Raw genomic sequence first — 56,298 nt, forward strand, 5'->3', positions numbered from 1 at the left:
CGCAGCATGCGCGCGGCCGTGGACTTGCCCATGCCGATGGAGCCGGTCAGGCCGACGATCACCATCGCAGCGGGAACGCGTCGCGAGTCGGTCAGGGAACCAGGATGGTCTGGCCGGTCGTCTTGCGCGATTCGAGGTCGCGATGGGCCTGGGCCGCCTCGCCCAGCGGGTAATGCTGGTCAATAGCGATCTTGACCTTGCCGCTCTTGACCATCTTGAACAGCGAGTTGGCGCTGGCCTCGAGATCCTTGCGGGTGGCGGTATAGGCGCCGAGGCTCGGCCGGGTCAGGTAGAGCGAGCCCTTGGCGTTGAGGATGCCCGGCGACTGCGGCGGAACGGCGCCCGACGCGTTGCCGAACGAGCACATCAGGCCGCGCGGCTGCAGGCAGTCGAGCGAGGCATTCCAGGTGTCCTTGCCGACGCCGTCGAACACGACCGGCACGCCCTTTCCCTTGGTGATCTTCTTCACCGCGGCGACCACGTCCTCCTTGGTGTAGTCGATCACCCACTTGTACCCGTTCTTCTTGGCCAGCGCGGCTTTCTCGGGCGAGGAGACGGTGCCGATCGCCTTGTAGCCGCGCGCCTTGGCCCACTGGCCGAACAGCAGGCCGACGCCGCCGGCCGCGGCGTGGAACAGGACGATGTCGCCCTTCTTCAGCCAGGGCTTGGCGCAGTGGTCGACCAGGTACTCGGTGGTCATGCCCTTCAGCATGATCGCGGCGGCCTGCTCGTCGCTGACGCCCTTCGGTACCTTCACGAGCTGGTCGGTGCCCATGAGGCGCTCCTCGCAGTAGGCGCCCAGCACCCCGCAATAGGCGACGCGATCGCCCTTCTTGAAGCCCTTCACCCGCGGGCCGACCTCGACGATCACGCCGGCCGCCTCGCGGCCCACGGCGTTGGGCAGCGGCGTCTGGTAGAGGCCCGAGCGCGTGTAGACGTCGATGAAGTTCAGCCCGATGGCGGTCTGCCGGACCTTGACTTGGCCGGGGCCGGGCTTGCCGACATCGACCTCCTCGAGCTTCATCTTCTCGGGTCCGCCATTTTCATGCATCAGGATCGACTTGGACATTTCTTGCTCCCCGTTCTCGGCCTTCCGGCAACGCCCATGGGCGAAAGGCGTCGAGTATAGTGGCGGGCCCGGCGCGCGCCAGCCTGTCCCGAGAACGGGAGCCCTTTCGCGGGAGATTCGATGCAGAGACGCCGCTTCATCCTGAGCGCAACCGGTGCCCTGGCGGCACCGGCGATCGCGCATTCCCAGGACGTGATGACGAGCAACGGGACGCGCTACCGGCTGGTCACCCTCACCCGCGATCTCGAGCAGCCCTGGTCGATCGCCTTCCTGCCCGACGGGCGCCTGATGATCACCGAGCGGCCGGGCCGCCTGCGCGTCTTCGCCAACGGCCGGCTGGAGCGCGCACCGGTCGGCGGCCTGCCCAGGGTCTACGCCCGCGGCCAGGGTGGGCTGCTCGACGTCTGCCTGCATCCCGGCTTCGCCGGCAACCGGGTGCTCTATCTCTCCTACTCCGCCGAAGGCGCCGGCGGCGCCGCCACCACCGTCGCCCGCGCCGAGTACCGGGACGGCAGCCTGCGCGGTCTCGCGCGGATCTTCGAGGCCCTGCCGCGGACCTCGGGCGGCCTGCATTTCGGCTCGCGCCTGGCCTTCGATCGCGCCGGCCTGCTCTACGTGACGGCCGGCGAGCGCTACCAGATGCAGCGGGCGCAGGACCTCGGCGACCTCGGCGGCAAGATCCTGCGGCTGCGCGACGACGGCTCGGTGCCGCCCGACAATCCCTTCGTCGGACGGGACGGCGCGCGGTCGGAGATCTTCACCTGGGGCCATCGCAACCCGCAGGGACTGGCGATGCACCCCGTCACCGGCCGCATGTGGGCCGTCGAGCACGGCCCGCGCGGCGGCGACGAGCTCAACCTGCTCGAGGCCGGCGCCAATTACGGCTGGCCGCGCGCCACCCACGGCATCGACTACAGCGGCGCCGTCATCAGCCCGAACAAGAGCCTGCCCGGCATGAAGGACCCGGTGAGGGTCTGGGTGCCCTCGATCTCGCCCAGCGGCCTCGCCTTCTACACCGGCAATCGCTTTCCGGCGTGGCAGGGCTCGGCCTTCACCGGGGCGCTGTCCAACTTCGCGCTGTTCCGCATCGGCGTGGACGGCGAGCGCTGGACCGGCGAGGAGCGATTGCTCGCCGACCGGCTTCCCTATATCCGCGACGTGCGCGAGGGGCCCGACGGGCTCCTCTACATCGTCACCCATGCCGACGACGGCGGCCTCTATCGCCTCGAACCGGCCTAGAACGCGTCCATGGCCCCGCCTGCCCTCATCCTCGCCTCCGCCAGCCCGTCCCGGCGCCAGATGCTGCTGAACGCCGGCCTGTCCTTCGACGTCGAACCGTCGGGCGTCGACGAGGACGAGGTGAAGCTGAGCCTCACCGCCGAGCGCGCCTCGGCGCGCGACGTCGCCAGCACGCTGGCCGAGATGAAGGCGCTCCGCGTGTCGCAGCGCCGCCCGGACGCGCTGGTGATCGGTGCCGATTCGACGTTGGCCTGCGAGGGCCGGCTGTACGACAAGCCCGGGACCCTTGCCGCCGCCCGCGACCAGCTCGCGGCGCTGGGCGGGCGCACCCACGAGCTCGTGTCCGCCGCCGTCGTGGCGCGCAATGGCGCCCGCCTGTGGCATACGGCGCAGGCCGGCCGTCTCACCATGCGTCCGCTCAGCCCGTCCTTCCTGGATGCCTACCTGGCGCGGGCGGGCGAGGCGGTCTGCGCCTCGGTCGGCGCCTACCAGCTCGAAGGTCTGGGCGCCCACCTGTTCAGCCGCATCGACGGCGACTATTTCACCGTGCTCGGCCTGCCGCTGCTGCCGCTGCTGGTCTTCCTCGCCGGGCACGGGATCGGCCTGGAGGCCTCGCCATGAACGCGTATGAAAAGCTCCTGGAGGAAGCCGCGGGCCGGCCGTTCGCCGCCATCGTGGGCTGGCCGGTCGAGCATTCGCGCTCGCCGGCCCTGCACGGCTACTGGCTGAAGCACCACCGCATCGACGGCTACTACGGCCGCCTGCCGGTCGAGCCGCGCCGCGCCGCCCTCGAGGAACTCGTGGCCTTCCTCAAGCGCACGCCCAACGCCCGCGGCTGCAACCTCACCCTGCCGCACAAGATCGAGATCATGCCGCTGCTGGACCATGTCCATGCGGGCGCGGCCCGGATCGGCGCCGTGAACACGGTGATCAAGCGTCCCGACGGTACGCTCGAAGGGCGCAACAGCGACGGGTTCGGCTTCCTCGAGGCGCTGCGCTACAACGCGCCGCACTGGCGCCCGCAGGCCGGGCCGGCGGTCGTGCTGGGCGCCGGGGGCGCCGCCCGCGCCGTCGTGGCGGCGCTGGTCGATGCCGGCGTGCCCGAGCTGCGGCTGGTCAATCGCACGCGCAGCACCGCCATCGACCTCGGGGTCGCCTTCACCCCGTCCGACGGCCGCCAGATCGTCATCGAGGCGTGGCAGGATCGCGCCGAGGCGCTGGCCGGCGCAAACCTGCTCGTCAACACCACGTCGCTCGGGATGAAGGGCCAGCCGCAGCTCGACCTCGACCTCGCGCACCTGCCGCACACGGCGGCGGTCTACGACATCGTCTACGTGCCGCTCGAGACCGCGCTGCTGGCGGCGGCCCGGGCGCGCGGCAATCTCTGCATCGACGGGCTCGGCATGCTGCTGCACCAGGGCCGGCCGGGCTTCGAGGCCTGGTTCGGCGTCGCGGTCGACGTCACGCCCGAGCAGCGCCGCGCCGTCGCCGTCGACCTGGGGCTGTGAGCATGGATCCGGCACCGCCCGAGGGCTTCGAGCCGCTGTTCCGCACCAGCCCCTTCCTCGAGCACAACGGGCCGTTCTTCTGGCGCGACAACGGCGACGGGACCTTCGTGGTCGGCCTGCGCATCCTGCCACGCCACGCCAACGCGCGCGGCAGCGCCCATGGCGGCCTGCTGATGACGCTGTGCGACATTGCGCTGGGCTACCGCACGACCCGCAGCCGCACGCCGTCGCCGATGCTGACGACGGCCAGCGTCACGACCGACTTCGCGGGTTCGGCCAAGGTCGGCGACTGGGTCGAGGCCCATGTCGACGTCCACAAGGTCGGCGGGCGCCTGGCCTTCGCCAACTGCTACCTGATGTGCAACGGCGAGCGCATCGTGCATGCGTCCGCGGTCTTCGCCCGCAGCGGCGACCGGCCTGCCTGAAGCACGAACACTTCAGCCCGGTTCGTCGTCCCAACCGGAGCGCAAAGCGCGAAGTGGAGGGACCTTCCCTCCACAATATTCGGCTTGTCGTAGAAACGAGGTCCCTCCGCGCGGCCCGAGTTTATCCCGAGCGAAGTCGAGGGGGGCCTTGGTCGGGACGACGGCGAAACTCCGGCCAGGTCTATCGCTGCAACCGTCTACTGGTTCATCGAGCTGAAGAAGTCCTGGTTGGTCTTCGCCGTGCGCAGCTTGTCGAGCAGGAACTCGATGGCATCGACGGCGCCCATCGGCATGAGGATGCGGCGCAGCACCCACATCTTCGACAGCGTCGCGCGGTCGACCAGCAGCTCTTCCTTGCGGGTGCCCGACTTGGTGATGTCGATGGCCGGGAAGGTGCGCTTGTCGGCGACCTTGCGGTCGAGGATGATTTCGGAGTTACCGGTGCCCTTGAACTCCTCGAAGATCACCTCGTCCATGCGGCTGCCGGTGTCGATCAGCGCCGTGGCGATGATGGTGAGCGAGCCGCCCTCCTCGATGTTGCGCGCGGCGCCGAAGAAGCGCTTGGGCCGCTGCAGGGCATTGGCGTCGACGCCGCCCGTGAGCACCTTGCCGGAGCTGGGGACGACGGTGTTGTAGGCGCGGCCGAGGCGCGTGATCGAATCGAGCAGGATCACCACGTCCTTCTTGTGCTCGACCAGGCGCTTGGCCTTCTCGATCACCATCTCGGCGACGGCGACATGGCGGCTCGCCGGCTCGTCGAAGGTCGAGCTCACGACCTCGCCCTTCACCGTGCGCTGCATGTCGGTCACTTCCTCCGGCCGCTCGTCGACGAGCAGGACCATGAGGTAGACCTCGGGATTGTTGGCCGTGATGGCGTGCGCGATGTTCTGCATCAGCACCGTCTTGCCGGTGCGCGGCGGCGAGACGATCAGGGCGCGCTGGCCCTTGCCGATCGGCGCGATCAGGTCGATCACGCGGGTCGAGATGTCGAGCTGCTGCTGCGGCGTCGAGGCCGCCTTCTTGGTGAGCGTGCCGGTCCGCCGGCCGGTGCTGACGCGGCCGGACGAGGTGGCGCGCGAGCTCGACTGCTCCTCGGAGATGGTCGGGGCCATGACGCCCGCGCCTTCCATCTCGAGCTTCAGCTTCTCGTCGGGATAGAGCGGGGTCAGCGAATCGAAGTTGATGCGGTGGCGCAGCGACTCGGGATCGTCGAAGTTGACCTTGTTGATCTGCACCATGGCGAAGTAGCGCTCGCCGTCCTTCGGCGCGCGGATCTCGCCCTCGACCGTGTCGCCGGTGCGCAGGCCGAAGCGGCGGACCTGGGTCGGGCTGACGTAGATGTCGTCGGCGCCGGGAAGGTAGTTGGCCTCCATCGAGCGCAGGTAGCCGAAGCCGTCGGGCGCCACCTCGATGGTGCCGCTGCCGAAGATCGCCTGGTCGGCGGCCGCCAGCTTCTGGAGGATGGCGAACATCAGCTCCTGGCGGCGCATCATGGCGGCGCCTTCGACGCCCTGTTCCTCGGCGAAGGCGAGGAGCTCGGGCGGTTTCTTCTTCTTGAGGTCTTCGAGATTCATGTTCTTTGGTCGGGTTCAGGGGAAATGACGCACGCGCGCGGAGCCGCCCAGAGCGGAAAGTCCAAATTGCATCGTGTCGGTCTAGGTGGAGCCCCGTCGATCACCGCCGGGAGGCGGCGCCAGGGGCTCCGGGTGGCCGGTATGTACAGGGACCGTCCGGGCCTGTCAAAGCCGTCTTGGACCGGCCGCCGGGCCCGTCGAGAGCGCCTTCTGACCGCCATACGCGGCGGCCCGGCGCTTCATCGCCGGCTCGCCCGGACGGCCGGCGGCGCCTTCAGCCCTTCTTCTCGGCCAGCATCTCGGCGTAGCGGAAGATCTCGGTATGGTCGGCGCCCTTGCCCAGCTTGCCGTCGGCGTCGCGCCAGTAGTCGACCGCCTGCTGCAGCATCGGCACGTTGAGCTCGAGATGGCGCGCGACCTCGCCCGCGGTCCTGAGATCCTTGGCCATCAACGCCGTCGTGAAGCCGGCGGCGAAGTTGCGCGGCACGACGAACTGGCGACCCTTGACTTCGGTGGCGTTGCTCTTGCCGGTCGAGGTGTTGAACACGTCGACCATGGTGCCGGGGTCGAGGCCGAAGGCCTCGCCGACCACCAGCGCCTCGCACATCGCCATCAGGCCGGCCGCCGAAAGGAAGTTGTTCAAGGCCTTCAGCGCATGGCCGGCGCCGGCCGGGCCGCAGAGCGTGATCGTCTTGCCCATGGCGGCGAAGGCCGGGCGCGCCCGCTCGAGATCGGCGGCCGAGCCGCCGACCATGATCGACAGCGAGCCGTCGATGGCGCGCTTCACGCCGCCCGACACCGGCGCGTCGAGCAGGGCGACGCCCGACGCAGCGAGGTCGCGGGCGAGCTTCTGCGTGTCGACCGGATTGGACGAGCTCATGTCGATGGCGATCGTGCCCGCCGCCATGCCTTCGCGCGCTGCATCGCGGCCTTCGATCAGCGCCTGCCGGACCGCCTTGCCGTCAGGCAGCATGGTGATCACCGCATCGGCCCCCTGGACGGCAGCCTTCGGCGAGGCCGTCGCCAGGGCCGAGGGATGGGCGCCGATGAAGTCCGACACCGCCTTCTGCGACAGGTCGTAGAGGCGCAGCGTGAAGCCGGCCTCGGCGAGGCGTGCCGCCATGGGACGGCCCATCATGCCCAGCCCGATGAAGGCGATGGTGGCGGGCGGCGAAAGCGTGGTCATGCGGCGGTCCCCGACGTCAGGTTCTGGTGCGTGAGGTCGTATTCATAGAGGGGCAGCGTGCGGCCGGGAATGGCGTCGGACGGCGCGTTTCGCAGGAAGCGCGCGCCCAGCCGCTCGTAGAAGGCGGCGGCATGGGGATCGGCGAGGATGGTGAGGCGCCGGGCGCCGAGGCCGCGGGCCAGCGCAGCCGCCGCCGCGAACAGGCGCCGGCCCGCGCCGCCGCCGATCGCCGGCGGGTCCACGAACAGGGCATCGAGATCCGCCACCTCCCCGTCCGGCCGCACGCAGGCCATGCCGACCGCGCGGCCGGCTTGGTCGACGGCGACCAGAACGCGACCGGCGGCGACATCGTCGACGCTGACCGCGAGCGACGACATGCATTGCGCCATGAATGCGCGGTCGTAGCCCCAATGCGCCTTTGAGCGCAGGCAGAGCGCGGTGAGGCCGGCCTCCTCGCCGGCCGCGGCGAGACGGATCGACACCTTGGTCATGCCATCGCCGGAACGGCGCCTCCCGCAATTCTCCGCCGAAACGTCAGGGGAGTGCGGCCTGGGCCGCACTCCCCGCGGGATCAGATCCCGCGTTCCTTGAAGACCGCGCTGGCGGTCTTGAAGGCGTCGAGGCTGGCGGGGATGCCGCAGTAGATCGCGACCTGCAGGAAGATCTCCTTGATCTCCTCCTTGCTCAGCCCGTTGTTCAGTGCCCCGTTGATGTGCAGCTTGAGCTCGGGGCCGCGGTTGAGCGCCGCCAGCATGGCGAGATTCAGCATCGAGCGCGTCTTCTTGGGCAGGCCCGGACGGGTCCAGACATAGCCCCAGCAGTATTCCGTGGTGACGTCCTGGAACGACATCATGAAGTCGTCGTTGGCGGCGCCCGCCAGCGAGTTGTCGACGTAGCCGGCGCCCAGCACGGCTTTGCGCACCTTCATGCCCTCGTCGTAGAGCTTCTTGTTGCGCGGGTTGGGCTTGGCTTTCTTCGCTGCTGCCTTGGCTTTGGCCTTGGCCATGGTCCGACTCTCCTCCGGTTCAGTGAACGGAGCGGAGCCTAGAGCATCGCGAGTCCCGCTGGAACCGGCCGAACGCGTCTTGCCAATCCGGCCGCGCGATCAGCCCAGTCGATCAGATCGTGAGCTGCCCGTGGGCCTGCTGGCGGACGGCGGTGGCGGCGAGGCCCTTGGCCCGCGCCGCCTGGCAGAGATCCTCGATGGTGATGTTGTCGAGCTGCGCCATCATGTCGTCGCGCAGCTTCTCCCACATCGGCCAGACGATCTCGTGGGCGAGCGGCGAGCCGGTCGCCGGATCGTTGGGTTCCGTCTCGGCTTCCAGCCGGCGCACCACGCGCACCACCTCGCCGAGAGTGATGGAGCCCTGGTCGCGGCCCAGCCGATAGCCGCCGCGCGGGCCGCGCTTGCCGGAGAGGATTCCGGCCCGCACCAGATGCTGCAGCACCTGCTCGAGATATCGCTTCGGGATGCGCTGCCGCTCGGTGATGTCGCCGCTGCGCACCGGGTGCTCGCCGACATGGTAGGCCACGTCGAGCACGGCCTCGATCGCAAACATGGTCTTCTTGCTCAGCCGAGGCATTGGCAGCGTCACTCCTCAGGCGTTTCTGGCCGGTCCGACTCCCACCCCTGTTGAGCCGAAACCACCGGCGCCGCGTGCCGTCCGATCGAGCTCGCCGACCTCACGCCACGCTGCCCGGGCATGCCGGGCCACAATCATCTGTGCAATTCGCATGCCGCGCGTGATGCGAAACGGCTGGTTCGACAGGTTGACCAGGATGACGCCGATCTCGCCGCGATAGTCGGCATCGATGGTGCCCGGCGCATTGGCGACGGTGATGCCGCTCTTGGCCGCCAGTCCCGAACGGGGACGCACCTGGGCCTCGAAGCCCACCGGAAGGGCGATGGCGATGCCGGTCGGCACGATCTGGCGTTCGAGCGGCCCGAGCACGATCTCGCCCTCGATGGCGGCCAGCAGGTCGGCGCCCGCCGCCGCGGCCGTGGCGTAGGCCGGCAGGTCGAGATCGCGGGCATGCGGCAGCCGGACCACCTCGATCTCCACGATCTCTACCCCCGTCATGTCCGGGCTCATTCCGCGGCGGCCGCCTCGGAGGGGCGACCGAAATGCAGGGCGATTCGTCCGGCGAGCCGCAGAGCGACATCGTCCTTGGACAGGGTCGGCCAGTCCTCGACACCCGCGGCGCTGATCAGATGGACCGTGTTGCGGTCGCCGCCGAACGTGCCGGTGCTGGGCGACACGTCGTTGGCGACGATCCAGTCGCAGCCCTTGCGCTGGCGCTTGTCGATGGCGTTGGCGACCAGGTTCTCGGTCTCGGCGGCGAAGCCCACCACCAGGGCCGGCCGCTGCGGCCCCGGCCGCGACAGCGTCGCCAGGATGTCGGGATTGGGCGCCAGCTCGAGCTGCTGCGGCGCCGCGCCGGCCTTCTTCTTGATCTTGGAAGCGGCCGGGAGGGCCGCCTTCCAGTCCGCCACTGCGGCAGCACAGACCGCGATGTCGAGCCGGCCGGCACTCGTACAGGCCGCCAGCATCTGGTCGGCCGAATCGACGTGAACGGTCCGGACACCGGGCGGATCGGCCAGCGCCACCGGACCGCTGACCAGCACGACCTCGGCACCCAGCCGGGCCAGGGCTGCGGCGATGGCGTGCCCCTGCTTGCCCGAGGAGTGGTTGGAGATGTAGCGCACCGGATCGATCGCCTCGCGCGTCGGGCCGGAGGTGACGACGGCCCGCCGGCCGGCCAGCGGCTGCGCCGCGGGCGCCAGCAGCGCTTCGATCGCGTCGGCGATCTCCTCCGGCTCCGACATGCGTCCCGGGCCGAACTCGTTGCAGGCCATGGCCCCGTCGTTGGGACCGACGAAGACGATGCCGCGCTTCCTCAGGGTCTCGACATTGGCGACGGTGGCGGCATGGGTCCACATGCGGACGTTCATCGCCGGCGCCGCCAGCACGGGCTTGTCGGTCGCCAGCAGCACGGTGGACGCCAGGTCGTCGGCCAGGCCGCCGGCCATGCGCGCCAGGATGTTGGCCGTCGCCGGCGCCACCACCAGCAGGTCGGCGTCGCGCGACAGCTGGATGTGGCCCATCTCGCTCTCGTCGGTGAGCGAGAACATGTCGGAATAGACGCGGTCCTCGGTCAGCGCCTGCAGCGACAGCGGCGTCACGAACTTCGCCCCTGCCTCGGTCAGGACGCAGCGCACGGCGGCACCGCGCTCGCGCAGACGACGGACGAGCTCGAGCGACTTGAACGCCGCGATGCCGCCCGCGACGACCAGCAGGATCCGCTTGCCCTTCAGCATGGCGGCCAGCCTACCACAAGGCCCGGCTGGCGAAAGTGTAGAGCCCGGTCAGCAGCAGCGCCCACAGCACGGCCAGGCGGAACTGCTCCACCGACAGGCGGCGGCGGATCTGCTGGCCGAGCCACATCCCGCCCAGGGCGGGGACGACCGCCGCCGCCGAGACCAGCCCGCGCGGCCCGTCGAGCAGACCGAACTTGAGCAAGGACACGGTCAGCGCCAGAGAGGTCGCGCACAGGACGACGCCCAGCGTCTGAACCAGCTCCGACGGCTTGATGTCGAGGCCCTGCAGATAGGGCATGAGCGGGATGATGGGCACCCCCACCACGCCGGCGACGAAGCCGGAGATCACGCCGATCGCCGGCCGCAGCGGCCGCTCGAGATCGGCGTGGATATGCAGCCGGATCCGGAAGAGGCCCAGCCCGCTGTACACGATCAGCACCGCGGCCAGCACCAGGAAGGCCCAGTTCGGCCCCTTCTGCCCGACCAGCCACATGGTGACGTAGAGCGACACCGCGAGCGGGACGATCAGCAGCCACTGCCGCCGCACGATCCGCCGGAAGTTCCCGCCCACCGCCGCCTGCCAGACGTTGGTGAGGATCGACGGCAGGGCGATCATCGCGATCGCCTCGGTGAGCGGCAGGAAGAGCGTCGTGAGCGCGATCACGATGGTCGGCAGCCCGAGCCCGACCAGGCCCTTCACCGCCCCCGCGAGCAGGAAGACGGCGAGGCAGAAGGCGGCTTGTTCGATCGTCATCGCGGACCGACCGGAGGTCAGCTCACCCAGGCGACGATCGCGACCGCGATGAGGGCCAGCACGGCGACCACCTCGGCGAAGCGCGGACGCCAGCCGCGGGCGTGCGGCGACGGCAGGGCGGCGGCCAGCTCGGCCTTTCGACGTTCCTGCTCGGCCATGACGTGCAGGCTGTCGATCAGCCGCGGCAGACGGCGCAGCCCGCGCATCAGTTCCTCGGCGGTGCGCCTGACCGTGGCGCGCGGCCCGAAGTGGCTCACCATCCATTCCTCGATCAGCGGCCGCGCCAGCTCCCAGATGTTGACGTGCGGGTTGAGCCGCGTGCCCATGCCCTCGGCCATCAGCATGGTCTTCTGCAGCAGCAGGAGCTGCGGCTGCACCGCCATCTCGAACTGCTCGGTGACGCGCAGGAGCTGCGCCAGCAGGCGCGCGATCGAGATCTCGTGGCTGGGCTTGCCGAAGATCGGCTCGCCGATCGAGCGGCAGGCCTGGGCGAACACCTCGATCGACTGGTGCGGCGGCACGAAGCCGGCGCGGAACTGGACCTCGGCCACCGCCCGATAGTCGCGGCGCAGGAAGGCGACCAGCAGCTCGGCGAGGTAGCCGCGCGTGTCCTCGTCGACCCGCCCCATGATGCCGAAGTCGACCGGCACGATGCAGCCCTGGCGATCGACGAAGGCATTGCCGCCGTGCATGTCGGCATGGAAGAAGCCGTCGCGGAACACCTGGAAGAAGAAGGCCTCGGCGCACTTGCGCATGATCTCGTGCGGATCGTGGCCGGCCGCCACGATGGCGTCGCGGTCGCCGATCGGGATGCCGTCGACCCGTTCGAGCGTCATGACCCGCCGGGCGGTGCGGTCCCAGTCGATCTCCGGCGCGCGATAGGTGGGGTCGTCGGCGAAGTTCTCGCCCAGCTCCTGCGCCGCGGCGGCCTCCATGCGGAGGTCCATCTCGACCCGCACCACGTCGGCGAAGGCGCGCACCGATTCGACGGGCTTCAGGCGGCGGAAGCGCGGCTGGGCGCGCTCGACCAGCTCGGCGATCCAGTAGAAGAGATCGAGATCGCGCTCGAAGGCCTGCTCGATGCCGGGCCGCAGCACCTTGACGGCGACCTCGCGCCCGTCGGTCGTGACGGCGAAGTGGACCTGGGCGATCGAGGCCGCGGCGACCGGGACGTCGTCGAAGCGCGAGAACAGCGCCTCCACCGGGCGGCCGAGCTCGGCCTCGATGATGCGTCGCGCCTCGGCGCCCGGAAAGGCCGGCAGATGGTCCTGCAGCCGCGACAGGTCGGCCGCCACCGCGGCGCTCAACAGGTCGGCGCGGGTCGACAGGGCCTGGCCGAGCTTGATGAAGGAAGGCCCCATCTCCTGCAGCGCCGCGGCGAGCCGCTCGCCCGGCCGCCGCGCGTCGCGACGGCGGGCGAACAGCCGCGCCCAGGCGATCAGGGCCGGTGCGATGCCCAGCGTCTCGAGCGGGAACAGCGCGTCGTGGCGCGCGAAGCTCAGCGCCGTGCGCAGCAGGCGCCAGCTGTTGCGGAGCGCGCGCAGCATCGCCTAGACGCGCCAGCCCGAATGCAGCGCCACGACGCCGAGCGTCATGTCGCGCCAGGCGATGTTGGCGAAGCCCGCCTCGCCCATACGCCGCGCCAGCTCGCGCTGCGGCGGGAAGCGGCGGATGCTCTCGTGCAGATAGCGGTAGGACTCGGGATCGCGGGCGATGACGCGGCCGAGCAGCGGCAGGGCGCGGCTGGAATAGGCGTCGTAGACCCGGCCGACCGGCGCCGAGGTGACGCGGCTGAATTCCAGGCAGTAGAACCGGCCGCCGGGGCGCAGTACGCGATGGGCCTCGCGCAGCGCCTTGTCGATGTCGGTGACGTTGCGCAGCCCGAAGGCGATCGTATAGGCGTCGAAGGATCGGTCGGGGAACGGCAGCGCCTCGGCATCGCCGGCCGTCCAGGTGATGCCCTTCACCAGGCCGCGATCGACGGCGCGGTCGCGGCCGACCGCCAGCATCGCCGGATTGATGTCGCAGACCGTGACGTCGGTCCGCTCCTCGCCCCTCGCGGCCAGGCGCCGCACGATCCGGAACGCGATGTCGCCGGTGCCGCCCGCGACATCCAGGAAGCGCTCCCCCGGCCGCGGGTTCAGCAGGTCGACCAGCGCGTTCTTCCAGAGGCGATGGACGCCGCCCGACATCAGGTCGTTCATGAGGTCGTAGCGCGGCGCGACGCTCTCGAACACGCGGGCGACCATGCCGGCCTTCTCGGCCGCCGGGACGTCGCGATAGCCGAAAGAGGCCCGGTCCGCCGATTCGGGCGCCGCGGGCTCGGACGCATGAGGCCCGCGCGCGCTAGGATCGGGTGGGGTCGCCGCTGGACTGGTCATGGCGGCCGCAACCTAGAGGAATCGCCCCGATGCTGAAAGACCGCGTCCTGCTCATCACCAATGTCGAGAAATTCGCAGGTCATGGCACGACAAGGGCGGCGCTCGCCCAGGGTGCCACGGTCCTGGCCCACGATCCGACCTTCGAGGCGCCGAGCGCGCGGCACCGCTACGAGGCGGAGTTTCCCGGCGCCCATGCCCTGTCGGCCACCGATCCGGTGGCGCTGGTCGAGCTCGCCGTCCGGCGGCACGGCCATGTCGACGCGCTGGTCAACAACGACGCCTACCCGGCGCTGCGCGCGCCGCTCGGCGAGGCGCGCCTGGAGGACTATCGCGACGCCCTCGAGGCGATGGCCGTGAAACCGTTCCGGCTGGTCCAGCTCGTGGCGCCCTCGATGCGCCGGCGCAAGTCCGGGCGCATCGTCTTCGTGTCCTCGGCGGCGCCCCTGCGCGGCATCGCCAACTATGCGCCCTACGTGTCGGCGCGGGCCGCGGCCAACGGCCTCGTCTCCTCGCTGGCCAAGGAGCTCGGCCGCGACGGCATCACGGTGAACGCGGTCGGCTCCAACTATGTCGAGAACCCCGACTATTTCCCGCCCGCCCTGCTGGCCAACAGGGATGCGATGGCGAAGATGACGGCGCAAATTCCGCTGGGCAGGCTGGGCAAGGCCGAGGAACTCGGGGCCACCGTCTGCTTCCTCTGCTCCGACGCCGCCGGCTTCATCACGGGGCATGTCCTCCCGCATGCCGGCGGATGGGCGTGACGAACGCCGGCGCCCATGCCACTATGAGGTGAATAAATGTTCGTGCACGTATGACCCACAAGGGTCGGCGAAGCGCGGATGCAATGGGAGGCACGACCAGGCACGCCGGCCGCTGACCGGCGTGGCGCTCGTCGGCCCTGCTTGGTCCGAGGACGGCGCATGGGAAGACAGATCGTCCACCGCCTGCTGGTCTCGCTCCCCGCGCTGCTCGGGGTTCTCTTCCTGTGCTTCTGCCTGCTGCAGGTCGTGCCGGCCGATCCGGCGATGATCATTGCCGGGCCCGACGCCAAGGCCGAGACCATCGCCGCGATCCGCAGCGAGCTCGGGCTCGATCGTCCCATTCCCATCCAGTTCGCCGAGTATATCGGCCGCGTGCTGCGCGGCGATCTCGGCCGCTCGATCATCTCGAACAAGATGGTCAGCGAGGAGCTCGCGCTCACCATCGGTCCAACCGTCGAACTGATGCTGGGCGCCATGCTGATCGCGGTGCCCTGCGGGCTGGCGCTGGGCACGCTGGCCGCGGTGCGCCGCGGCAGCATCACCGACCGGATCATCATGGCCGTCTCGGTGGCCGGCGTGTCCATGCCGGTCTTCTTCATCGGCCTGATCCTCATCCAGTATGTCGGCTTCAAGTGGGGCCTGCTGCCCTTCACCGGCCGTACCGGCCCGATCTGGGACGGCGGACTGCCGAGCCTGATCCTGCCGGCCGTCACCCTCGGCGCCGTGCTGATCGGCCCGATCGCGCGGCTCACCCGCACCGCCGTGCTCGAGGTGCTGGGCGCCGACTTCGTGCGCACCGCCCGCGCCAAGGGCCTGCGAGAGACGGTCGTGATCGTCCACCACGCGCTGCGCAACGCCCTGATCCCCGTCGTCACGCTGATCGGCCTGCAGGCCGCCTTCCTGCTGGGCGGCGCCGTGGTAACCGAGACGATGTTCTCCTGGCCGGGAGTGGGCCGCCTCGCCGTCGGCGCCATCGTGTCGAGCGATTTCCCGACGGCCCAGGGCGCCATCATGATCCTCGCCATCGCCTTCCTGACGATCAACCTCCTGGTCGACGTGCTCTACGTCTACCTCGATCCCCGGGTGCAGCGGTCGTGAGGGGGCAACGGTCATGAGCGTCGACGCCCTCCCTTCCGCCGCCACGACCGCCGAGGAGACGGGCCTGCTGTCGCGCTCGGGCGTGCTGCGCCGGCTGATGCGCGACAAGGTGGCGGCGATCGCCGCGCTGGTGCTGGCCCTGATCGCCCTCGCCGCCGTCTTCGCGCCGGTGGTCGCGCCCTACGATCCCTACCTCACCGATCTCACCAAGGTGATGCAGCCGCCCAGCGCCGAGCACTGGTTCGGCACCGACAATACCGGCCGCGACATCCTGAGCCGCGTCATCTACGGCACCCGCAACACGCTGATGCTGGGCCTGGTCGGCGTCGTCATCGGCGGCCTGCTGGGGGGCCTGCTGGGCATCCTCGCGGCCTACTATCCCCGCGCCGACGGCTGGATCATGCGCCTGGTCGACGTGATGCTGGCCTTCCCGGCCATCCTGATCGGCCTGGCCGTCGCGGCCGTCGCCGGCGCCGGACTGGGCGCCGTCGTGATCGCGCTGGTCGTGGCGACCGTGCCGGACGTCGCCCGCGTGGCGCGCGGCGCGGCGGTCGGCGTCATGGGGCAGGAGTTCATGGAGGCGGGCCGCGCCGTCGGCGTGTCCGACCGGACGCTGATCTGGCGCTACCTGACGCTGAACTGCATCTCCACCATCTTCGTGTTCCTGACGCTGCGCTTCGGCCAGATCATCCTGATCGGCTCGGCGCTGGGCTTCCTCGGCATGGGCGCGCAGCCACCGACCGCCGAGCTCGGCATGATGGCCGCGCAGGGCCGCGACTTCCTGTTCATGGCGCCGCACATCGCGACGATCCCGAGCTGCGCGATCTTCGTCATCGTGCTGGCCGCCAACCTTCTGGGCGACGCATTGCGCGACGTCCTCGATCCGAGGCTGCAACAATGATCAGATCCGTTCTGGGCGTTGCGTATGCGTTTGGTATCGTCGGCGTCTCGCTGGGAGCTGCGTCGGCGCAGACCCTGAACATGATGAAGTCGATCGACGCGCCGCACTACGACGCGCAGCGCACGACCTGGGGCCCGACCTCCGACATCGTGAACATGTTCCAGGACACGCTGGTGGCGCTGGACTGGGACGGCAAGACGCCGATCCCCTATCTCGCCAAGTCCTGGACGGTGAGCCCGGACGGCAAGCTCTACACCTTCAAGCTGCGCGACGACGTGCAGTTCTGCAGCGGCAAGAAGTTCACCGCCGACGACGTCGTCTACAGCTTCAAGCGCCTCAAGAGCCCGGAGATCAAGGGCCCGTACGCGTGGCGCGCCGGCAACATCAAGGAGCTGCGCGCGCCCGACCCCTACACCGTCGAGTACGAGCTCAACGAGCCCTACTCGGAGCTGCTGCTGCAGCTCACCATGTTCACCAACGTCATCCACAACAAGGAGAGCGTCGAGGCGTTGGGCAAGGACTACGGGGTCAAGGGCGCCGACGGCACCGGCCCGTGGTGCTTCGACTCGTGGCAGCCGCGCACCCAGATCGTGCTCAAGCGCCACGACGCCTACAAGTGGGGGCCCTCGATGTACAAGAACAAGGGGCCGGTGAAGTTCGAGCGCCTGGTGGTCAAGATCGTGCCCGAGGATTCGAGCCGGGTCGCCGCCATGATGGCGGGACAGTTCGATACCACCCACCAGTTCCCGCAGCAGTTCATGGCGCAGGCGCGGTCGGCGCCGATGCTGCACGTGGCGCAGGCCAACCCGAACTTCCAGCTCCTCTACTTCGGCTTCAAGACGACGCGGCCGATGGTGGCCGACAAGCGCGTGCGCGAGGCGATGAGCATCGCCATCAACCGCGCCGAGATCGCCAAGGGCATCCTGCTGGGCAACGCCGATCCCGCCTTCACCTTCGTCGACCCGACCGCCCTCGACTTCTCCCCGTCGACCAAGGGAATGGTCAAGGAAGACGTGGAGCGCGCCAAGGCGCTGCTCGACGAGGCCGGCTGGAAGATGGGCAGCGACGGCGTGCGCGAGAAGGACGGCATCAAGCTCCAGCCGAAGGTCTACTACACCGCGGCCGGCAACACGCCGCGCGTCGCCGAGGCCATCCAGGGCTATCTCCGCCGCATCGGCGTGCAGTGGCAGCTCCAGCCGTGGGATTCGACCATCGCCGCCGCCAAGATGGCCGAGCAGGACTACGAGATCTGGTCCGTCACCGTGCCCTACCTGTCGGCCGGCGACCTGATGAACATCTACTTCGACTCCCGGAACATCCCGACGCCCAACCGCATGAACTGGAAGGACGCGGAGACCGACGAGTGGCTGAAGCTCGGCCGCGCGGCCCTGACCGAGGCCGACCGCGCCAAGCACTACGACATGGTGCAGAGGAAGGTCACAGCCGAGGCGCTGTGGATCCCGGTGCTCAACATCAACATGTACGAGGTCACCAACAAGAAGCTGAAGGGCATGCGCCCGCACATGATCTACCAGAACACCTTCTACAAGGGGTTGGACGCGAGTTTCTAGGGATCAACGACCGACGCCCCTCATTCTCCTCTCCCCCTGGCGGGGGAGAGGAACATGAGGAGCGGAGGAGGCGAAGGGAACGGAGCAGACGAGGAAACAACCAAGCGAGGAAACGACCATGCGTAACCTGTTTGTCGGTGTAGCAGCGTTCCTTGGACTAGCCGGTGCGGCCGCGACCGCCGATGCGCAGACCCTGCGCATGATGAAGTCGCTCGACGCCCCCCACTACGACGGTGCGCGCACCACCTGGTCGCCGACGTCGGACATCGTGAACATGTTCCAGGACACGCTGGTGGCCATGGACTGGGACGGCAAGACGCCCATCCCCTATCTCGCCAAGTCCTGGACGGTAAGCCCGGACGGCAAGCTCTACACCTTCAAGCTGCGCGACGACGTGCAGTTCTGCAGCGGCAAGAAGTTCACCGCCGACGATGTCGTCTACTCCGTCAAGCGGCTGGTCAGCCCCGAGCTCAAGGCGCCGCTGGCCTGGCGCGCCGGCAGCCTCAAGGACGTCCGCGCCACGGATCCCTACACGGTCGAGTACGAGCTGAAAGAGCCCTACGCCGACCTGCTGCTCAACATGACCATGTTCACCATGGCGATCCACAACAAGGAGAGCGTCGAGTCCCTGGGCAAGGACTACGGCACCAAGGCGATCGACGGCACCGGCCCGTGGTGCTTCGAGTCCTGGCAGCCGCGCACGGAGATCGTGCTCAAGCGCCACGACGCCTACAAGTGGGGCCCCTCGATGTACCAGAACAAGGGGCCCGTGAAGTTCGAGAAGCTCTCGATCAAGATCGTGCCCGAGGACTCGGCGCGCGTCGCCGCCATGATGGGCGGCCAGTTCGACGTCACGCACCAGATCCCGCTGCAGTTCATCTCGCAGGTCAAGGCCTCGCCCAACCTCACGGTCCAGGAGGCCAAGCCCAACTTCCAGCTGATGTATTACGGCTACAAGGCGACGCGGCCGATGGTGGCCGACAAGCGCGTGCGCGAGGCGATGAACATCGCCATCAACCGCGCCGAGATCGTCAAGGGCATCATGCTGGGACAGGCCGACCCGGCCTACACCTTCATCGATCCGCAGGCGCTCGACTTCGCCGAGTCGACCAAGGGCATCATCAAGGAGGACGCCGAGCGCGCCAAGAAGCTGCTCGACGAGGCCGGCTGGAAGGTCGGCGCCGACGGCATCCGCGAGAAGGACGGCATGAAGCTCGCGCCGAAGGTCTACTTCACGCAGGTCGCCTACTTCCCGCGCGTGTCCGAGGCCATCCAGGGCTACATGCGCAAGATCGGCATCGACTGGAAGGTCCAGGGCTTCGACTCGACCATCGCCTTCTCGAAGATGAGCGAGCAGGACTACGAGCTGTGGACCGTGACCTTCCCCTACATGTCGGCCGGCGACCTGCTGAACTTCTACTTCGATTCGAAGAACATGCCGGCGCCCAACCGGATGAACTGGAACGATCCGCAGACCGACGAGCTCCTGAGGAAGGGCAAGGCGTCGCTGAGCGAAGCCGACCGCGCCAAGTACTACGGGCTGGCCCAGCAGCGCGTCACCGAGGAGCATCTGTGGATGCCGGTGATGAACATCGCCATGTACACGACCAGCCTCAAGAAGCTGAAGGGTGTGCGGCCGCACATGCTCTATCAGAACACGTTCTACAAGGGCCTGGACTACTCGTTCTGATGGACAAGCTCCTCGAGGTCCGCGGCCTGCGGACCTACTTCCACACCGACCGCGGCCTGTTCCGCGCGGTCGACGGCATCGACTTCTCGGTCGGCCGCGGCAGGACGGTCGGCCTGGTGGGCGAGTCGGGCTGCGGCAAGAGCGTCACGTCGCTGTCGATCATGGGCCTGGTGGCCAGCCCGCCCGGCAAGGTCGAGGCCGACGCGGTGCTCTTCGACGGCCGCGACGTGCTCGGCCTCTCGGCCGACGAGCGCCGCCGCCTGCGCGGCGGCAAGATGTCGATGATCTTCCAGGAGCCGATGACCTCGCTGAACCCGGTCCACACGATCGGCCAGCAGATCGTCGAGGCGATCCTCGCCCACACCAACCTGTCGCCCCAGGCGGCGAAGAAGCGCGCCATCGAGATGCTCGAGCTGGTGCGCATCCCCTCCGCCGCAGAGCGCGTCGACGACTATCCGCATCGCCTGTCCGGCGGCATGCGCCAGCGCGTCATGATCGCCATGGCGCTGTCGTGCGAGCCGACGCTGCTGATCGCCGACGAGCCGACCACGGCGCTCGACGTCACCATCCAGGCCCAGATCCTCGATCTCCTGCAGGACCTGCAGAAGCGGCTGGGCATGGCCGTCCTGATCATCACCCACGACCTCGGCGTCATCGCCGAGGTCGCCGACGAGGTGATCGTCATGTATGCCGGCAAGATCGTCGAAAGCGCGCCGGTCGACGCGCTGTTCGCCGATCCGCAGCATCCCTACACGATCGGGCTGCTCGGCTCGATCCCGCGCCTGGACGTCGATCGCGAGCGGCTGTCGACCATCGAGGGCACGGTCCCCAGCCCCAACAACCAGCCGAGGGGCTGCCGCTTCTCGCCGCGCTGCCCGTTCGCCGACCGGCAGTGCCGCGACGAGCCGCCGCCGCTGCGCGACATCGCCGCCAGCCATCGCGTCGCCTGCTGGAAGGCGCCCGTCGAGCTCGCGAGGGACGCCGCATGAGCGTCCTGGCCTCCCCGTCTCCCCGGCCTCCCGCCCTGCAGGTCGCCCAGCCGCAGTCGCCCGTCCTCGAGGTGAGCGGCCTGGTGAAGCACTTCCCGGTGTCGCGCGGGCTGATCCGGCGCAAGGTGATCGGCCTGGTGCGCGCGGTCGAGGGCGTGACCTTCGACATCGCCCGCGGCGAGACGCTGGCGCTGGTCGGCGAATCCGGCTGCGGCAAGTCGACGACCGGCCGGCTGATCCTGCGGCTGATGGATCCGACGTCGGGCTCGGTGCGCTTCAAGGGCAGCGAGATCGCCGACCTCGACAAGGGCTCGATGCGGCGACTCCGCCGCCACATGCAGATCATCTTCCAGGACCCTTACGCCTCGCTCAACCCGCGCATGACCGTGGGCGAGATCCTGGTCGAGCCGATGGCCGTGCACGGCCTTCACAGCGAGGCCGAACGCGCCGAGCGCGCGCGCGAGCTGCTCGCCGTCGTCGGCTTGCTGCCCGAGCATGCGCATCGCTACCCGCACCAGTTCTCCGGCGGCCAGCGCCAGCGCATCGGCATCGCCCGTGCGCTCGCGGTCAATCCCGACCTGATCGTCTGCGACGAGCCGGTGTCGGCGCTCGACGTCTCGATCCAGGCGCAGATCGTCAACCTGCTGCAGAACCTGCAGAAGCGCTTCGGGCTCTCCTATCTCTTCATCGCCCACGATCTCGCCGTGGTGAAGCACATCAGCGACCGCGTGGCGGTGATGTACCTCGGCAAGCTGGTCGAGATCGCCGCCAAGCGCGACCTCTACGACCGGCCGCTGCACCCCTACACGCAGGCGCTGCTGTCGGCCATCCCGCGGCCCGATCCGGGCGTGCGCAAGACGCGGATGCTGCTGAGCGGGGACGTGCCCAGCCCCTTCGCTCCGCCGCCGGGCTGCCGCTTCAACACCCGCTGCCCATTCGCCCAGGAGCGCTGCCGCCGCGAGGAGCCTGTGCTGCGCGAGGCCGGCGGCGGCCATCACGTGGCCTGTCACTTTTTTGAAACGCTGCCGGCGCCGGCGATCGCGGCCGCGGGCGGTCCCGCGAGCGGCAAGTTCGCCGAAAGGCTCGCGGCCTTCGAGGCGGCGAAGGCTCGACGCACCACCGCCTGATCCCGATCGAAGAACGATAACGCGAGCGGGGTCTGGAGACCCGCCGCCCGGCGGTCCATACACTGCCGGGATGACGACCCGGGTAAGCGGTACCGAAGGCTATGGCGAGACGGCCGGCGACCGCGTGAAGCAGTACGAGAGCCTCGCCTTCGCCGACGTCCACCGGCCCTTGCTGGCTCTCTTTCCCGCGCCGCCCGGCCGGGTGATCGACATCGGCGCCGGCACCGGCCGGGACGCCGCGGCCTTCGCCGATCTCGGCCATGCCGTCGTAGCCGTCGAGCCGACGCCCGAGCTGCGCGCCGCGGCGCAGCGACTGCACCCGCATCCGGCCATCACCTGGGTCGACGATTCGCTGCCCGGCCTCGACCGCGTCCACGCGCGCGGCGAGCGCTACGACCTCGTCATGCTGACCGCCGTCTGGATGCATCTCGACCGCGACCAGCGCGAGCGCGCCATGGGCCGCGTGGCGCCGCTCCTGCAGCCCGGCGGGCTGATGGCGCTGACGCTGCGCCACGGGCCGGTGCCGGCCGGACGGCGCATGTTCGAGGTGTCGGCCGCCGAGACGCGGGAGCTCGCGTCGCGCCACGGGCTCGAGACCGTCCTCGACAGCGAGGGCGCCGCGCTGCTGGGCGGACGCGACGTGTGGTGGAGCCGGCTCGCGTTCCGGCGGGCTCCGTCGGCCGGCGCAACCACTTGTCGGCAGGACGGGTGAGCGGCATGGCCGGACGGGTCGTCGTCATCGGCAATGCGGGTCTCGACCTGCGCCTCGCCGTGCCGCGCCTGCCGCGGCCCGGCGAGACGCTGATCGGCAGCGGCAGCGCGCGGGCGCCGGGCGGCAAGGGGCTCAACCAGGCGGTCGTGGCGGCGCGCTGCGGCGTCACGGTCCGCTTCTGCGCCGCGCTCGGCAGCGGCAAGTCCGAGGCCGACGCGCTGGAGAAGTACCTGACCGACGAAGGGATCGGCACGCGCATCCTGCCCCGCCTCTCCCATCCCATGGACTTCTCGCTGGTGATGGTGCTGCCCGACGGCGAGAACGCCATCGTCAGCACCAGCGCCTGTTCGCTCGCCCTGCCCTCGGCGCATGCCGCGCGGGCGCTGCGCGGTCTGGGCGCGGGCGACGTCGTGCTGCTGCAGGGCAACCTGTCGCTGGAGACGACGGAATATATCCTGGGCGTCGGCCGGCGGCTGGGAGCGACGACGGTGTTCAACCCGGCGCCCTTCTGGCCCGGCGCCGAGAGGCTCGCCGGACAGGCCAGCCTCGTCATCGCCAACCGCCTGGAAGCCGAAGCCCTCGGCCCGGCGATCCACGAGGCGCCCGCCGCCATCGTCACCCTGGGCGCCGAAGGCTGCGTGCTGGTCGGCCCTGGCGAACCGCGCGCCTTCGCCGCGCAGCGCGTCGCCACGGTCGACACGACGGGCTGCGGCGACGTGTTCTGCGGCGTCGTGGCTGCCGCCCTCGCCGGCAGAGCAACGGTGGAAGACGCGATCGACGCCGCCCAGCGAGCCGCCGCCCTCACGGCGACCCGGCCCGGCGCCTACGAGGCGCTGCCGACGCGCAAGGAACTGCAGGCCATCCTGTTGGCCCGGGCGTAACGCTCAGCCAGCCGCCCGCCCGTCGCAGCAGCGATCGACGAAGAGCGTGGCCGCCAGCAGGTCGGCGCAGCCGCCCGGCGACAGGCGGCGCGCCACGAAGGCGCGGTGCAGCGCCTCGGCCTCGCCGAGCCAGCCGTCGCGGGCACAGCCGCCGCGCGCCAGGAAGTCGGCAGCCGCGCCGCGCACGAACGAGTCTCCGGCCAGGCCGCCGCGATGGAGCACCGTCGTGTCGTCGACGGAAGCCATCAGCACGAACAGCGTCTGGATGCCGGCGGCATTGTCGTCGAGCCCGAGGGTGCGCGCCTGCCGGTAGGCCGGCACGCCGACATCGAAGACGCTCGGAAAGCCCCGCGCGGCCTCGCGGCGGGCACCGTCGCGGCCGGTCCGGCGCCGCACGTCGGCGCCGTGGCTCGCGGTGGCCGCGCCGCGCGCGGCGTGCGCCGCCAGCGCCGTGCCCCAGTCGCGCATCAGGACCTCGCGCACCCGCTCCACGGGGATGAGATCGGCGCCCGCGGCGGCGCGCGCCACCGCGGCCACGATCATGCCGACCGAGAAGATCGCGCCGCGGTGCGTGTTGATGCCGCCGGTCGCCGCCAGCATGCGCCGCTCCGCTGCGACGCCGAGCGGCAGCAGGACGGTCTCGAAGGACGCCCCCGTCCGCCCCGCCGCCGCCAGGCGCGTGAAAGGCTCGCGCAGGGAATTCGCCGACCGGCCCATGAGGGCGAAGTCCATGTCGGCGTGCGCCCCCGAATCGACCGGGCTCACCAGCCCGGGCTTGGGATAGGCCGCGAGCTCGTCGTGCAGCGCCGCGACGGCCGCCTGCGCCAGCGCGTCGTCCGAGCCGACGTCGATCCGCGACCGCCCGGCGGCGGTCAGGAGCGCGTCGGGGCTCATGCACCGAGCGCCGCGCGCGGCATCAGGCGCAGCCCGCCGACCGACTTCACCGCGACCTCGGGCGCGCCCTGGCCGAACTCGCGCCACTGGACCTCGCCGTGGCCCGCGATCGAGAGCTCGCCGTCCAGCCTGAACGGCAACCCGGCCTCGGCCTCGGCCAGGAACGACACGGCCCGGTTGGCCCCGGCGCCATCGGCGACGTCGACCAGCAGGTCGAGGTCGGACCCCGGCCGGACATGCGCTTCGCCGGTCAGGGCCTGCCACATCCAGCTGCCGTAGACCCGGAGATCGAGGCCGGCAGCCTCGGCCATCGCGGCGAGGCGCGCGAAGGCGGCGGCGTGCGGCCGGGCGGCGGCGCAGTCGGCGATCTCGCGCAGGGCGGGCGGACGGCGGAGGTCGAGGATGGCGGCCGCCGTGGTGCGCGCCGCGACCCGGCGCGGCCGGAGCTGCGGGAAGCGCGCCTCGACGGAACAGAAGCCCACGGCGATCGACGACGGGTCCTCGCCGCCACGGGCGATCACGAAGGGCCGACCCGCCGCCTGCCAGCGCGCCGCGCGGTCACGATCCTCCGCGACGCCGGTCTCCGGCGGCTGCGACAGGCGGACCAGCGCGTGGCGGCGCAGGCCGGTCATCCCGCCGCCGCGGCCAGCACCTTCTTGGCGATGTCGAGGGCGAGCTTGCGGCCGCCGCGCTTCTTGCCCAGCGCCGCGCGATTGTCGTCGGGCGTCGCCGCGGCAATGGCGCGGGCGAGCTTCGCCTGGACGTCGCCCTTCGCCGGCCAGACCTCCTCGACGCCGCCCAGCAGGGCGAAGGGATGGGCGCCGAACTCGAGCGAGGGCATGGTCTTCGACAGCTTGCGCAGCACCGGCACGGGGATCTTGGTGACGGCCGACATCGCCTCGACCGGCATCAGGCCGACGCTGGCCGAGTCGAGGGCGTAGATGCGGTCGGCGAACATGCCGTAGCAGATGAAGGCGCCGCCGATGGCCTTGCCGGTGGCGATGGTGACGAGCTTGTGCCGCTTGCGGCGCGCCACTTCGAGGCAGGTCAGCAGATGGCCGAAGCAGCTCACGAGGCCCAGCATCTCGGCGACGCGGTTGGGCTCCTGGCCGGCGCTGTCGACCAGCATGACGATCGGCATGCGGGGATGGCGCTCGATGCACTCGATGATGTGCGCGGCCAGCCTGAGCGCGGCGGCATTGTCGATATAGACGCCGTCGCCGGTGCCGATGACGCAGACCGGTGCGCCGGCCACCGTGGCATAACCCGTCAGGATCGACTGGTCGTTCGAGATGCCCTTGGCGGACGCGCCGAAGAGCCGGGTCAGCAGGGGACGGACGGTCGATTTCGCCATGGCCGGCCTACTTTCCACGCTTGGCGAGAGCGACGAACTCGGGGCCCGACGCCAGCGACGCCGCCTCGATGTTCCGCACGCCCATGCCCTTCCACACGGCATCGGGATCGGCCGTCTGGCCGAAGCGCTTCAGGCGCTGCTGCAACTGCTTCTGCCGGGCCTTCACCGCCTTCAGCGTGACGGCGCTCGACTTCGTCAGGACCTTCGCCACGGCCTCGCGCACCGCGGCGGCCGAATCGTGGACCAGCGCGTCGGCATCGCCCAGCAGGTACTTGGTCTTGCCGCCGCTGGTCTTCCAGACGAGCGCGCGGTTGGACGAATCGTAGGCCTTCTTGCCCATCCACTTCTCGATGACGATCGGCCCCGAGATGCCGAGGCGGCCGTGCTCGGTCATGACGCGGAAGTCGCAGCAGGTCGACAGGATGCCCATGCCGCCGTAGGCGCCGATGTCGCTGCCGATGACGGCGATGGTCGGCACCTTCCTGGCCCGGCACTCGAAGATGGCGCGCATCGTCTCGGTGATGGCGATCTCGCCGGCCGAGCCCTCGTGCAGGCGCACGCCGCCGCTCTCGACGATCACCACGCAGGGCACGCGGTCGCGCGCCGCGGCCTTGAACAGCCCGGTGAGCTTGGCGCCGTGGATCTCGCCCACCGCGCCGCCGACGAACTGGCCGACCTGGGCGGCGAGATAGACCTTCCTGCCGCCGATCTTCGCGCGGCCGATCACCACGCCGTCGTCGAGCGACACCGGGATGCCGAGCTGCGCCAGGTACGGGCTGGTGAGGCGCTCGGGCGGCGGCAGGAACTCGGTGAACGAGCCCGGATCGACCAGGGCGGCGATCCGCTGGCGCGCGTTCTGCTCGTGGAAGAGAGGTCCGCCGGTCATCGGTCGCCCTTGGTCAGATGGTCGTAGGCCTGGCGCAGGCGCAGGTTGACGAGGACCGGGGGCGCGCCCTGGTCGTTGATCGTCACCTTGATGCCGCCGGCGGCGTAGTTGTGCGCGAAGTCCGACAGGGCAGCGAGCCACGACGCCTTGTAGCCCGGGATCGACGTCGCGACGTGGCACTCCATGGTGCCGGCCGGCGCGGCACGCTCGACCATGACCTCGAGGTTGCCGGAGCCGACGACGCCCGCGAGCGCCCACGGCTTGGTCGTCCGGACCTTGAACGGCTTGGACGGGAATGCCTTCTCGAACTTTTCCATGTCGGGCGTCCTACCAGTCGACGAATTGCGGCGGCGGGTCGTAGAGGCCCTGGGACCAGCGCACCAGCCCCTTGATGTCCTGGGCGGCGAGCAGGCCGCGGCTGGCCTCGCGCGGCGAGATGCCGAGATCCTCCGGCAGCTGGACGATGCCGCGGGCGCGCAGGTCCGCGGTCGTGCGCTTCGAGCGCTTGAGGCCGACCGGCGTGTAGCCGGCGACGGCGCGGATGGCCGCCTGCCGCTCGGCGACCGACCGGCAGGCCGCGAGGTTGGCGATGCCTTCCTCGGTGACGATGTGCGTGACGTCGTCGCCGTAGATCATCACCGGCGCCACGCCATGCAGGGCCTTGCGGATCGAAGGGTCCTGCGCGTCGAGTTCCTCGACGAAGGTCGGCACGCGGCCGGCCTGGAAGGTCTCGACCATCTGCACGACGAGCTTGCGGCCGGGCGAGGTGCCGGGGCCGGGATTGGCCTCCGCGCCGGCCTTCAGCCAGGCCTTGGTCGGATGCCGGCGGCCGGTCGGCTGGCAGCCCATGTTGGGCGCGCCGCCATAGCCGGTGATGCGGTTCTTCGAGACGGTGGAGGAGTTGCCGTTGATGTCGATCTGCAGCGAGGCGCCGATGAACATGTCGATGCCGTAGAGGCCCGCCAGCTGGCCCATCGGCCGGTTGGAATGGAAGCCCCCGTCGCGTCCGGTGAAGAACACGTCGGAGCGCGCGGCGGTGTAGCGCTCCATGCCGACTTCGCCGCCGAAGGCGAAGACGCTCTCGACCCAGCCCGATTCGATGGCCGGGATCATGGTCGGCAGCGGATTCACGACCCAGTGCTTGCAGATCTTGCCCTTGAGGCCGAGCCGCTCGCCGTAGGTCGGCAGCAGCAGCTCGATCGCCGCCGTGTTGAAGCCGACGCCGTGGTTCAGCGACTGGACTTCGTACTTCTCGTAGATCCCCCGCAGCGCCACCATGGCCATCAGGACCTGCACGTCGGTGATCGCCGCTGGATCGCGCGTGAACAGCGCCTGCAGGTGCATCGGGTAGGGCGCCTGGACGATCAGGTCGACCTGGTCGGCCGGGATGTCGATGTGCGGGATCTTGTCTACGATCTCGTTCACCTGGGCGAACACGATTCCGTCGGAGAAGGCGGTCGGCTCGACGACGGCCGGCGTGTCCTCGGTATTGGCGGCGAGGTACAGGTTGCCCTTGCGGTCGGCCTGGGCGGCGGCGACCAGCGCGACGCGCGGCGTCAGGTCGACGTAGAACCGGGCGAACAGCTCGTTGTAGGTGTGGATGGCGCCGACCGGGAATTTCTTCGCCTTCACGAGATCGGCGACGGCGGTGCCTTGCGGGCCGGCGTAGCAGAAATCGACCTGCCGGATCATGCCTTTCTTGAAGAGTGCGATATGGGCGGGGAGGGTGATGCAGGACATCACGAGATGGATGTCGCGTAGATCCTTCTTGTCGAGCGCGGCCAGCTGATTGGCGAGGAAGTCCGCCTGCTTCTGGTTGTCGCCCTCGAGGCAGACGATGTCGCCCGGCTCGATGATGCGCTTCAGGACCTGGGGCACGCTCGCCGCCGACACGAACTTGCCGCGCGCCAGCCGGCCGACCTTCGCCACGCGCTCCGCCTTGTTGGCACGACGCGCGGCCCTTGTTGCAGTGGACATGAGAGCTTTTCGCTTATTCGCGGGCAGCGGTCAATAACGCGAGTTGCGATGAGTGTTCGACGCGACGAGGAGCTGCTCCCACCAAGAAGTGAAGATTATCGCGTCGCCCTCATGTTAACGCTCAGGCGATCCGCGAGTTCGAAGGTCGCTTGCTTCTCAACGGACGAGGATCTCGACCCGGCGGTTCTGTGGTTCTCGGACACCGTCGGCGGTCGGGGCCAGCAGGCCCTTCTCGCCCATGCCGATGACCGAGATCGCCTGCGCCGGCACGCCGTTGCGCACCAGGGCGTCCTTGACCGCGTTGGCGCGGCGCAGCGACAGCGCCATGTTGTACGCCTCCGGGCCCGACGTGTCGGTGTGGCCGGTCGCCGTGATGCGCGCGCTGCCCTTGGTCTTGTAGGCGTCGGCCGCCTGCGCGATCGTCGCCAGCGCCTGCTGCGACAGGTTCGACCGATCCCAGTCGAAGAACACCATGAATGTTGGTCGCGACGGATCTCCGTGAAACCCCGATGGCAGCTGCGGCGCCGAACCGAACTTGAACTGCAGGCCCAGCATCACGCTGAAGTTGTTGTTCGTCCACTGCTGCCCGTTGATCGACGGGTTCGACGTGCCGTAGTAGCGGCCGTCCAGGTTCACGCGGAAGTTCGTGTCGACCAGCCAGCCCAGGCCGATGATGCCCTGGTAGGCGAACACCGTGCTGCTCAGCGAGCTCGAACCGTCCACGAAGCCGATGCCCGCGCCCGCGCCGATGTACGGCGTGATCACAGAAGCCGGCATGAAGTCGTACAGCAGGTTCGCCATGATACCCAGCTGGCCGATCTGGTTGTTGATCGCCGTGCCCGGGACGCCGACGTTCGTCGGGTTCCAGCGGTACACGCCTTCCAGCTCGACGCGCGGCCCGACAAAGTCGTAGCCGATCACGCCGCCAGCCGCCCAGCCCGTCCCCGGCGTCACGCCGACAACAGGGGCCGCCGCAACGTTCGTGTTCGCATTGAAGTTCAGCAGCCAGTTCAGGCCGCCTTCCGCTCCAATGTAGACGCCCGGCGCCGGAGACTGCGCCTGAGCAATGGCCGGCAGCGCTACAACTGCAACAACGGCCGCAGCCAGAGCGTTCCCCATCTTGTCTCCGTGTTCCGAACGCGAGATCGGCGAACTTGGAGCACCAAACCTCCGCGTTGGAGGAAGGAAGTTGCCCGTCCTAGCCGAACGCCTCTTCCCAGGTGCCGCGCGTCGAGGCCTTCGAGTACTCCGTCGCGCGGTTCTCGAAGAAGTTGGTGTGCTCGATGGCGTTGAGCATCTGGTCCATCCACGGCAGCGGGTTCTTGGCGTCCGTGCGGTAGATCGGCTGCAGGCTGAGCTGGGTCAGGCGGCGGTCGGCGATGTAGCGGATGTAGCGCTTCACGTCGGTCGCGGTCATGCCCTCGATGCCGCCCATCTCGAAGGCGAGGTCGATGAAGGCGTCCTCGTGGTCGACGATGGTCGAGCAGGCGACGTAGAGCTCGCGCTGCAGCTCCTCGGTCCAGATCTCCGGGTTCTCGTGCACGAAGGCGCGGAACAGCTTGATGATCGAGTTGCAGTGCAGCGTCTCGTCGCGCACCGACCACGACACGATCTGCCCCATGCCCTTCATCTTGTTGAAGCGCGGGAAGTTCATCAGCATCGCGAACGAGGCGAAGAGCTGCAGCCCCTCGGTGAAGGCGCCGAACACGGCCAGCGTCTTGGCGATCGCCGGCTTCGAATCGACGGTGAACTCCTGCATGTAGTCGTACTTGTCCTTCATCTCCTTGACGTGGAGGAAGGCCGAGTACTCGGTCTCCGGCATGCCGATCGTGTCGAGCAGGTGGCTGTAGGCGGCGATGTGCACCGTCTCCATGGCCGAGAAGGCCGCCAGCATCATCTGCACTTCCGTGGGTTTGAAGACCCGCGAATAGTGCTTCATGTAGCAGTTGTTCACCTCGACATCGGCCTGGGTGAAGAAGCGGAAGATCTGGGTCAGCAGGTGGCGCTCTGAGTCGGTGAGCTTGTTGCGCCAGTCCTTGACGTCGTCGGCCAGCGGCACTTCCTCGGGCAGCCAGTGGATGCGCTGCTGCATCAGCCAGGCGTCGTAGGCCCAGGGATAGTGGAACGGCTTGTAGATCGGCTTGGCGTCGAGCAGGGACATGGCAACCCGCGATCAGGAATGATTTGGGCGAAAAAGAAGCCCCGTCGCGCCGCGGGAGGGATGTCCGCGGCGCCACGGGGCCGGCTGAAGGCTACTGACAGCTAAGACATTCTTCGTAGTCGGTTGTTTGTGCCGGTGCCGCCGGCGTACCGGGCAGCACCGGAGAGGGGACGTCGACTCTGGGGGCTGAAAGGGCATGGTCGCCGAACGGCGCGGCGAGCGCCTCGCCGGCCACCGTCTCGGCGCGCTGGATGCTGAGCGAGCGGCAGTAGTAGAGGCTCTTCACGCCGCGCTTCCAGGCCATCATGTGGATCTGGTGCAGGTCGCGCTTGTGCACGTCGGCCGGCAGGAAGATGTTCAGCGACTGGCTCTGGCAGATGAAGGGCGCGCGATCGGCCGCGTGCTCCACCAGCCAGCGCTGGTCGAGCTCGAACGCCGTCTTGAACACCGCCTTCTCGTGGTCGTCGAGGCAGTCGAGATGCTGCACCGAGCCCTGGCTGACGGTGATCGAGGTCCAGGTGTCCTCGTCGTTTCGGCCCTTCTGCTCCAGCATCTTCTCGAGGTACGGGTTGCGCACCACGAACGAGCCCGACAGGGTCTTGTGATTGTAGACGTTGGCCGCCGACGGCTCGATGCCGGGCGAGGCGCCGCCGCAGATGATCGAGATCGACGCGGTGGGCGCGATCGCCAGCTTGTTGGAGAAACGCTCCTCGAAGCCGAAGTCGGCCGCGTCCGGGCAGGCGCCGCGCTCGCCGGCGAGCGTCTTCGACGCCTCGTCGCACTGGCCGCGGATGTGCTTGAACATCTTCTTGTTCCACACCTTGGCCATCACCGATTCGAGCGGGATGTTGTTGGCCTGCAGGAAGGAGTGGAAGCCCATGACGCCGAGCCCCACCGAGCGCTCGCGCATGGCGGCGTAGGTGGCGCGGGCGAAGTCGCTGCCGGCATTGTCGATGAAGCCCTGCAGCACGTTGTCGAGGAAGCGCATCACGTCCTCGATGAACGTCGGATGCTCGTGCCACTCGAGATAGGTCTCGAGGTTGAGCGACGACAGGCAGCAAACGGCGGTGCGCTGCTTGCCGTGGTGGTCGACGCCGGTCGGCAGGGTGATCTCGCTGCACAGGTTCGAGGTCTTGACCTCGAGGCCGGCCATCTTGTGGTGCTCGGGCCGCGCCTTGTTCACGTGGTCGACGAAGACCAGGTACGGCTCGCCGGTCTCGATGCGCGCCGTCAGGATGCGGATCCAGAGATGGCGGGCCGAGACCTTGCGCTGCACGGCGCCGTCCTTGGGGCTGACCAGCGCCCATTCCTCGTCGTTCTCGACGGCGCGCATGAAGGCGTCGGAGATCAGGAGCCCGTGGTGCAGGTTGAGCGCCTTGCGGTTCGGGTCGCCGCCGGTCGGCCGGCGGATCTCGATGAACTCCTCGACCTCGGGATGGTTGACCGGCAGGTAGACCGCCGCCGAGCCACGCCGCAGCGAGCCCTGGCTGATCGCGAGCGTGAGCGAGTCCATGACGCGGATGAACGGCACGACACCCGAGGTCTTGCCGTTCATGCCGACCTTCTCGCCGATCGAGCGGAGGTTGCCCCAGTAGGAGCCGATGCCGCCGCCGCGCGCCGCCAGCCAGACGTTCTCGTTCCACAGGCCGACGATGCCCTCGAGCGAGTCGTTGGCCTCGTTCAGGAAGCACGAGATCGGCAATCCCCGGGTGGTCCCCCCATTGCTCAGCACCGGCGTGGCCGGCATGAACCAGAGATTGCTGATGTAGTCGTAGAGCCGCTGGGCATGGGCATCGTCGTCGGCATAGGCCGAGGCGACGCGGGCGAACATGTCCTGGTAGCTCTCGCCTGGCAGAAGGTAGCGATCCGACAGGGTGGCCTTGCCGAAGGCCGTCAGGCGGGCGTCCCGCCCGGAATCGGTAACAACACGTGCACCGCTTCGAACTTGAACGACATCAAACACTTGCGGCCCCCGTTTTCTTCTTGTCCACAGCTGTGGAGAACACAGTTTGTGGAAGACACCTACATCTAGGGAGGGTTGTTGCCCTCGCCACTATCCCTTGATGATACGTCTCCCGGCTGCCCTGTCATCGCCAAAATTTTACCTCGTATGTGAATCTGAGGAATGCCCGGTTAACTTATTGATATACCGATAAAAATTGATCTCCAGAATCGTGGGGATTTGGCCCAGAGCCCCTCTTCGCACCTGCAGCATTCTGGGAGAACAAAACGCGCTTTGCCGCGGAATCCAAGGGCCGGCAACCGAATCGCCAGCGATTCGGCTGGGGGGCGAAGACCGACTCGTCCAAAGCCGAGACGGGACGGGCACTTCTGGCCGCAGCGAACGCCGTCGTCAGATTGTCATGGCCGGACGTACCATCAGCGCCCAAATCAGGGGGCGAAACGATCCGGAGGAAACAGGCGACATGGACACGGCCGACATCGACACCGACGGAACGCCAGGACTCGTCGGGCTCGATGCCATCTCGGCGGCCGCCCGTCGCGCCCGGGACGACGAGGGTGGGACCTTCGCCCGCCTGCTGTTCGCCCGCGTCGCCGGCAAGGACCTGACGGGCGCCCCGGCGGAGGATCGCGCCGCCGCGGCCCTCTCGCTTCTCGGCTTCGCCAAGCATCGCCTGCCTGGCGTCGCCAAGGTCCGGGTCTTCAACGCCACGCGCCCGACCCACGGCTTCGAGAGCCGCAACACGATCGTGCAGATCGTCAACGACGACATGCCGTTCCTGGTCGACTCGGTCGTGAACGAGCTCAACCGTCGCGAGATCGCGCTTCACCTGCTGGCGCACCCGGTGCTGACCGTGCGCCGCGACCTCGACGGCAACCTGATCGGCTTCGAGGGCGAGTCGGGCGACCGGGCGCGGTCGGAGTCGATGATGCACATCGAGATCGACCGCCAGACCGGCGCCGCCGTGCTCGACGAGCTGACGGCGGCGCTGTCGCGCGTGCTCGCCGAGGTGAGGGCGGCCGTCGAGGACTGGCAGCCGATGCGCCAGGCCTGCCTCGACGCCATCGCCGACCTGGCGCCCGGCCAGCCGGAGAAGCTCGGCGAGTACGAGGACTTCCTGCGCTGGCTGGCGGCCGACCACTTCACCTTCCTCGGCCATCGCCGCTATCGCCACGTCGAGGATGCCGGCCAGCCGGGCGGCATCCGCTACGAGATCGTGCCCGGTTCGGCGCTCGGCATCGTGAGACGCGACGACGTCCATCTCTTCGACCCCGGCCTGGGCGGCGGCGAGGCGATGGCGCGCTTCGCGCGCGGGCCGCACAACATCCTGATCGTGAAGACGGACCGTTCGTCGCTCGTCCATCGCAGCGGCGCCATGGACTGCGTCATCGTCAAGACCTACGACGCCGACGGCCGCGTCACCGGCGAGCGGCGCCTCGCCGGCCTGTTCACCTCGTCGGCCTATCACTTTCCGGTCCAGGCGGTGCCGCTGCTGCGCGGACGGATCGACGGCATCCTGCGGCGCTCGGGCCTCGACCCCCACAGCCATGACGGCAAGGCGCTGCTGGCGATCCTCGACGCCTATCCGCGCGACGAGCTTTTCCAGATCGACGAAGACACGCTCTACGACCAGGCGCTGGGCATCCTGCAGCTCCAGGAGCGCCGCCGCGTGGCGCTGTTCATGCGCCGCGATTCGGTCGGCCGCTTCGCGTCGTGCCTTGTCTATGCGCCGCGCGAGCGCTTCGATGCGACCCTGTCCGGCCAGTTCGCCGCGATCCTCGAACGCGCCTGGAAAGGCAAGGTCGTCTCGACCGCCGCGACGGCCGGCAGCGATTCGGCGCTGGCCCAGGCGCTCTACACGCTGAAGCTCGAGGCGCAGGACGCACCCGCCCCGGACGCCGCCCGGCTCGAGCAGGCGCTCGCCGAGGCCGCGACCTCGTGGACCGATCGCTTCCGCGCCGTCCTGCAGGAGCGGCTGGGCGAGGCCGAGGGGCGTGCCGCGGCGCGGCGCTGGCGCGACTGGTTCTCCGGCCTCTACCGCGACGTGTTCGACGCCGGCCACGCCGCCAACGACCTGCCGCTGCTCGAGGCGGCGCTGGCGGGCCGGGCGCTCGAGGTGCGGCTCGACCGCCCGCCCGGGTTTCCCGCGCATCGCTTCACGCTGCGCCTGTTCCATCCCGCTGCGCCGATCGCGCTGTCGGACATCCTGCCGCTGGCCGAGAATCTCGGCCTGCGCGTGCTGAGCGAGGCGCCGTTCCTGCTCGCGCCGCCCGAGGCCGGCGACGGGAGCGCGGTGGCGCTGCAGGTGCTGACCGTCGAGACGGTCGACGGGACCGCGATGGACCTCGACGGCGCCGGACCGCGGCTGGTCGGGGCGCTCGACCGGGTCTGGGGCGGCGCGCTCGAGAGCGACAATCTCAACCGGCTCGTCCTCGCTGCGGGACTCGACTGGCGCGAGGTCGCGCTGCTGCGCGCTTACGCCAAGTACCTGCGCCAGGCCGGCATCGCCTTCAGCCAGGACTACATGGAGCGCGTGCTGAGCGCCCATCCCGGCATCGTGCGGCACCTCGTCGACCTGTTCGTGGCCCGGCTCGATCCGGCACTGGGCGATGCGACCGCCGACACGCGGCGCAACAGGATCGACGCCATCGAGGCCGGGCTCGCCGCCGCGCTCGAGCAGGTCACGACCCTCGACGAGGATCGCATCCTGCGGCGCTTCCTCAACGCGCTGCGCAGCACGCTCCGGACCAACTACTGGCAGGTCGGACCCGACGGCGCGCCCAAGGGCTGGATCTCGCTCAAGCTCGACAGCCGCGCCGTCGACGAGCTGCCGGCGCCGCGCCCGCTGGTCGAGGTCTTCGTCCACAGTCCGCGCACCGAGGGCATCCACCTGCGGGGGGGCCGCGTCGCCCGCGGCGGCATCCGCTGGTCGGACCGGCGCGAGGACTTCCGCACCGAGATCCTCGGCCTGATGAAGACCCAGATGGTGAAGAACGCCGTCATCGTGCCGGTGGGCTCGAAGGGCGGCTTTTACGTCAAGCGGCCGCCGACCCATCCAAAGGGCGGCCCGGCCTCGCGCGAGGAGGTGCAGGCCGAGGGCGTCGCCTGCTACCGGACGCTGATCCGCGGCCTGCTCGACGTCACCGACAACTACGTTGCCGGCGAGGTGCGCCCGCCGGACCACGTCGTGCGGCACGACGGCGACGACCCCTACCTCGTGGTCGCCGCCGACAAGGGCACGGCCACCTTCTCCGACATCGCCAACGCCCTCGCCCGCGACTACGGCTTCTGGCTCGACGACGCCTTCGCGTCCGGCGGATCGGCGGGCTACGACCACAAGAAGATGGGCATCACCGCGCGCGGTGCCTGGGAATCGGTGAAGCGTCACTTCCGCGAGCTCGGCCGCGACATACAGACGACGCCCTTCACCGTCGCGGGCGTCGGCGACATGTCGGGCGACGTGTTCGGCAACGGCATGCTTCTGTCGCGCCAGATCCGCCTGGTCGCGGCCTTCGACCATCGTCACATCTTCATCGATCCCGATCCCGACCCGGCCGCGAGCTGGCAGGAGCGCCAGCGCCTGTTCGACCTGCCGAGGTCGTCGTGGATGGACTACGACAGGGCGCTGCTGTCGCGCGGCGGCGGGATCTACGATCGCGCCGCCAAGTCGATCACGCTGTCGGACGAGGCGCGCGCGGTCCTGGGCATCGAGGCGCCGGCACCGACCCCGGTGGACGTGATGCGGGCCATCCTGACGGCGCCGGTCGACCTGCTCTACCTCGGCGGCATCGGCACCTACGTGAAGGCGACCGGCGAGACGCAGGCGGAGGCCGGCGACCGCGCCAACGACGCGGTGCGGGTCGACGCCGCCGGCCTGCGGGCGCAGGTGATCGGCGAGGGCGCCAATCTCGGCTTCACGCAGCGCGGCCGCGTCGAGGCGGCGCTGGCCGGGCGCAGGATCAACACCGACGCGCTCGACAATTCGGCCGGCGTCGACACGTCCGACCACGAGGTCAACATCAAGATCGCCACGGGCGAGGCGATCGAGCGCGGGGCGCTGCGGCCCGAGGACCGCGACACGCTCCTGTTCTCGATGACCGAGGAGGTGGCGGCGCTGGTGCTGCGCCACAATTACCAGCAGAGCCAGGCGATCAGCGTCGCCGAATCGCGGGCGTCCGAGGAGCACGACCGGCTGGAGCGCTTCATGCGGGCGCTCGAGCGCGAAGGCCGGCTCGACCGCGCCGTCGAGTACCTGCCCGACTCCGCCGCCATGCGCGCGCGTTCGCAGAACCGCCAGTGCCTGACGCGGCCCGAGCTCTGCGTCCTGCTGTCCTACGCCAAGCTCGACCTCAACGAACAGATCCTCGACTCGGACCTGCCCGACGATCCGCTGCTCGAGGAGGAGCTGCTGCGCTACTTCCCGAGCGCCCTGCGCGAGCGGCACGAGCCGGCGATTCGCGCCCACCGGCTGCGCCGCGAGATCACCGCGCTGCAGGTCGTGAACTCGCTGGTCAACCGCTGCGGCCCGTCCTTCGTGCGCACGACGGCGGCGCGGACCGGCGCGCCGGCCGCCGCCATCGCCCGCGCCTTCGCCGTCGTCCGCGACGCCTGGCGGCTGCGCGACCTGTGGACCGACATCGAGGCGCTCGACCCGCAGCTCAAGGCCGAGGCGCAGACCCGCATGCTGGTCGCCTCGCAGCGCTTCCTGACCCGCGCCGTCGACTGGGTGCTGCGCCGCCTGCCGCAGCCGCTCGACGCGGTGGCGGCGACGCGCCAGCTCGGTGCCGCCGTCGCTTCCCTGGGCGACCTGCCGGAGACGCTGATCGGCGGGGCCGCCGCCGCGGCCCTCGCCGAGCGCGCCGCTTCCTTCGAGGCGCTGGGCGCGCCCGCCGGCGTGGCCCGCCGCGCCGCCGCGCTCGACACGCTGGCGCCGGCCGGCGACCTCATGCTGGCGGCGCGCGCGCCGGGGATCGGCATCGAGCTCGCGGCGCGCCTCTACTTCCGCCTGGGCGAACGACTGTCGCTGGCGCGGCTGGCCAACGCCGCGCAGAAGCTGCCCCGCGAAGGCCAATGGCCGGCGCAGGCCGCGCTCGCCGTGCATGACGAGCTGGTGCGCCTGCAGTCCGACCTGCTGGCCTCGGCGCTGGCGGCGGCCCGCGCCGCGGGCACGACCGATCCGGAGGCGGCCCTGGCGCATTGGAGCGAGCCGCGCAGGCTCGCCCTCGATCGCATCGACCGGCTGCTCGGCGAGGAGCTGGGCGGCGCCGACGCGCTCGACCTCGCCATGCTGTCCGTTGCCGTTTCGGAGCTGCGCACCCTATTACAGGCCACGACCATCACCCCATCGGAGGATGCATGACCCAGAGCAACGACGACTACGAGGTGAAGAAGAGCGACAGCGAGTGGAAGAAGGAGCTCGATCCGCTGCAGCACCATGTGCTGCGCGACCACGGCACCGAGCGTCCCTTCACCAGCCCGCTGAACGACGAGAAGCGCACCGGCGTCTTCCGCTGCGGCGGCTGCGGCGAGCCCCTGTTCGATTCCTCGACCAAGTACGAGAGCGGCTCGGGCTGGCCTTCCTTCTGGGCGCCGAAGGACGGCGCGGTCGGAACCACGACCGACACCAGCCACTTCATGACCCGCACCGAGGTCCATTGCGCCAAGTGCGGTGGCCATCTCGGCCATGTCTTCCCCGACGGGCCGCGGCCGACCGGCCAGCGCTACTGCATGAACGGCGCGGCGCTGCGGTTCGACGAGAAGAAGTAGGGACGGTCCGGTCGGGACGCCTCAGCGTCCCGGCAGGGCCTGCAGGTCCAGCACCAGCTGCTGGAGGTTGGCCCGCACCGCGCGCTGGTCGGCGACGCGCAGGCGGTTGTCGTTGTCGATTGCGTCCTCGAGGGTGGCCGTGCCCAGGCCGCTCAGCGTGCGGTCGTAGACCACGGTCCCGCTGGTCGAATCGGTCAGCCGCCAGGCGATGGTCGCCGTCACGGTCATGGCGAAGCCGGCGAAGGGTCGCGACAGCGTGAGCAGCTGGGCGTCGAGCCGGTAGCGGCCGCTGGCCGGCTGCCCGAGACCGGCGGCGGCCAGTGTCCGGACGGCCGCTTCCTGCACCTCGGCCGGGCCCACGGCGGAACGCCAGGGCGTGCCGGCGTCGCGGCCAAGCGTGACCGATCCCACAGTGATTGCGTTGCGATAGGTCGGCGCCGGCGCCGAGCCCACCGGCGCGCTGGGCACCATCTCGGTGTAGGTGGGCGGCGGCGCGCAGCCAACGAGACCGGCCGTGGCACTGGTGGACAACAGCAGGGCCACCAGCCGTCTCCGGACGAAGAGAGGCATGTCAGGTCGTCGGCTGGTCGCCCTGGGGCGGTGGCGGCGGCGGACCATCGTCGCATTGTGCCCACGAGGGCGCGGCAACGGACATCAGGACGGCAAGGGCCAGGCTGAGAAGACGGATCATCAGCGCCTCCAAGGCCGCGAGTGGATCACAGGCCCTTGAGGAAGTCGATCAGCAGTTTGTTGACCGCTTCCGGCCGCTCCTGCTGCACCCAGTGGCCGGCGCCGTCGATGATGTGGCTGCCGACCAGGCCCGGCAGGGTCTTCGGGAAGGCGTCGAGCTGCGCCTGGGCGGCGGGAAACTTCAGCACGCCGTCGCGGCTGCCGGCGATGAACAGCGACTTCTGGCGGATCGGCTGGCCGCGCCACGGCCCGCCCAGCTCCCAGTTGCGCCGCAGGTTGCGGTACCAGTTGAGGCCGCCGCGAAAGCCGGTGCGCGCGAACTCGCCGGCGTAGAAGTCGAGGTCGGCCTCGCCGAGCCAGGCGGGCAGCACCGGCGGATCGATCGTGTTGGCGAGGAGCGTGCCGCCGGTGAGGCGGGCAAAGCCCTTTCCCGGCTCCGACAGCTCGCCGCCCGCGGTGCAGTAGATCCGGCGCAGGGCGCCACGGATGTCGGCTTGCAGCTCGGCCTCGGCCACGCCCGGCTTCTGGAAGTACTGCAGGTAGAAGTCGGTGATGCCGAGCTTCTCGAGTGCGGTGAGGATGTCGACATAGCCCGGCGGCGCCCAGGGCACGCTCATGGCGCAGACGGCGGGGAAGAGGTCGGGCCGCCACAGCGCGGCATGCCAGGCGACCGGCGCCCCCCAGTCGTGGCCGACGATCACGGCCGACGTCTCGCCCAACGCCTTCACCAGCTCGGCCATGTCGCCCACCAGGTGAAGCAGCGTGTACTGGTCGATCGGCTCCGGCGCCTCGGTGCCGCCGTAGCCGCGCATGTCGGGCGCCACGCAGCGGAAGCCCGCGGCGGCGACCGCCGTGAGCTGATGGCGCCACGAATACCAGCTCTCGGGCCAGCCGTGGCAGAACAGGACGAGCGGCCCCGTGCCGGTCTCGGCGTAGCACATGTCGATGGCGTTGGCCTTGGCCCGCTTCAGGAGGACGCCCGCGACGGGCGAGGAAATGTCTGACATGGCGGCAGTCTAGCCGCGCAGGTGCGTGGGATGCGAGAGGCGGGCGCGCACGGAGGCGCGCGATCCCAGCAGCAGCGAGCCGAGGAAGAACAGGCTGGCGAACAGGACGATCAGCGGGCCGGACGGCAGACCGACATGGAACGACACGAGCAGCCCGATCGTGGCCGAGGCGAAGGCCATGGGCGCCGCGACCAGCGTCATCGACCAGACCTCGCGCGCCCAGAACGAGGCGGCGACCGCCGGCAGCAGGATCAGGCCGAGCGCCATCAGCGTGCCGAGCGCCTGAAAGCCCGCCACCATGTTGAGCACGGCGAGAGCGAGAAAGAGATAGTGGTAGAGCGAGCCGCGCACGCCCATGGCGGCGAGGAAGCCCGGGTTGAAGCATTCGACCACCAGGGGCCGGTAGATCGCCGCGAGCCCGACCAGCGTCAGCGTCGCGGTCGTCACGACCAGCGCCAGCGCGAGATCGTCGACCGCCAGGATGGCGCCGAACAGGATGTTCATAAGGTCGACGGCCGAGCCGCGCAGCGAGACGATCAGCACACCGAGCGCCAGGGAGGTCAGGTAGGCCGCCGCGAAGCTCGCATCCTCGCGCATGCCCGAGAAGCGGGCGATGACGCCCGAGGCCAGCGCCGTCGCCATGCCGGCCAGGAAACCGCCCAGGCTCATCGCCGGCAGCGACAGGCCGCCCAGCAGGAAGCCCAGCGCCGCGCCGGGCAGCAGCGAATGGGTGAGCGCGTCGCCCATCAGGCTCATGCGCCGCAGGATGAGGAAGACGCCGATCGCCGAGCCGCCGGTCGACAGGGCGAGGCTGGCCACGAGCGCGCGGCGCATGAAGCCGAAATCGGCGAAGGGCGCGACGAGAAGGTCGTAGAGCATCATGCCGCCCCATCACCCCGACCGGAGCGCGGAATCACGCACTCAACTTCATCGGCACGTCGCAGGCGTCGGCTTGCTCGTCCCAGGCCTCGGCCATGGCGCGGGCGCGCATCAGGTTCTCCGCCGACAGGACCTTGGCCGTCGGCCCGGCGGCGACCAGCTCGCGGGCCAGCAGCAGGGAGCTGGGAAAGTCGCGGCGCACCTGGTCGAAATCGTGCAGCACGGCGACCACGGTCCGCTGCTCGGCGCGCCAGCGCCGCACCACCGCCATGAGATCGGCGACGGTCCTGGAATCGATGGCGGCGAACGGCTCGTCGAGCAGCACGAGGTCGGCGTCCTGAAGCAGCAGGCGCGCGAACAGCACGCGCTGGAACTGGCCGACCGAGAGCGTGTCGATCGGCCGACGCTCGAAGCCGGCGAGACCGACGGCCTCGATGGCATGGTGCGCGTCATGGAGATCCGGCGCGCGGGCCGAGCCGAACCCGCCGAAGCGCGACCAGCGGCCGAGCAGGACGGTGTCGAACACCGAGATCGGGAAGCTGCGGTCGATCTCGGCCTGCTGCGGCAGGTAGGCGATCCGCCGCGCCGTGCATTCGATGCGGCCCTCGATATGCGGGACGAGGCCGAGCATCGCCTTCAGGAGCGTGCTCTTGCCGGCGCCGTTGGGGCCGACGATCGCGGTCATCTCCGCCGCCGGAATCTCCGCCGACACGTGGTGGACAGCGGGATGCCGGTCGTAGCTCACCGTCAGGTCGACGAGGCGCAGGGCGGCGCTCACAGCGCCCACCAGGCCGCGAGCCACAGCAGCACCGACACGCACAGCGCCGCGGCGACGCGCGCGCGCGCGCTCATGGCGAGAAGGGTCGTCCCGGGGGAAACGGTCGGATGCACGGCGTCGAATCGTTATAATATTGCACAAAAGGAGTCCAGCCGGCGCGAGCCGGCGTGATCGACGACTAACCGTTTGTTGATTGGCAGCAGGGCGGGGCGATGCGCATTGTTGCGCCATGAGCATGCACTCGCCTACGGGACGCCGGTCCCTCCTGCTGGGCGGCGGCGCCGCGGCCTGCCTGGCCGTCGGCGACAGCCTGTCCGGGCGGGCCTTCGCCGGCGCGCCCACCGAGGGCCCGTGGGCCGTCGAGCTCTTCACCTCGCAGGGCTGCAGCTCCTGTCCTCCGGCCGATGCCCTGCTCGGCAGGCTGGCGCGGCGCCCCGACATCGTCGCGGTCTCGTATCACGTCGACTACTGGGACTATATCGGCTGGAAGGACCCGTTTGCGACCCGGGCCACGACCGAGCGGCAGCGGGCCTATGTGCGCGCGCTGCACCAGCGCTATGTCTACACGCCCCAGATGGTGGTCGAGGGCATGGCCCACGACAGCGGCCGCGATCCGTCGACGATCGAGCGGCTGCTCGACAAGGCGCGGCGGCGTGCGGCGCGGCGGGCCACGCCCGAGCTGGCGCGCGGCGCCAACGGCGCGCTCGCCGTCAGGCTCGACGCCTTTCCCCTCGAAGGCCGCTCGGCCGACGTCACGCTCCTCGTCTACGACCGCCGCCATTCGACGCCGGTCGCGAGCGGCGAGAACCAGGGCCGCATGCTGGAGAACTTCAACGTCGTGCGCCGCCTGCAGGTGCTCGGCCGCTGGGACGGCGCGGCGACGGGCTGGACGATCGACGACGCCCATCTCCAGTCGGGCACCGGCGCCGCCGTCATCGTTCAGCATGCCGGCCACGGTCCCGTGATCGGCTGCAACAAGATCGAGCCGATGGTCTCCGGCTGATCACGCCGAGGTTGGTGACATCCGTCACAGAGCAGTCGATCCTCCCGTGATAGACGAATAGCGACGCGGACCGGCGCCACGGCGCCCGTGCCACGATCCGCGATCACGGGGAGGTCGGGCGATGGCCGAACGGGAATTGAACCTTCTCATCAAGACCAGCCGCGCGGCCGCCGGACGCCGCTTCGCGCTGGGCGCCGCGCCGCTCTCGTTCGAGACCAAGCCGCTGATGCCCAGCATCGAGCGCGGCGGACGGGGCGCGGCGATGGCCGCCGCGCCGGTCTGGCACCTCGCCAGCGTCGATCAGCGGCTGAACCCCTGGGATGCCTGTCATTCGCTGCTCACCGAAGGTCTGGGCGTCGCCGGAGGCGACGTCGTCATGGCCGAGCCGGACCTCGAGCAGAGCTGGCTGTGGACGTCGGCCAACCGCCAGGCGTTCGGGCTCACCGGCGGCTGCGAATCGGTGCCGCCCAACGGCGACGTCTACGCGATCGGCAACACCGACCTGTGGTTCGCCGACGAGGCCCATTCCCAACTCGATGAAGCGCGATCGCGCGTCAACGCCCCCAATCCGGCGACCTCGCCGCGCCAGATCGTGCGCATCGCCCATCTCGACACCGGCTACGACGACAACCACCAGAGCAAGCCGCGCTTCCTCAACACCGCCCTGGCGCGCAACTTCGTCGACGCCGATCGGCCCAACGACGCCACCGACCGGCCGACCGCGCTGATCAATCCCATGTTCGGCCACGGCACGGGCACGCTCAGCATCCTGGCCGGCAAGGACGTCACCGGTTCCAGCGGCACCTCGTTCGGCGGCGCCGGCACGCTCGAGGTCGTGCCCATCCGCGTCGCCAACTGGGTCGTGCTGTTCAAGAACAGCGCCATCGCGCAGGCCTTCGACTACGTCCATTCCCTGTGCGATTCGGAGGAGACGCGGGTGCACGTGCTCAGCATGAGCATGGGCGGCGTCGCTTCCTCGGCCTGGGCCGACGCGGTGAACGCGCTCTACGAACGCGGCGTGTTCGTCGTCACGGCGGCCGGCAACAATTTCGGCAACCTGCCGACGCGGTTCATCGTCTATCCGGCGCGCTTCGACCGCGTCGTCGCCGCCTGCGGCGTCATGGCGGACGGACGGCCCTATGCCGACCTGCCGATCCGAAAGATGGCCGGATGCTACGGACCGGCGCGCAAGGACGTGACGTCGATCGGCGCCTTCACCCCCAACGTCCCGTGGGCCAAGTTCGGCTGTCCGGGCACCGTCGACATGGATGGCGGCGGCACCTCGGCCGCGACGCCGCAGGTGGCCGCCGCCGCCGCGCTGTGGATGCAGAAGAACAAGGCGGCCCTCGAGGCCTACGGCGAGGACTGGATGCGGGTCGAGGCGACGCGGCGCGCGCTGTTCGGCACCTCGCTGCCGCCCCAGGGTGCGCAGCAGGGCCGGGTCGGCGTCGGCGTCCTGCACGCCAACGCCGCGCTCGATTCGGCGCCGGCGACGGCGGCCTCGCTGCAGGGCGCCAAGACGCCGGCCGACTCCGCGTCCTTCTCCATTCTGCGCGTCCTCACCGGCCTCGGCCTCACGGCCACGGCCGAGCGCCAGCGCATGCTCGAGCTCGAGGCCCTGCAGATCAGCCAGCAGTCGCGCGACGTCGAGCGGCTGCTGATCGAGTTCGACGGCACGGACGGCGCATTGCAGCCGGTCCAGGCCCAGCGCGTCGCCGAGGCGCTGCTCGACCATTCCGGAATCTCCGCGACGCTCAAGCGGGAGCTGGCCAAGACCACGCCGCGCCGGGTGGTGGCGAGCCGGCCGCTGCGGACCGAGCCCGGCGTACCGGAGCTCCCCAGCAACCGCACCATCGCGCCCGACATGCCGACGCCGCCGGTGCGCCGGCTCTGGGTCTATGCGCGGGACCCGCTGCTCAGCAGCGACATGGATTTTTACAACCTCAACGAGGTCGAGGTGGAGGTCCCCTGGGAGAAGGACCTGCTGCCCGGCCCGGTCGGCGAGTATCTCGAGGTCGTCGACGTCGATCCGCCGAGCGGCCGCGCCTACGTGCCGATCGACCTCAACCATCCCAGCCTGCTGGCGCAGAGCGGCTACAAGCCCACCGAGGGCAACCCGCAGTTCCACCAGCAGATGGTCTACGCGGTGGCGATGAAGACGATCGGCCACTTCGAGAACGCGCTCGGCCGGCGGGCGCTGTGGGCGCCACGCCATGCCACCATCGACGGCGAGCGCGAGTCGCGCTTCGTGCGCCGCCTGCGGGTCTACCCGCACGCGCTGCGCGAGGCCAATGCCTACTACAGCCCGGAGAAGGGGGCGCTGCTGTTCGGCTATTTCCGCGCCTCGGCGAACAGCATCGAGACCCTGCCGGGCGGCCTGGTCTTCAACTGCCTGTCGCACGACGTCGTGGCGCACGAGACGACGCACGCGCTGCTCGACGGGCTGCACCCGCGCTACAAGGAGCCGTCCGGCCTCGACATGCTGGCCTTCCACGAGGCCTTTGCCGACATCGTGGCGCTGTTCCAGCACTTCACGATCCCCTCGGTGCTGCTGGCCTCGATCCGCCAGGCGCGCGGCCGCGTCGACCTGTCGACCAGCCTGGCCGACCTCGCCCAGCAGTTCGGCGTCGCGATCGGCGCCCATGGCGCCCTGCGCAGCTACATCGGCAAGAAGCCGCAGTCCGACGAATACGCCAGGACGACCGAGCCGCACGCCCGCGGCGCGCTCCTCGTCGCCGCGGTCTTCGCCGCCTTCTCGCGCGTCTACGAGCGCAAGACCAAGGACCTGGTGAGGCTCGCCACCAGCGGCACCGGCGTGCTGCCCGATGGCGACATCCCGCACGACCTCGCCACCCGCCTCGCCGAGGAGGCGGCCATGGTGGCGGGCACTGTGCTGAACATCTGCATCCGGGCCCTCGACTATTGCCCGCCGATCGACCTCTCGTTCGGCGAATATCTGCGGGCGCTGATCACCGCCGACCGCGACCTCATTCCCAACGACAAGGACGGCTACCGCGTGGCGTTCATCGCCTCGTTCCGCGACCGCGGCATCTATCCGGCCGATGTCGCCAACCTGTCGGTCGACACCCTGACCTGGCAGCGCCCCGACATCGATCCCAGCGCCCTGGCGGCCGTCAGGACGGCGAAGTCGGTCGACTGGCGCCGCAACTCCGACCGCCACGACGTGTTCATCGCCTGGAACAAGGCGGCCGCCCGACTCTATCGCGACGTGATCGACGATCCGGCGACGCCCGACGCGCTGTTCGCCGCGCTCGGCCTGGTGCGCGGCAGCCCGCCGGGCAAGCCGCCGCGCGCGATCACGATCGACGGCGTGAAGGGGAAGGTCTCGCGGATCGAGATCGGCTCGGTGCGCCCAGCCTGGCGCGTCGCACCGGACGGCGGAATCCTGTCGGATATCATCGTCGAGATGACGCAGCGCTGGACCCCCGCCGACGCCGGCGGCCGGTCGTTCCGCGGCGGCTGCACCATCATCTGCGATCTCGACAGCGGCGACGTCCGTTACGTCATCCGCAAGCGTGTCGGCAATCCCCGGCGCACGGAGCAGGAGATGGCCTTCCGCGGCGCCCTCGCCGAGAGCGACAGCCATGCGGCCTATTTCGTCGAGGCGAACGGCCGCGGCGAGCCGTTCGCGATGATGCACCGGGGCGTGTGAAGCAGGAGGCGGCGATGGCGAGGACGAAGAAGAAGACCGCGGCGCCGAAGCGCAAGGCCAGCAGCCCGGTGCCCCGGCGCAGGACGGGCCGCGCGACACAGCGCGCCCCGGCGACGACCGCCGCGGCGCGGCGGGCCACGGTGCGCATGTACCGGCTGGGCGTCGGCGACTGCTTCCTGCTGAGTTTCCCGCGCGCCGGCGAGGCGGACCTGCGGATACTGATCGACTGCGGCGTGCACCAGTCGCAGTCTGGCGGCAGCGACCGCATCCGCGAGACCGTGCGCGATCTCAAGGCGGTCACCGGCGGCAGGATCGACGTCGTGGTCGGCACCCACGAGCACCAGGACCATCTGTCGGGCTTTCCCGAGATCCAGAAGGTGCTGGGCGAGGGCTGCGCCGGCGAGATCTGGGCGGCCTGGACGGAGGACGAGCACGATTCGCTGGCCCGCAGCCTCAAGGGCAAGAAGGAGAAGGCGCTGGCGGCGCTCTACAGCGCCTTCACCCGCATGCGGCTGGCGGGCGCCGACGACCAGCAGGAGCGCCTGGGCTCGCTGCTCGGCTTCTTCGGGGACGATTCGGGACCGCGGCTGAAGACCTTCGGCACCGCCCTGCGCACCCTGTCGAAGAAGGTCCGCTACCTCGATCCCGGCGCGGCGCCGATCGAGCTGGTCGACGACCAGGTGCGCGTCTTCGTGCTCGGGCCGCCGCGCAACAAGGAGCTGCTGGAAAAGTCCGATCCCAGCAAGCGCGAGAAGGGCCAGGTCTACTTCGGCGCCTATGCCGGCCTCCTCGAGCAGGTCGAGCCGGCGCTGGGCTCCGAACCGGTCGGGCCGTTCGACGACCGTTTCTCGCTGCCGCTGGACGGCACCCGGGCGCTGCCCTTCTTCAAGCGCCACTACTGGGCCGACACGGCCGACGGGCCCGACGAGGAGCGCACCGACAATACCCAGGAGTGGCGGCGGATCGACGCCGAGTGGATGAGCTCGGCCACGACCCTCGCCATGCAGCTCGACGAGGACACCAACAACACCAGCCTCGTGCTCGCCTTCGAGCTGGGGCCGCGCGCGGAGGGCGGGCCCGTCATGCTGTTCGCGGCCGACGCCCAGGTCGGCAACTGGCTGTCGTGGCAGGACGTGAAGTTCAAGGTCGGCGATCGCTCCGTCACCGGGCCCGACCTGCTGAAGCGCACGGTGCTTTACAAGGTGGGCCACCATGCCAGCCACAACGCCACGCTGAACAAGCTCGGCCTGGAGCTGATGACGTCGCTCGAGTTGGCGCTGGTGCCGACCGATTCGGAAATGGCCAAGAAGGTGAAGTGGGGAACGCTGCCGTGGCAGCCGCTGCTCGACCGGCTGCTCGAGAAGACCAATTCGCAGGTTGTCCGCACGGACAAGGCGTTCGGCAGCAAGAAGGTGTCGCTCGGCAAGGTGACCGAGGATCCCCTGTTCTACGAGGTCGAGATCTAGCCAACCGACGCCGGCCGGGCGCCCCCGGGGCGGGCCTTGCGCCGGCCGCAGGCCCGCGCGAAGGTGGGGCGATGCCGCTCACCAGCGCCGCCGGCCGCCTGACCGCCGTCCTCGGCCCGACCAATACCGGCAAGACCTTCCTCGCGATCGAACGCATGCTCGGCCACGAATCGGGCATGATCGGGTTTCCGCTGCGGCTGCTGGCGCGCGAGAACTACGACCGCATCGTCAGGGTGAAGGGCGCGAATCAGGTGGCGCTGATCACCGGCGAGGAGAAGATCGCGCCGCCCGGCGCGCGCTATTTCGTCTGCACCGTCGAATCGATGCCGCTCGACCGGATCGTGTCGTTCCTGGCGGTCGACGAGGTGCAGATGGCGGCCGACCCCGAGCGCGGCCATTTCTTCACCGATCGCATTCTTCATGCCCGCGGCACGCAGGAAACGATGCTGCTGGGCGCCGACACGATCCGCCCGGTGCTCAACCGCCTGCTGCCCGACATCGACGTCGTGGCGCGGCCGCGCTTCTCCAAGCTCGCCTATGCCGGGCCGAAGAAGGCGACCCGGCTGCCGCGCCGCTCGGCCGTCGTCGGCTTCTCTGCCAACGAGGTCTACGCCATCGCCGAGCTGATCCGCCGCCAGCGCGGCGGGACGGCGATCGTCATGGGCGCGCTCAGCCCACGCACGCGCAACGCCCAGGTCGACATGTTCCAGTCGGGCGAGGTCGACTACCTCGTCGCGACCGATGCGATCGGCATGGGCCTCAACATGGACGTGAACCATGTCTGGTTCGCGTCGTTGCGGAAATATGACGGGCGCGCGACACGGCCACTCCGGGCCGTCGAGCTGGCGCAGATCGCCGGGCGCGCCGGCCGCCACATGAACGACGGCACGTTCGGGACGACGGCGGACGTGGGCGGCCTCGATCCGGACGTCGTGGAGGCCATCGAGAACCACCGGTTCGATCCCCTGCGCGACCTGCAATGGCGCAACAGCGACCTCGACTTCCGCTCCGTCCCGGCGCTGATCCAGTCCCTCAACCGGCCGCCCCCCCATGCCGCGCTGCAGCGCGTCCGCGAGCAGGACGACCAGCTCGCCCTGCAGACCCTGGCGGCGCAGGGCGAGTTCCTGCCGCGCCTGCACGCACCGCAGCGCGTCAGGCTTCTCTGGGAAGTCTGCCAGGTGCCCGATTTTCGCAAGACGATGACAGAGGAGCATACGCGGCTGCTCGGCCAGCTCTTCCACCATCTGACGCAGGGCGGCGAGCGCCTGCCTGAGGACTGGATCGAGGGTCACATCAAGCGCCTCGAACGCTTCGACGGCGACATCGACACGCTGATGGCGCGCATCGCGCATGTCCGCACCTGGACCTATATTTCCCACCGGCCGGACTGGATCCAGCGCGCCGCCCACTGGCAGGAGCGGGCGCGCGCCATCGAGGACCGCCTTTCCGACGTGCTGCACCAGCGTCTAATGCAAAGGTTTGTCGATAGACGGGCGGCGCTGCTTGTACGAAGATTGCAAGATGAGGGTGAAATGACGACGTCGGTCGCGGCGGCGGGCGAGGTCACGGTCGAGGGAGAGCATCTCGGTCGTATCGAGGGGTTCCGCTTCGTACCGGACGCGACGGAAGGGCAAACCGACCAGAAGGCTGTGCTGAGTGCGGCGCTGCGCGCGCTGCGCCAGGACCTGCCCGCGCGCCTGCAGGCCTTCACGAATTCGCAGGACGGCGAACTGGTGTTCGACGGTCAGCTGCGCGTCTGCTGGGGCGGCGGTCCGGTCGCACGGCTGCTGCCGAGCGGCGACGTGCTCGCGCCCAAGGTCGAGGCCCTGCCGTCGGATCTCCTCGACGGCCCGGCCCGCGAAGAGGTGCGCAAGCGCGCCGCCGTCTGGGTCGAGACGCGCATTCGTCTCGGCCTCAGCGAGCTCATGGACGCGCGTGCCACGGCGGAGCTTCCGGCCGGCGCCCGCGGCATCGTCTTCCAGCTCTGCGAGGGCCTGGGCGTTCTGGCGCGGCGGCCGATCGAGGATCAGCTCGCGCAGCTCAGCGAAGAGGATCGCAAGGCGCTGGCGCGCCTCGGCGTGCGGGTCGGCGTCTATTCGCTCTATTTCCCGAGCATGCTGAAGCCGGTGCCGATCCGCCTGCGGGCCGGCCTCTGGATGATCGCGAACAACCGCGATTCCATTCCGCCGCTGCCGGCCGAGGGACGGACCTCGATGGATCTGCCGCAGGGCGCCGATCGGTCGTTCTACGCGACCATCGGCTACCTGCCGCTGGGCGACCACGCGATTCGCGCCGACATGGTGGAGCGGCTCGCGGCGATGGCGCGCCACGCCGTGCGCGACAGCCGCGAAGCGGCACGCCGGGCCCAGCAGCAGGAAAAGAAGAGCGCCGAGCGTGCGGCGCCGAAGTCGCGCGCGCCGGCGCCCGCTCCCGCGGCGGATGCCCCGGCTTCGGCCGACGAGATCAGCGAATGGGCGATCGTGGCGGCGGCGTTCGGCGAAACCGAGCCGGCGGCGGAAAGCGAGCCGACGGAAGCGGTCGCCGCCGAGGCCCCGCCACTCGAGTCGGCCGACGCAGCGGACTCGCCGATGGCGTCCGAGGCGCCTGAAGACGAGCAGCCGGCCCCGACCGCCGAAGCCCAGGTGACGGGCGCGCCCGCCGCGGAAGACCCGACGCCGGACGCCGGACAGCAGGCTCTCGAGGAGCCGACGGCCGACGCCGCCTCCCCGGAGACACCGGCGACGGCCGCAGAGGCAGCGGGCGAGGATACGACGACAGAAGGCGCGACCGCCGAGATCGCAGAAGGCGCCAGCGCCGAGACGGCAGACGGTGAGGCACCGGCGGCCGCCAGCACCGAAGAGACGACCGGCGAGGCCGCGACGCCGCCCGAGGCGACCGCCGGGGAGCCAGTCCAGGCCGGACCGAAGCCCCTGCCCCCCGGCTGGTTCCGCGCCACGCCGCAGATGATGTCGCTGGTCGGCTGCTCGGAGCCCGAGATGGCCAACGTCCTGCGCGGGCTCGGCTACCGCGTGCACCCGCCCTCGGACGAGTTCGGCCCGCTCTACGCCTTCTCGGTCAAGCCGCGCTTCGTGCGCGAGCGCGAGGAGCAGCGCGAGCGCCAGCGTCAGCAGCAGCGCCAGCAACGTGACCAGCGCGACCAGCGCCGCCGCGACCGCCCGCAGCGGCCCAACGAACGCCAGTTCTTCGCCGATTCGCCGCGAACCGAGCGCGGTCCGGACCGCCCGCGCGGCGACGGGCCGCCCAACCGGGAGCAGCGGGATCGGCGCGAGGAACGGCCGCGCAACGATGGGCCCCGGAACGATGGGCCGCGCAACAACGGGCCGCGCGGCGATGGCCCGCGCGAGGAGCGGCGCGGTCCCCGTCCGCCGCGGCGCGACAGCGGCGGGCCGGCGCTCCGGCTCTACGCCACGACCGAGAAGAAGGGGGAGGCCGCCGATTCGCCCTTCGCCAAGCTGCTCGAGCTCAAGCTCGGCGGGAAGAAATAGCCGCCGGGCGAGCCAGGGCGCATGCGGCTCGACAAATGGCTGTGGCACGCCCGCTTCTTCAAGACCCGCTCCCTCGCCTCGCGCTTCGTCGAGAAGTCGCGCTGCCGGATCGACGGGCGGGTGGTCGACAAGCCGCATGCCAACGTGGCGCCCGGCATGGTGCTGACCTTCGCCCTGGGACCGCGCGTCCGCGTCCTGCGCGTCGTCGCCCTCGGCGAGCGGCGAGGGCCCGCGGTCGAGGCTCGCACGTTGTATGATGAAATCGACGCGGGCTGATTTGCCGGTCTTGCGCGGGCCGATGGCACGCGTTAAGCCCTCGCCGCGTCAGGAGCCCGTTTGATGACCTATGTCGTGACCGAGGCTTGCATCAAGTGCAAGTACATGGACTGCGTCGAAGTTTGCCCCGTCGACTGTTTCTACGAGGGCGAGAACATGCTGGTCATCAATCCTGACGAATGCATCGACTGCGGCGTGTGCGAGCCCGAGTGCCCGCCCAACGCCATTCTGCCCGACACCGAGAAGGGTCTGGAGCAGTGGCTGGAGCTCAATCGCAGCCTGTCGACCAGCTGGCCCAACATCACGCGCAAGGGCGAGGCCCCGACGGATGCCGACGAGCATCGCGACGAGAAGGACAAGTACGAGAAGTATTTCAGCGACAAACCCGCCGCGCGCTAGAAAATTACCCGTCGCGGAGTTGGTCCGCAGCTTTCGCTTGCGCCATGCAATTTGCGCATGGCCCAACCGTTGCCGAAATGCAACATAAACCGCGACTCTCGGCCTGAATTGTGATACAAGAACCCGGTCGGAAGCGGTCCCGGAAGCGATCTGCCGCCGACTCGGTGTCCTATTCGGTATCCGATAACAACTTACCGATGCCGGGCGCAGGGTCAACCACGCAGGGGGCGTGGATGGACAGGTCACGGTGTCGCTTTGCGCGGGGTTTGATGTGAAGGGAACAGACATGGCCAAGGTGAAGAAGGCGGTGGCCAAGCCGAAGGAGTTCGCGTTCGAGAGGGGCGACTTTGTGGTCTACCCGACCCACGGCGTCGGCCGTGTGATCGACATCGAGGCGAAGGAAATCGCCGGCCACAAGCTCGACCTGTTCGTGATTTCGTTCGAGCAGGAGCGCATGATGCTGCGCGTCCCGGTCGCGAAGGCCAAGATTTCCGGCCTGCGCAAGCTCAGCTCGCGCAAGATCATGGAGAGCGCGCTGGTGACCCTGAAGGGCCGCAGCCGGGTCAGCCGCGCGATGTGGAACCGTCGTGCCCAGGAGTACGAAGCCAAGATCAACTCGGGCGACCCGGTGTCGATCGCCGAGGTCGTGCGCGACCTGCATCGCAATGCCGGCCAGCCCGACCAGTCCTACAGCGAGCGCCAGATCTACGAGGCGGCCCTGGATCGCCTGGCGCGTGAGCTGGCGGCGGTCGAGCGGATCGACAAGGACCTGGCCACGCAGAAGCTGAACAGCGTGCTGCAGAAGGTCGCCTGACGGGGATCCTGGCACGAAGCGAGCTGAAAAGGCGGCCGACACTCCAACGTCGCGCCGCCTTTTTCATGCCCCCATGACCGCCGCCCCCATCGCCCGCCTGAGCGAGGGCGGCCGCCTCTGGGCTCTGGGAGCCCTGTTCGGCGACGACCAGGCCCTCGCCACCCTCGCGCCGGCGCTGCTGGACCGCTGGCGCCGCGGCGACCATTTCGTCGTGCTGGGCAACATGCTGGGCGACCGCGGCGACCCCTGCCGCACCCTGGACCTGCTGCTGCGCCTGCGCCGCCGCCTGATGGCGGCCAACCTCGGCTGTTCCGTCGTCTTCCTGCGCGGCGCCCAGGAGGAAATGTGGCACAAGCTGCTGGCCCTGCAGTTCGCCCTCGAGCCCCTTTCCGTCCTCGACTGGATGCTGGCGCGCGGCCTCGCCGCCGTGGTCGAAGGCTACGGCGCCAGCATTGCCGACGGACGGTTCGCCTGCCGGCATGGTCCCTCGGCGATCGTGCGCTGGACCGTCGAAGTGCGAGAGCAGCAGTCCCGCCATCCCGGCCATCCCGAGCTGCTGAACGGCCTGAAGCGCGCGGCCCTCGACGCGACCGGCGGTATCCTGATGGCGGCTGCCGGCATCGACCCCCGCCGCCCGCTCGACGAACAGGCCGATTCCTTCTGGTGGAGCGGCCAGAGCGACGCCGCCCTCGCCACCGCCCTGGCGCGCGGTGGCGACGCGGGCTGGGACCGGCTGGCGCGCCTGGTGCGCGGCGCCGGCAGCGCGCCCGACGAGGCGGACGACGATGGGCGCGTCCTAACCGTCACGCGCCAGCGGCCCGCCCTCGTCGCTCTCGACGCCGCCGGCCGCCTGATAGACCGCATCGAGGCCTAGACCAAAGCAACCTACGACATTCGCGCGCGCGGATGAGATGAGGTGGAAGCGCAAGCGATTCCACCTCATCTCATCCCGCTGTAGGACAGAACCGGCCGGATCAGGGCTGGACGGTCTTCGCCTGGGGTGGGGCCATCAGCTCGGCCGGCGTGCCGACACCGTTCAGCACCAGCAGCCGCTCCATCTTGAAGTCCGCATAGGGCAGGCGCTGCGCGAGCGCCTCTGCCGTCGTGCCGGCCGTCGACACGACCCGCAGCCGGTGGGGCCGCAACGCCGCCGCCTCGGCGTCGGTGAGACTGTGGAAGGTCCGGGCGGCATCGACCAGCCCGTCGATGCGGCGGTCGCGCTCGGGCCCCTCGCTCAGCAGATTGAAGTAGCAGACGTTCTTGCCGTGCCGGACCAGCACATAGCGCGCCTGGCCGAGACCGGCATCGGAGCCCCGCGGCCGCGCCCCGATCGCGGCCTCGGCACCGCCGATCACCGTCGGCTGCACGTCCACGGGCGTCGGCTTCACCGTGTTCAGCATCCAGTCGGCGAGGCTGCCGGGCACGGTCTCGTCGCTGCAGGAGAAGAACATCAGCGACCCGTCGCGACCCACGCCCAGCACGCCATCCGGTTCGTTGAACAGCCGGAAGTCGCGCGGCGCCTCGAAGGCGAGCTTCATGACCGGGTGGAGGAAGCGGTTGCCGCGCACGTAGCCTTCCTGCGGCGAGTCGTCGACGATCATGCCGTCGACGGCCGCGAGATAGGGAGCGCGGCCCGCTTCCCCCGGCCGCGCGGCATCGGGATCGGCTTCGAGGGCGAGGCGGCGTTCGACCGGGGCGGGATGGGTGGCCGTGGCGCTGCGACGGTCGATCGCATCCGGCGCCACGCCGAGCAGCTGGAGCTCGAACTGACCCTGGCGCCTGAGCTTGTCGATCAGGCTGCCCATGGCGCTGCCGCGATAGCCGGCCCGCACCAGCATGCCGACCCCGATCTTGTCGGCCTCGAGCTCCTGGTCGCGCGAGTAGCGGCGCAGCGCCAGAAGGCCGTCGCGCGCCACCGAGCGGCCCACCGAGACCGAACCGGTCGTCTTCGCGGCCTCGACGGCGGCATCCAGCACGCCCTTGCGGGCGCGGGCACGACGCGCGCCATGGCCCTCGACCAGATGCCCGAGCTCGTGGCCGAAGGCGGCGGCGAGCTCGGCCTCGTCGTCCAGGAGGGCGAGCAGGCCGCGCGTGACGAAGATGTAGTTGCCGACCGCATGGGCGTTGGCCACCGGCAGGTCGAGAACGACGAAGCGGTAGTTTCCGCCGACGCCGGAGCGCGCCACGAGGCCCCGTCCGACGCCGTCGACATAGGCCTGCAGCCGGGCATCGGCATAGGCCGGGCCGACCTCGCGCTGGAGCTGCTGCGGCAGCTGCGGAACGGCGGCGGGGCCCGACTGGCTGGCGGGCGTCTGCTGGTCGGGCGAGGCACAGGCCGCGATGCCGGCGAGCAGCGCCACGAGTGCCAGAAAGCGGCGGAACGTCACTGACCCTCCCAGGGCCCCGCTGCGACCTTAGACGCTGCGGACCGGCAACGGCAATCGCCACGAGGCTGGAACAATGCCGGCCGCTATGGCAGTGAATCCCTCCGAGACCGACATGCCGCGCTCAGAAACCCCGCTCCGCTCCGACCTGTTCCCGGAGATCTCGCCCTATGCCAGCGGCATGCTGGCGGTCGACGGGCGGCACACGCTCTACTGGGAGCAGAGCGGCAATCCTGCCGGCGTCCCGGTGCTGTTCCTGCACGGCGGACCCGGAGCCGGCTCGGCCCCCGTCCATCGCCGCTTCTTCGATCCGCAGTTCTACCGCATCGTCGTGTTCGACCAGCGCGGCTGCGGCCGCTCGATGCCGCTCGGCGAGCTGCAGGACAACACGACCGGCCATCTCGTGGCCGACATGGAGAAGCTGCGGGCCCATCTCGGCATCTCCCAGTGGCTGCTGTTCGGCGGCTCGTGGGGCAGCACGCTGGCGCTCGCCTACGGCCTGAAGCATCCGGAGCGGGTCAGCGGCTTCATCCTGCGCGGCATCTTCCTCGGCGGCCGGTCTGAGATCGACTGGTTCCTGCACGGCATGCGGGCGATCTTCCCGGAAGCGTGGCGCGACTTCGCCGAGCACCTGCCGCCCGAGGAGCGCGGCGACCTGCTGGGCAGCTACTATCGCCGGCTGATCGACCGCAGCCCCGACAGGCATCGTCCCGCCGCGCGCGCCTGGAGTCGCTACGAGGCGGCCTGCTCGACGCTCTATCCGACGGCGCGGGCGCCGTTCGAATCGGACCATGGCGGTTTCGCGCTCGCCCTGTCGCGCATCGAGGCGCACTACTTCGCCAACAACACCTTCGTGCCCGACGGTTGGCCTTGGGCCGATCTCGGGCGCGTGCGCCACCTCACCTGCACCATCGTGCAGGGCCGCTACGACATCGTCTGTCCGCCGGTGACGGCCGACGCGCTGGCCCGGGCCTGGCCGGAAGCCCGCTATGTCGTGGTCCCCGACGCCGGCCACAGCGCGCTCGAGCCCGGCATCCGGGCCGCCCTCGTGAACGCCACCGAAAGCTTCCGCCTCACGAGCAACGACGTCGATCTGTTCGCGCCGCGATTCCCTTGGGAGACGTGACCGAAACACACCGGGAAGAACGCAAAGAAACAAAAAGAGGAAACGCCATGGCTCTCGACCTTCCGCCGGAACAGACCGGCGCCGCCGCCTGGTACGGTCCCGCGATGGCCC

The 56,298-nt window shown here is 69.8% G+C and carries 51 protein-coding genes (2 of these 51 cut by a window edge); 25 read left to right on the top strand and 26 right to left on the bottom strand.

Features of this window, described 5'->3' with window-relative positions:
- Together coaE and ACO073_RS03730 are read right to left on the bottom strand one after the other, a co-directional pair.
- Window positions 1-65: the beginning of a dephospho-CoA kinase gene (gene coaE, locus ACO073_RS03725; protein ID WP_421995396.1), read on the bottom strand. It extends 598 nt beyond the left edge of the window; 65 of the gene's 663 nt are visible here — the first part of the coding sequence; the start codon lies at window positions 63-65; its stop codon lies off the left edge, out of view.
- 26 nt (window positions 66-91) lie between these two features.
- Complete coding sequence (locus ACO073_RS03730) at window positions 92-1,069, bottom strand: quinone oxidoreductase family protein (protein WP_421995398.1); 978 nt, start codon at window positions 1,067-1,069, stop codon at window positions 92-94.
- 120 nt (window positions 1,070-1,189) lie between these two features.
- Between ACO073_RS03730 and ACO073_RS03735 the strand changes: the two genes are divergently transcribed.
- Genes ACO073_RS03735 through ACO073_RS03750 form a run of 4 tightly spaced genes read left to right on the top strand, consistent with a single transcriptional unit; the run spans window position 1,190 to window position 4,241 of the window.
- The gene (locus ACO073_RS03735; protein WP_421995400.1) at window positions 1,190-2,308 is read left to right on the top strand and encodes a PQQ-dependent sugar dehydrogenase; all 1,119 of its coding nucleotides are present in this window, start codon (window positions 1,190-1,192) and stop codon (window positions 2,306-2,308) included.
- Window positions 2,309-2,317: 9 nt separating this feature from the next.
- Window positions 2,318-2,929 carry a Maf family protein gene (locus tag ACO073_RS03740; protein ID WP_421995402.1) on the top strand — a complete coding sequence of 204 codons (612 nt, stop codon included), beginning with the start codon at window positions 2,318-2,320 and terminating at the stop codon, window positions 2,927-2,929.
- The gene (locus ACO073_RS03745) at window positions 2,926-3,816 is read left to right on the top strand and encodes a shikimate dehydrogenase (protein ID WP_421995404.1); all 891 of its coding nucleotides are present in this window, start codon (window positions 2,926-2,928) and stop codon (window positions 3,814-3,816) included. Before ACO073_RS03740 ends, ACO073_RS03745 begins: the two co-directional genes overlap by 4 nt.
- Before the next feature lie 2 nt (window positions 3,817-3,818).
- On the top strand, window positions 3,819-4,241 hold the full coding sequence (locus tag ACO073_RS03750) for a PaaI family thioesterase (RefSeq protein WP_421995407.1): 423 nt from the start codon (window positions 3,819-3,821) through the stop codon (window positions 4,239-4,241).
- 197 nt (window positions 4,242-4,438) lie between these two features.
- Here ACO073_RS03750 and rho read toward each other — a convergent pair whose 3' ends face one another.
- The 10 genes from rho to ubiE form a co-directional block, all read right to left on the bottom strand.
- On the bottom strand, window positions 4,439-5,815 hold the full coding sequence (rho, locus tag ACO073_RS03755) for a transcription termination factor Rho (protein ID WP_421995409.1): 1,377 nt from the start codon (window positions 5,813-5,815) through the stop codon (window positions 4,439-4,441).
- A gap of 274 nt (window positions 5,816-6,089) precedes the next feature.
- Window positions 6,090-7,001 (bottom strand): NAD(P)-dependent oxidoreductase, encoded by a 912-nt coding sequence (locus ACO073_RS03760; RefSeq protein WP_421995411.1) that lies wholly within the window; start codon window positions 6,999-7,001, stop codon window positions 6,090-6,092.
- Window positions 6,998-7,492, bottom strand: a complete 495-nt coding sequence (locus ACO073_RS03765) for a GNAT family N-acetyltransferase (protein ID WP_421995413.1) — start codon at window positions 7,490-7,492, stop codon at window positions 6,998-7,000. Before ACO073_RS03765 ends, ACO073_RS03760 begins: the two co-directional genes overlap by 4 nt.
- An 80-nt stretch (window positions 7,493-7,572) precedes the next feature.
- On the bottom strand, window positions 7,573-7,929 hold the full coding sequence (locus ACO073_RS03770) for a carboxymuconolactone decarboxylase family protein (protein WP_421997389.1): 357 nt from the start codon (window positions 7,927-7,929) through the stop codon (window positions 7,573-7,575).
- A gap of 190 nt (window positions 7,930-8,119) precedes the next feature.
- Window positions 8,120-8,584 carry an RrF2 family transcriptional regulator gene (locus tag ACO073_RS03775; RefSeq protein WP_421995415.1) on the bottom strand — a complete coding sequence of 155 codons (465 nt, stop codon included), beginning with the start codon at window positions 8,582-8,584 and terminating at the stop codon, window positions 8,120-8,122.
- Window positions 8,585-8,599: 15 nt separating this feature from the next.
- Window positions 8,600-9,082: a dUTP diphosphatase gene (gene dut, locus ACO073_RS03780; RefSeq protein WP_421995417.1), complete on the bottom strand. Its 483-nt coding sequence runs from the start codon at window positions 9,080-9,082 to the stop codon at window positions 8,600-8,602.
- 8 nt (window positions 9,083-9,090) lie between these two features.
- Entirely contained in the window at window positions 9,091-10,320 is a 1,230-nt protein-coding gene (gene coaBC, locus ACO073_RS03785; RefSeq protein ID WP_421995419.1) for a bifunctional phosphopantothenoylcysteine decarboxylase/phosphopantothenate--cysteine ligase CoaBC, read from the bottom strand.
- Window positions 10,321-10,330: 10 nt separating this feature from the next.
- Window positions 10,331-11,074 (bottom strand): sulfite exporter TauE/SafE family protein, encoded by a 744-nt coding sequence (locus ACO073_RS03790; protein WP_421995421.1) that lies wholly within the window; start codon window positions 11,072-11,074, stop codon window positions 10,331-10,333.
- Between the two features lie 17 nt (window positions 11,075-11,091).
- Complete coding sequence (ubiB, locus tag ACO073_RS03795) at window positions 11,092-12,621, bottom strand: 2-polyprenylphenol 6-hydroxylase (protein ID WP_421995423.1); 1,530 nt, start codon at window positions 12,619-12,621, stop codon at window positions 11,092-11,094.
- Between the two features lie 3 nt (window positions 12,622-12,624).
- On the bottom strand, window positions 12,625-13,455 hold the full coding sequence (ubiE, locus tag ACO073_RS03800) for a bifunctional demethylmenaquinone methyltransferase/2-methoxy-6-polyprenyl-1,4-benzoquinol methylase UbiE (RefSeq protein ID WP_421995425.1): 831 nt from the start codon (window positions 13,453-13,455) through the stop codon (window positions 12,625-12,627).
- A gap of 29 nt (window positions 13,456-13,484) precedes the next feature.
- On the opposite strand from ubiE, the gene ACO073_RS03805 reads away from it, so the two are divergent.
- The 9 genes from ACO073_RS03805 (at window position 13,485) to ACO073_RS03845 (ending at window position 23,185) form a co-directional block, all read left to right on the top strand.
- Complete coding sequence (locus tag ACO073_RS03805) at window positions 13,485-14,216, top strand: SDR family oxidoreductase (RefSeq protein ID WP_421995427.1); 732 nt, start codon at window positions 13,485-13,487, stop codon at window positions 14,214-14,216.
- A gap of 159 nt (window positions 14,217-14,375) precedes the next feature.
- Window positions 14,376-15,314 (top strand): ABC transporter permease, encoded by a 939-nt coding sequence (locus ACO073_RS03810; RefSeq protein WP_421995429.1) that lies wholly within the window; start codon window positions 14,376-14,378, stop codon window positions 15,312-15,314.
- 13 nt (window positions 15,315-15,327) lie between these two features.
- Complete coding sequence (locus ACO073_RS03815; protein ID WP_421995431.1) at window positions 15,328-16,215, top strand: ABC transporter permease; 888 nt, start codon at window positions 15,328-15,330, stop codon at window positions 16,213-16,215.
- Window positions 16,212-17,786 (top strand): ABC transporter substrate-binding protein, encoded by a 1,575-nt coding sequence (locus ACO073_RS03820; RefSeq protein ID WP_421995433.1) that lies wholly within the window; start codon window positions 16,212-16,214, stop codon window positions 17,784-17,786. The genes ACO073_RS03815 and ACO073_RS03820 overlap by 4 nt, the downstream gene beginning before the upstream one ends.
- A gap of 118 nt (window positions 17,787-17,904) precedes the next feature.
- Entirely contained in the window at window positions 17,905-19,476 is a 1,572-nt protein-coding gene (locus tag ACO073_RS03825; RefSeq protein ID WP_421995435.1) for an ABC transporter substrate-binding protein, read from the top strand.
- Complete coding sequence (locus ACO073_RS03830; RefSeq protein ID WP_421995437.1) at window positions 19,476-20,465, top strand: ABC transporter ATP-binding protein; 990 nt, start codon at window positions 19,476-19,478, stop codon at window positions 20,463-20,465. Before ACO073_RS03825 ends, ACO073_RS03830 begins: the two co-directional genes overlap by 1 nt.
- On the top strand, window positions 20,462-21,592 hold the full coding sequence (locus ACO073_RS03835; protein ID WP_421995439.1) for an ABC transporter ATP-binding protein: 1,131 nt from the start codon (window positions 20,462-20,464) through the stop codon (window positions 21,590-21,592). The genes ACO073_RS03830 and ACO073_RS03835 overlap by 4 nt, the downstream gene beginning before the upstream one ends.
- A 70-nt stretch (window positions 21,593-21,662) precedes the next feature.
- Entirely contained in the window at window positions 21,663-22,304 is a 642-nt protein-coding gene (locus ACO073_RS03840; protein ID WP_421995441.1) for a class I SAM-dependent methyltransferase, read from the top strand.
- 5 nt (window positions 22,305-22,309) lie between these two features.
- A complete protein-coding gene (locus ACO073_RS03845; protein ID WP_421995443.1) occupies window positions 22,310-23,185 on the top strand; it encodes a PfkB family carbohydrate kinase in 876 nt (291 codons plus the stop codon).
- Window positions 23,186-23,188: 3 nt separating this feature from the next.
- Here ACO073_RS03845 and mdcB read toward each other — a convergent pair whose 3' ends face one another.
- The 9 genes from mdcB to ACO073_RS03890 form a co-directional block, all read right to left on the bottom strand.
- On the bottom strand, window positions 23,189-24,079 hold the full coding sequence (gene mdcB, locus ACO073_RS03850; RefSeq protein WP_421995445.1) for a triphosphoribosyl-dephospho-CoA synthase MdcB: 891 nt from the start codon (window positions 24,077-24,079) through the stop codon (window positions 23,189-23,191).
- Complete coding sequence (mdcG, locus tag ACO073_RS03855; RefSeq protein ID WP_421995447.1) at window positions 24,076-24,711, bottom strand: malonate decarboxylase holo-[acyl-carrier-protein] synthase; 636 nt, start codon at window positions 24,709-24,711, stop codon at window positions 24,076-24,078. The genes mdcB and mdcG overlap by 4 nt, the downstream gene beginning before the upstream one ends.
- On the bottom strand, window positions 24,708-25,433 hold the full coding sequence (locus ACO073_RS03860; protein ID WP_421995449.1) for a biotin-independent malonate decarboxylase subunit gamma: 726 nt from the start codon (window positions 25,431-25,433) through the stop codon (window positions 24,708-24,710). Before ACO073_RS03860 ends, mdcG begins: the two co-directional genes overlap by 4 nt.
- Before the next feature lie 7 nt (window positions 25,434-25,440).
- Window positions 25,441-26,319, bottom strand: coding sequence for a biotin-independent malonate decarboxylase subunit beta (locus tag ACO073_RS03865; RefSeq protein WP_421995451.1), 879 nt, complete (start codon window positions 26,317-26,319; stop codon window positions 25,441-25,443).
- Window positions 26,316-26,636 (bottom strand): malonate decarboxylase acyl carrier protein, encoded by a 321-nt coding sequence (gene mdcC / locus ACO073_RS03870; RefSeq protein WP_421995453.1) that lies wholly within the window; start codon window positions 26,634-26,636, stop codon window positions 26,316-26,318. The genes ACO073_RS03865 and mdcC overlap by 4 nt, the downstream gene beginning before the upstream one ends.
- A 10-nt stretch (window positions 26,637-26,646) precedes the next feature.
- Entirely contained in the window at window positions 26,647-28,296 is a 1,650-nt protein-coding gene (mdcA, locus tag ACO073_RS03875; protein WP_421995455.1) for a malonate decarboxylase subunit alpha, read from the bottom strand.
- Window positions 28,297-28,452: 156 nt separating this feature from the next.
- On the bottom strand, window positions 28,453-29,415 hold the full coding sequence (locus ACO073_RS03880) for an OmpA family protein (protein WP_421995457.1): 963 nt from the start codon (window positions 29,413-29,415) through the stop codon (window positions 28,453-28,455).
- A gap of 79 nt (window positions 29,416-29,494) precedes the next feature.
- Window positions 29,495-30,457 carry a ribonucleotide-diphosphate reductase subunit beta gene (locus tag ACO073_RS03885; RefSeq protein ID WP_421995459.1) on the bottom strand — a complete coding sequence of 321 codons (963 nt, stop codon included), beginning with the start codon at window positions 30,455-30,457 and terminating at the stop codon, window positions 29,495-29,497.
- A 91-nt stretch (window positions 30,458-30,548) separates the two neighbouring features.
- Complete coding sequence (locus ACO073_RS03890) at window positions 30,549-32,354, bottom strand: ribonucleoside-diphosphate reductase subunit alpha (protein ID WP_421997390.1); 1,806 nt, start codon at window positions 32,352-32,354, stop codon at window positions 30,549-30,551.
- Window positions 32,355-32,883: 529 nt separating this feature from the next.
- Between ACO073_RS03890 and ACO073_RS03895 the strand changes: the two genes are divergently transcribed.
- The gene (locus tag ACO073_RS03895) at window positions 32,884-37,779 is read left to right on the top strand and encodes an NAD-glutamate dehydrogenase (RefSeq protein ID WP_421995461.1); all 4,896 of its coding nucleotides are present in this window, start codon (window positions 32,884-32,886) and stop codon (window positions 37,777-37,779) included.
- Window positions 37,776-38,186, top strand: a complete 411-nt coding sequence (msrB, locus tag ACO073_RS03900; RefSeq protein WP_421995463.1) for a peptide-methionine (R)-S-oxide reductase MsrB — start codon at window positions 37,776-37,778, stop codon at window positions 38,184-38,186. Before ACO073_RS03895 ends, msrB begins: the two co-directional genes overlap by 4 nt.
- A 21-nt stretch (window positions 38,187-38,207) precedes the next feature.
- Here msrB and ACO073_RS03905 read toward each other — a convergent pair whose 3' ends face one another.
- The 4 genes from ACO073_RS03905 to ACO073_RS03920 all read right to left on the bottom strand — a co-directional run bounded on the left by ACO073_RS03905 (window position 38,208) and on the right by ACO073_RS03920 (window position 41,540).
- Window positions 38,208-38,729: a hypothetical protein gene (locus tag ACO073_RS03905; protein ID WP_421995465.1), complete on the bottom strand. Its 522-nt coding sequence runs from the start codon at window positions 38,727-38,729 to the stop codon at window positions 38,208-38,210.
- Between the two features lie 173 nt (window positions 38,730-38,902).
- Complete coding sequence (locus ACO073_RS03910; RefSeq protein WP_421995467.1) at window positions 38,903-39,883, bottom strand: alpha/beta fold hydrolase; 981 nt, start codon at window positions 39,881-39,883, stop codon at window positions 38,903-38,905.
- A 9-nt stretch (window positions 39,884-39,892) separates the two neighbouring features.
- A complete protein-coding gene (locus ACO073_RS03915) occupies window positions 39,893-40,765 on the bottom strand; it encodes a metal ABC transporter permease (protein ID WP_421995469.1) in 873 nt (290 codons plus the stop codon).
- 31 nt (window positions 40,766-40,796) lie between these two features.
- A complete protein-coding gene (locus ACO073_RS03920; protein WP_421995471.1) occupies window positions 40,797-41,540 on the bottom strand; it encodes a metal ABC transporter ATP-binding protein in 744 nt (247 codons plus the stop codon).
- 229 nt (window positions 41,541-41,769) lie between these two features.
- On the opposite strand from ACO073_RS03920, the gene ACO073_RS03925 reads away from it, so the two are divergent.
- The 8 genes from ACO073_RS03925 (at window position 41,770) to ACO073_RS03960 (ending at window position 53,551) form a co-directional block, all read left to right on the top strand.
- On the top strand, window positions 41,770-42,543 hold the full coding sequence (locus ACO073_RS03925) for a DUF1223 domain-containing protein (protein WP_421995473.1): 774 nt from the start codon (window positions 41,770-41,772) through the stop codon (window positions 42,541-42,543).
- A gap of 121 nt (window positions 42,544-42,664) precedes the next feature.
- Entirely contained in the window at window positions 42,665-46,216 is a 3,552-nt protein-coding gene (locus ACO073_RS03930; protein ID WP_421995475.1) for a S8 family serine peptidase, read from the top strand.
- 14 nt (window positions 46,217-46,230) lie between these two features.
- A complete protein-coding gene (locus ACO073_RS03935) occupies window positions 46,231-47,682 on the top strand; it encodes an MBL fold metallo-hydrolase (RefSeq protein WP_421995477.1) in 1,452 nt (483 codons plus the stop codon).
- Window positions 47,683-47,753: 71 nt separating this feature from the next.
- Window positions 47,754-51,188: a helicase-related protein gene (locus ACO073_RS03940; protein ID WP_421995479.1), complete on the top strand. Its 3,435-nt coding sequence runs from the start codon at window positions 47,754-47,756 to the stop codon at window positions 51,186-51,188.
- A 21-nt stretch (window positions 51,189-51,209) separates the two neighbouring features.
- Complete coding sequence (locus tag ACO073_RS03945; RefSeq protein WP_421995481.1) at window positions 51,210-51,464, top strand: RNA-binding S4 domain-containing protein; 255 nt, start codon at window positions 51,210-51,212, stop codon at window positions 51,462-51,464.
- A gap of 63 nt (window positions 51,465-51,527) precedes the next feature.
- A complete protein-coding gene (fdxA, locus tag ACO073_RS03950) occupies window positions 51,528-51,863 on the top strand; it encodes a ferredoxin FdxA (protein ID WP_421995483.1) in 336 nt (111 codons plus the stop codon).
- A 286-nt stretch (window positions 51,864-52,149) separates the two neighbouring features.
- Entirely contained in the window at window positions 52,150-52,677 is a 528-nt protein-coding gene (locus ACO073_RS03955) for a CarD family transcriptional regulator (protein WP_421995485.1), read from the top strand.
- Window positions 52,678-52,750: 73 nt separating this feature from the next.
- A complete protein-coding gene (locus tag ACO073_RS03960) occupies window positions 52,751-53,551 on the top strand; it encodes a hypothetical protein (RefSeq protein ID WP_421995487.1) in 801 nt (266 codons plus the stop codon).
- Window positions 53,552-53,651: 100 nt separating this feature from the next.
- Here ACO073_RS03960 and ACO073_RS03965 read toward each other — a convergent pair whose 3' ends face one another.
- A complete protein-coding gene (locus tag ACO073_RS03965) occupies window positions 53,652-55,064 on the bottom strand; it encodes a M48 family metalloprotease (RefSeq protein ID WP_421995489.1) in 1,413 nt (470 codons plus the stop codon).
- A gap of 112 nt (window positions 55,065-55,176) precedes the next feature.
- On the opposite strand from ACO073_RS03965, the gene pip reads away from it, so the two are divergent.
- Both pip and ACO073_RS03975 read left to right on the top strand, forming a co-directional pair.
- Window positions 55,177-56,187, top strand: a complete 1,011-nt coding sequence (pip, locus tag ACO073_RS03970) for a prolyl aminopeptidase (RefSeq protein WP_421995491.1) — start codon at window positions 55,177-55,179, stop codon at window positions 56,185-56,187.
- 47 nt (window positions 56,188-56,234) lie between these two features.
- Window positions 56,235-56,298 carry the 5' portion of a TauD/TfdA family dioxygenase gene (locus ACO073_RS03975; protein WP_421995493.1) on the top strand. 992 nt of this gene lie beyond the right edge of the window, so the window shows 64 of its 1,056 coding nt (coding positions 1-64); it begins with the start codon at window positions 56,235-56,237; its stop codon lies off the right edge, out of view.

The sequence above is a fragment of the Reyranella sp. genome (genome assembly GCF_965229815.1).
In the GTDB taxonomy this organism is placed as follows: Bacteria; Pseudomonadota; Alphaproteobacteria; order Reyranellales; family Reyranellaceae; genus Reyranella.

Excerpts from the sequence above, each read along its gene's own strand:
- ACO073_RS03730 (WP_421995398.1), bottom strand. The coding sequence starts at position 1,069 with ATGTCCAAGTCGATCCTGATGCATGAAAATGGCGGACCCGAGAAGATG.
- ACO073_RS03735 (WP_421995400.1), top strand. The coding sequence starts at position 1,190 with ATGCAGAGACGCCGCTTCATCCTGAGCGCAACCGGTGCCCTGGCGGCA.
- ACO073_RS03740 (WP_421995402.1), top strand. The coding sequence starts at position 2,318 with ATGGCCCCGCCTGCCCTCATCCTCGCCTCCGCCAGCCCGTCCCGGCGC.
- ACO073_RS03745 (WP_421995404.1), top strand. The coding sequence starts at position 2,926 with ATGAACGCGTATGAAAAGCTCCTGGAGGAAGCCGCGGGCCGGCCGTTC.
- ACO073_RS03750 (WP_421995407.1), top strand. The coding sequence starts at position 3,819 with ATGGATCCGGCACCGCCCGAGGGCTTCGAGCCGCTGTTCCGCACCAGC.
- rho (WP_421995409.1), bottom strand. The coding sequence starts at position 5,815 with ATGAATCTCGAAGACCTCAAGAAGAAGAAACCGCCCGAGCTCCTCGCC.
- ACO073_RS03760 (WP_421995411.1), bottom strand. The coding sequence starts at position 7,001 with ATGACCACGCTTTCGCCGCCCGCCACCATCGCCTTCATCGGGCTGGGC.
- ACO073_RS03765 (WP_421995413.1), bottom strand. The coding sequence starts at position 7,492 with ATGACCAAGGTGTCGATCCGTCTCGCCGCGGCCGGCGAGGAGGCCGGC.
- ACO073_RS03770 (WP_421997389.1), bottom strand. The coding sequence starts at position 7,929 with ATGAAGGTGCGCAAAGCCGTGCTGGGCGCCGGCTACGTCGACAACTCG.
- ACO073_RS03775 (WP_421995415.1), bottom strand. The coding sequence starts at position 8,584 with ATGCCTCGGCTGAGCAAGAAGACCATGTTTGCGATCGAGGCCGTGCTC.
- dut (WP_421995417.1), bottom strand. The coding sequence starts at position 9,082 with ATGACGGGGGTAGAGATCGTGGAGATCGAGGTGGTCCGGCTGCCGCAT.
- coaBC (WP_421995419.1), bottom strand. The coding sequence starts at position 10,320 with ATGCTGAAGGGCAAGCGGATCCTGCTGGTCGTCGCGGGCGGCATCGCG.
- ACO073_RS03790 (WP_421995421.1), bottom strand. The coding sequence starts at position 11,074 with ATGACGATCGAACAAGCCGCCTTCTGCCTCGCCGTCTTCCTGCTCGCG.
- ubiB (WP_421995423.1), bottom strand. The coding sequence starts at position 12,621 with ATGCTGCGCGCGCTCCGCAACAGCTGGCGCCTGCTGCGCACGGCGCTG.
- ubiE (WP_421995425.1), bottom strand. The coding sequence starts at position 13,455 with ATGACCAGTCCAGCGGCGACCCCACCCGATCCTAGCGCGCGCGGGCCT.
- ACO073_RS03805 (WP_421995427.1), top strand. The coding sequence starts at position 13,485 with ATGCTGAAAGACCGCGTCCTGCTCATCACCAATGTCGAGAAATTCGCA.
- ACO073_RS03810 (WP_421995429.1), top strand. The coding sequence starts at position 14,376 with ATGGGAAGACAGATCGTCCACCGCCTGCTGGTCTCGCTCCCCGCGCTG.
- ACO073_RS03815 (WP_421995431.1), top strand. The coding sequence starts at position 15,328 with ATGAGCGTCGACGCCCTCCCTTCCGCCGCCACGACCGCCGAGGAGACG.
- ACO073_RS03820 (WP_421995433.1), top strand. The coding sequence starts at position 16,212 with ATGATCAGATCCGTTCTGGGCGTTGCGTATGCGTTTGGTATCGTCGGC.
- ACO073_RS03825 (WP_421995435.1), top strand. The coding sequence starts at position 17,905 with ATGCGTAACCTGTTTGTCGGTGTAGCAGCGTTCCTTGGACTAGCCGGT.
- ACO073_RS03830 (WP_421995437.1), top strand. The coding sequence starts at position 19,476 with ATGGACAAGCTCCTCGAGGTCCGCGGCCTGCGGACCTACTTCCACACC.
- ACO073_RS03835 (WP_421995439.1), top strand. The coding sequence starts at position 20,462 with ATGAGCGTCCTGGCCTCCCCGTCTCCCCGGCCTCCCGCCCTGCAGGTC.
- ACO073_RS03840 (WP_421995441.1), top strand. The coding sequence starts at position 21,663 with ATGACGACCCGGGTAAGCGGTACCGAAGGCTATGGCGAGACGGCCGGC.
- ACO073_RS03845 (WP_421995443.1), top strand. The coding sequence starts at position 22,310 with ATGGCCGGACGGGTCGTCGTCATCGGCAATGCGGGTCTCGACCTGCGC.
- mdcB (WP_421995445.1), bottom strand. The coding sequence starts at position 24,079 with ATGAGCCCCGACGCGCTCCTGACCGCCGCCGGGCGGTCGCGGATCGAC.
- mdcG (WP_421995447.1), bottom strand. The coding sequence starts at position 24,711 with ATGACCGGCCTGCGCCGCCACGCGCTGGTCCGCCTGTCGCAGCCGCCG.
- ACO073_RS03860 (WP_421995449.1), bottom strand. The coding sequence starts at position 25,433 with ATGGCGAAATCGACCGTCCGTCCCCTGCTGACCCGGCTCTTCGGCGCG.
- ACO073_RS03865 (WP_421995451.1), bottom strand. The coding sequence starts at position 26,319 with ATGACCGGCGGACCTCTCTTCCACGAGCAGAACGCGCGCCAGCGGATC.
- mdcC (WP_421995453.1), bottom strand. The coding sequence starts at position 26,636 with ATGGAAAAGTTCGAGAAGGCATTCCCGTCCAAGCCGTTCAAGGTCCGG.
- mdcA (WP_421995455.1), bottom strand. The coding sequence starts at position 28,296 with ATGTCCACTGCAACAAGGGCCGCGCGTCGTGCCAACAAGGCGGAGCGC.
- ACO073_RS03880 (WP_421995457.1), bottom strand. The coding sequence starts at position 29,415 with ATGGGGAACGCTCTGGCTGCGGCCGTTGTTGCAGTTGTAGCGCTGCCG.
- ACO073_RS03885 (WP_421995459.1), bottom strand. The coding sequence starts at position 30,457 with ATGTCCCTGCTCGACGCCAAGCCGATCTACAAGCCGTTCCACTATCCC.
- ACO073_RS03895 (WP_421995461.1), top strand. The coding sequence starts at position 32,884 with ATGGACACGGCCGACATCGACACCGACGGAACGCCAGGACTCGTCGGG.
- msrB (WP_421995463.1), top strand. The coding sequence starts at position 37,776 with ATGACCCAGAGCAACGACGACTACGAGGTGAAGAAGAGCGACAGCGAG.
- ACO073_RS03910 (WP_421995467.1), bottom strand. The coding sequence starts at position 39,883 with ATGTCAGACATTTCCTCGCCCGTCGCGGGCGTCCTCCTGAAGCGGGCC.
- ACO073_RS03915 (WP_421995469.1), bottom strand. The coding sequence starts at position 40,765 with ATGATGCTCTACGACCTTCTCGTCGCGCCCTTCGCCGATTTCGGCTTC.
- ACO073_RS03925 (WP_421995473.1), top strand. The coding sequence starts at position 41,770 with ATGAGCATGCACTCGCCTACGGGACGCCGGTCCCTCCTGCTGGGCGGC.
- ACO073_RS03930 (WP_421995475.1), top strand. The coding sequence starts at position 42,665 with ATGGCCGAACGGGAATTGAACCTTCTCATCAAGACCAGCCGCGCGGCC.
- ACO073_RS03935 (WP_421995477.1), top strand. The coding sequence starts at position 46,231 with ATGGCGAGGACGAAGAAGAAGACCGCGGCGCCGAAGCGCAAGGCCAGC.
- ACO073_RS03940 (WP_421995479.1), top strand. The coding sequence starts at position 47,754 with ATGCCGCTCACCAGCGCCGCCGGCCGCCTGACCGCCGTCCTCGGCCCG.
- ACO073_RS03945 (WP_421995481.1), top strand. The coding sequence starts at position 51,210 with ATGCGGCTCGACAAATGGCTGTGGCACGCCCGCTTCTTCAAGACCCGC.
- fdxA (WP_421995483.1), top strand. The coding sequence starts at position 51,528 with ATGACCTATGTCGTGACCGAGGCTTGCATCAAGTGCAAGTACATGGAC.
- ACO073_RS03955 (WP_421995485.1), top strand. The coding sequence starts at position 52,150 with ATGGCCAAGGTGAAGAAGGCGGTGGCCAAGCCGAAGGAGTTCGCGTTC.
- ACO073_RS03960 (WP_421995487.1), top strand. The coding sequence starts at position 52,751 with ATGACCGCCGCCCCCATCGCCCGCCTGAGCGAGGGCGGCCGCCTCTGG.
- pip (WP_421995491.1), top strand. The coding sequence starts at position 55,177 with ATGCCGCGCTCAGAAACCCCGCTCCGCTCCGACCTGTTCCCGGAGATC.